This is a genomic window from Citricoccus sp. CH26A, assembly GCF_000224415.1.
GTDB lineage: Bacteria > Actinomycetota > Actinomycetes > Actinomycetales > Micrococcaceae > Citricoccus.
This window is the reverse complement of the sequence record NZ_AFXQ01000015.1, coordinates 1-57671: the sequence shown is the minus strand read 5'-3', so window position 1 is coordinate 57671 and position 57671 is coordinate 1. Positions and strand designations below refer to the sequence as shown.

Sequence of the window (57671 nt, the reverse complement as noted above, 5' to 3'; positions counted from 1 at the left end):
TCAGCAACCCCTCGGCCTGCATCTTGCGCAGCTCCGGATAGATGATCGAACCGCGGCCGCGCACCCGTAGCCGACGGCGATGAACACGTGGATTTGGTCGCTAGAAGGCGATCTTCTGTGGTCGTTCAGTGGCATCAGTGCACCGTCGGCAGGCTGCTACGGCATCGATGTCGCGTCGAAGAGGCCCTGCCCCACGAAGTCCTCACCCTGCACCCCGGGCGGCACCAGGAAGACCGCCGAGCCGGTGGTCTTGAGGTACTCGACGAACATGTCGTCGCGGGCCATGCTGGTGTGCACCCGGGCGAACCGCTGCGGTGCGTTGACGAAGGCGATGAAGAACAGCCCGGCATCGAGACGTCCCTGTTCGTCGTTGCCGTCCACGAAGTTGTAGCCCCGTCGCAGCATGCGGATCCCGTCGTTGTGGTCCGGATGCGTCCGGAACACGTGGGAGCGCCGGTCGATCAGCGGCTCGCCCTGCGCATCGGTCGCCGAGAAGTCCAGGGCGGTGAATTCCTCCCCGCCGGAGAGGGGTGCTCCTTCGACCTTGTCCCGCCCGGTGACGCGTTGTTGCTCGCCGAGCTGCAGGCTGTCCCACACCTCGATCGTCATCGCGATCCTCCGGGCGATGAGGTAACTGCCGCCCACGGCCCAGTCCGGTCCCTGGGCGGCACCGATCCACACGTGTTCATCGACCAGTTCCTGGTGCTCCGCCTTCAGGTTGTTCGTGCCGTCCTTCAGGCCGAACAGGTTGCGCGGGGTGGACTGCGCGGTCGAGGTCGATGCCGTCCGGCCGAAGCCCAGTTGCGACCACCGGATCGCCGCGCGGCCGACCGCCATACGCGAAAGGTTGCGGATGGCATGGACGGCGACCTGCGGGTCATGGGCGCAGGCCTGGATGCACAGGTCCCCGTCCGAGCGGGCGGGGTCGAGGAAGTCGTTCACCATCACCGGAAGCTCGGTGAAGTGCTCCGGCATCGCCGGTCGCAGGCCGAAGCGGTCCTCGCCCGAGGCGGTCAGGAACAGGCTGCGCCCGAATCCGAAGGTCAGCGTCAGGCCGGAGGGTCCGAGTCCGGCCGCCTCGCCGGTGTCGTCGGGCGGGAAGAGCTCTCCGCCGCCGAACGCGCCCCGGGCGCTGACCTCGCCGCCGAGGACCAACCGGGAGGCCGCCCGGGTCCAGTCCTCGAGCAGCCCGATGAGCTCACTGCGCGTCGTACCCTCCCGGACGTCGAAGGCGGCGAAGTGGAGGCGGTCCTGCGCGGGGGTGACGATGCCGGCCTGGTGTGCCCCGGTGAACTCGTAGACGAGCTCCTCTGCCGTCGGTGGCGGGTCGTCGTCGTTGCGGGCGTTGGCGGCCAGCGCTGCGCCGGTGGCGCCCACGGCCAGCCCCACGGCGCCCCCGCCGAGGGCACCGAGCAGCCCTCGGCGCCGGATGCCGCGCGGGCTGTCGTCCGGTTCGGCGTGAGGCGGGACCCCCGGGCGGTCTGTGGGCCTGGACATTGCGTGCTATCCCTCGATCTCCAGCACGGTCCCGGTCAATCGGGAGAGCGGTTCGCGCAGCTCGTCGATCTGGCGGGTCAGCTCGGCCTGCTGCTCGGCGGTGACCTGGTCGTAGAGGACGAAACCGTCCTCCAGGTTGCCGTACTGGGCCAGCAGGGCCTCCAGGGCGTCGTACTCCTCGTTGATCGTCGCCACCAGCTGCCGGCCCTGCTCACCCTTGCGCTCGGCGATGGGCGCCACGAGGTCGAAGGCGATGCGCGATCCCTCAACGTTGGCCTGGAAGTCCCAGAGGTCGTAGTGCGACCACCAGTCCTCCTCACCGGTCACCTTGGTCACCGCGACCTCCTCCAGCAGGGCGATCGCGCCGTTGGAGACCGTGCTGATGGTCATCTGCTGGTCCTGGGCGAAGTCCTCGTCGTGCACCGTGTCGTACAGGTCCTGCACGTCCGCGACGAGTTGCCGGCCGATCCTCTGACGGTCCTCATCGGTGCTCCACGTCCACTGCTCGAAGGCCGAGGACCCGTCCGCGTTGAGATCACCCTCCTGCGGTGGCCACAGGTCCTTCTCCATCCGGTGGAAACCGAGCCACTCGGTGAACGTGGGATCGTCCGCCTCCAATTCCGCGGCCTCCGCGAGGTAGTCGACCTCGCGGTAGTCGATGCGGGGATCGAGGGTTCCCAGCGCCTCGGCGATGGGCTCGATCCGCTCGTAGTTCACGCGGGTGGGGGCGAAGAGCTCCCGGGCCCGAGCGTCGTCACCGGCCATGTAGGCCTGGGCGAATTCCTCCACGTTCGGGACGAGTGCGGCGACCTCGTTCTTGACGAAGTCCACATAGACACCGACGGCCTCGGAGTACAGCTCGTCATCCTGGCCCGTGAGCTCGACCGCCTCACCGGTGACGGTGAAGGCCGCCTCCCCGACGTTCGCCCCCCGCAAACCCGGTTTGCACGCCGTGAAGTAGTCACCCGGCTGGAGCGAAACCGTCAGCTGGGCCGAGGCTCCCGGGGCGATGTTCTCCTGCTCGGAGACGATCCGCAGTCCGTCCTCGCCGAGCAGATAGAACTCGGTGACCCGGTCACCGTCGTTGGTGATGGTGAACGTGTTCGTGCCGCTCTCGGCCGTGTCCGTCGAGACCTCGCAGGCATCGGCGGTGGAGGACACCTGGATCCCGTCCCCCTCGGCCACGTTGGACGTGTTGGGCGCGCAGCCGCTCAGTGCCAGGACGGTGACGGATGCGAGCAGGGCGGCTGAGATCGAGGTGTCGGTCATGGGGTTCCTTTGGCTGACAGGGGTGATGGCAGATGGCGCCCCACGGCGGCTCGGTCGCCGTCAGCGGCAGCGGCAACGGGGGTCAGGGCCGGGGTAGCCGTCGGTGCGCCGGCCGAGGCGTCCGGCGTGGTGGCTGCGGACCGGGCGGCCGGACGGCGCAGCCGCCGCGCGCGGCGGATGAACGCGGGGATGACGGTGATGAGGTAGATGGCCCACACGGTGACCTCGAGCCAGGTCATCATCGGCGCGAAGCCCACCGTCCCCTTCAGCAGGGCGGCCAGGAATCCGGTCGGTTCGATGACGTTCTCGAGGTTGAACGCCCAGCCGAAGGGGTAGGCCGCACCCCAGAACGGATAATCGGCGAATCCGGTCAGCACCTCGCCCGTGCGCGGATGGGTGGGGGAGATCGGGGCGCCGGAGAAGGGACCGGGCAGCACGGCCGCCTCCTGCAGGTCATGGATGCCGTAGGCCAGGATGCCAGCGGCGATGATCAGAAGGAACACGCTGGACCAGGTGAAGAACGTCCCGAGGTTGATCCGGATCGCGCCGCGGTAGAGGCCGTAACCGATGCCGGCCGCGAGGGCGATCCCGAGCAGTGCTCCGCCGAGAGCGACGAGGTTTCCCACCCACCCCCAGAGCATCAGGGTCGTCTCCACCCCCTCCCTCGCCACGGCCAGGAAGGCGATCCAGAAGACGGCGAACCCACCACCGATGAGCAGTGCTCGGTCCACGCTGCCCTCGAGCTCGGACTGCATCCGTCGGCCCGCGCTCATCATCCAGAACACCATCCAGGTGACCATCCCGGCAGCCAGGACCGACATGCTCCCGCCGAGGACCTCCTGTGCCTCGAAACTCAACCGGGACCGCCCAAAGGTGGACACCGCGCCGATGATCACGATGAGCACCACCGCCAGGCCAACACCGGCCCACATCCTGCGACGAACGTCGTTGCGCCCGAGCTTGTGGAGGTAGGCCAGGAGGATGCTGACGATCAGCGCGGCCTCCAGGCCCTCCCGCAGACCGATGAGCAATGAGGCGAGGAACATGGACCGACCATCCCGCTCGTAGGGCCGGGGCTCCACGGGCACTCTCTCGGGACTGAACTTAGGTAAGGCATACCTAACCTAGCACCACCGCGCGGATGGGTGAACCCCCGTTTTCGGGCCGCCCTGGCGAGCCGGGTCTTGATCTGAGACGTTCGCCGATTTATTGCGGTCTTCTTTGATCGCTGGGTGACAGCTCCAGCCATGGGCTCAGGCGTGTCCGCTTGGGGATCCTCGAATGGCTCACTTCGGTGGTGCTTCATTGAGGGGCTGGGCCTTCCCGGACAAAGCCGGGCTGCCCGGCACCCCGTCCAGGTGGGCCCCGAGCATGATGACATTCCCGTCGTCCCCGCCCTCGGTTTCGACGATGACGCTGAAGGACTCGACCTGCTCACCGCGGTGTTCGAAAGTGAAGTAGTCGCGGCTGCTCTCGAACCCGGCGCGGGCGAGCTGGTCCTCGACGTACCGGGCCGCCGCCTCGTACCCGGAAGTGCCGGCGGCGCGGTCCCCGTGCTCATCGGCCAGGTCCTGGAACCGCTCCAGGTGCTCATAGGCCGTGGGAGGCCGCGGCGCCGGCGCGAGGTCCTCCGTGCGCAGTCCCGGATGGTCCGAGGTACCGCTCGACAGCAGGGACACCACCGCGGCCACGGCCCCGATCATGGCGATGACACCGAACACGGCAAGGAGGACCACTACGCTCGGGAACGGTTTCTGTCTCATCGGTTCTCCTTTGATATCCCTACGATATTGCACGACCCGAACCCCACCCCCAGCGGTCGGCCGGGTACGTGACAGCGCCACAGAGTGACACAGCGGGCCGGGCGCGGCACCACCGTAGAAACCGATGATGGTCCACCCTGCGCACCCCGCAGGCCGGGCACGCCGCTGAAGAACTGGCCGTCGTGCGGTGCATACCGTGGTGCTGCCCCCCCCCATCCGACGGGGCCGGGCGAACCGCCCTCCGGATTCGCCAATTCCACCCCGACGGGCTTATCTGCATCTCCAGCACCCCAGTCTTCCTGGCCCGAGATACCCACCCCGACGGAGGGGTCATCCGAGCCTGTCAGCTCCGGGGGTCGTTGTGTTCGTGGCGGGGATAGGGGCTAGAGCTGACCGGGGCGTTGTTCCTAGGTTGGTGAGTGGGCCAGGGGAACCCTCTGGCTGCGACCACCGAGTGAGAAGGACTTGTCCTCGTGTTCATTCATCAGCAGAAACTGCAGTTCACCACCAAGCCCGAGAAGCCCGATGCCGTGTACGCCCGCAAGCTGCAGGAAGTGATCGGCGGGCAGTACGGGGAGATCACCGTGGCCATGCAGTACAGCTTCCAGGCCTGGAACGCGCACATCCCGGGCAAGTACCGGGACCTGCTGTTCAGCACGGCCGCCGAGGAGTTCGGGCACGTGGAGATGCTGGCCACCATGGTCGCCCAACTGCTCGAGAAGGCCCCGCTGGGCATCACCACCGACGCCGTCCAGGACGACCCCACGGTGGCGGCGATCATCGGTGGGACCGATGTCCAGCATGGGATCGTCGCCGGCGCCGGCGCCCGTCCCGTGGACTCCATGGGCAACCCCTGGTCCGGCAGCTACGTCACCGCCAGCGGCAACCTGCTGGCCGACATGACCGCCAACCTCAACGCGGAGATGCAGGGCCGGGTCCAGGTCGCCCGGCTCTATCACATGACCGATGACCCGGGCATCCGGGAGTTGCTGTCGTTCCTGCTGGCGAGGGACACCATGCACCAGAACCAGTGGGCCGCGGCCGTGCGGGAGTTGCAGGAGGACGGCCTGGAGCAGATGCCGACCCCGAGCAACTTCCCGCAGTCCAAGGAGGCCGGTGAGCACGCGTACACCGCGTACAACTTCTCCGACGGGGCGGCGATGGCCGAGGGGACCTGGGCCTCCGGGCCCACCCCGGACGGCAAGGCCGAGTTCTCCTACCAGCCCGAACCCATGGCCGGGGTCCCGATGCCTCCACCCACCCACCCGGATGCCCGCTTCTACGGCACCACCGAGCTGCCCAACGCCATGGAGAAGGCCGCCGGCGCCATCCAGGACAAACTCCACAAGGAGTAACCCCCGGACTCTGCCGGCCAGCGGGGTGGACGTGGTGGGGTTCGAACCGTTATGACCAGGGCGCTCTGGTGCATCCCCCACCGATCCCGGACTGGCTCGTCGGGCGTGTCCGCCCGGACAGCGATCTGCGAGGACCAGCGGGGTGATCTATGGCGCGGACGGCCACCAGAGCAAGGGGTAACGATCCACGCCTGGACGGCGCATCGGTCGGGGTCGATCTCGACGTCTTCTCACCCAGCGTCGGGCGCCGACGAGATCGACTCCTCCGGTGCACCCTGGTCAAGCCGTGTCAGCGGCAGCCTCGTGTTCGGGCGGGGTTCTAAACGCGCGCAGCGTGAATCCCGCACGTCATTGCACCTTCCTGGACCACTAGACGGCGACTTCCCGAGAAGGACGCCGAACCATTGTGGGGCGCCGGGGACCGTCTTAAAGTGATTGCTGCACCGACGGTCGGCCACTAGGGTAAGTGGCCGTTCTGGGGACGTTGAATCCAGGATCTGGAGTCTCCACAGCAACCTTTAGTGATCGCGAGACAGCCCCCGACCAGACTGCTGTTAGCAGATAGTCGAGTCCTCCACTCCCCCGGCCTCAGGCAATAAGGCCGCTGGTCATCTCGATGTGTGCTGTCTTCGGTCGCCCCGTGAAAGAAGACCGAGATGTCCCATCAACCTCGTCACGACCCGGCATGCCCGCGTCCGAGTGCACGCAACCGGGTCGGGGTATCCATGTACCGCAGCGTCGCTGCAGTCGTCATCGCGGGGGGCCTGCTCGCCAGCGGCGTGGCGCCTGCGAGTAGTGCGCCAGGACCGGTTGCCGCCCCTCAGCCGGCGGCCGCCAGTTGCACCGCCCAGTCCCCGCCGAGCGACGTCGGGAACGCCATGGCGTGGGAGATCCATCGCCTGGTCAATGAGCAGCGGACGCAAAACGGGCTTGCGGCCCTCGAAGTCGACCAAGGTGTCAGCAATGCTGCCATCAAGCACTCTCAGAACATGGCCCGGACTGGGATCTTCAGCCATGTGATCAACGGCAAGGGCCCCGCTGACCGGCTCAAGGACGAGAACGTCTCGTTCTCCGCATACGGTGAGAACATCTACCACAACTGGTGCCAGATGAACGGCAAACCGGCCTATGCCGTAGACGGGTTCCCCCACAAGGCGGTGACTGCATGGATGAACTCCGCAGGGCACCGCGCCAACATCCTGAACCCGGATTTCACCCACACCGGGATCGGTATCTGGGCAATCCCCAGGGACAACAAGGGGTACATGTACACCACCCAGGTCTTCATCAAGCGCTGACCGCGCTGGGTGAAGGAACGACCATATGACCATCGGACCCCGTCGCGGATCCCGGTCCGACCGGGATCCGCGACGTCAGACTATTCAACCCGCCCGCCCTGAACGGGTGGGCGACAGTTATGCGGGCTCCCGCACCCCATGGGGATGCGAGGGGGCGACATCACGAATCCGGCGCCTTCGGCGGAATGAAGAGGTCCTCGATCGTGCATTCGAAGACGTTCGCGAGCCGGAACGCTACCGGTAAAGACGGGTCGTACCGGCCCTTCTCGATCGAGATGATGGTCTGTCGGGAGACTCCGAGCTCGTCAGCCAGTCGCTGCTGGGACCATCCACGGCTCTGCCGGTGTTGTGGAAGCGTGTTCTCCACTACTGTGCCGATCTCTTCAGCCACAGGTAACGCACCGCAATGTCGAGCATGGCAAAGACCACCAGTGCCGATAGCGCCCAGGTCAAAGGTCCTTCGATCCCCGCCAAGCCGAATCCCCCGGCGCCTAATCCCCCCACGAGGAGAATGTCCCCGAACGCTCCGCTGGCCGCCTTGTCATACCAGGCCGACTCGATCGAGTCCTCGGGCTTGTCGAGCGCCCCGGCCAGCGTCGAGCGATCCACCAACACTGCCCAGCCCAGCGCTGCACTGACCGGCAGGGTGATGACGAAGACCACCCAGAAGGCGAACATGGGATTCTCGGCGGTGCCCAGAACCAGAAAGAGCCCGCCCAGACCGGCGGAGATGAGGACGCCGACGATCAGCGCGACAACTAACAACGTCGTCGGACTACCCCCACATCGTGCCCGCCCCCATACGCTCCGTGTCGTCCTGTTGGTATCCATGCCGTCAGCCCTTCCCTCGTCCACATCCCGTTGTGTCAAGCTCACTTTACAGACAAGCGTGCTTGACGTAAAGACTGCTTTACTAGTTCGAGGGGAGTCCTGACGCGTTTGGGCCCCGTTGCTGCTGAAGAACGGCCCACGGCGCCCGTTCGCCAGACCTCCCGAGACCGTGCGTGCAGCGCCTGCCCGTCAGCGGATTCCTGCTTGAGACCGGTGGTTTCAGGAGGCGCATACACGCCCACGTCGGATGAGCCCGTTACGGACCAACGCCCCGCGCTTCCTCTGCATGCCGGTCTACGTAGTCCTGGACCTCGCCACCCTGATGCTCATCGGTGACTTCACCGCCTCAGTGCCCGCCATGGTACTGATCTGCGCTGGCGGCCCTGCCCACACATGACCGGCACCATGTTCTACGCACCCAAACGCCCGAATCCCCGCATGGAGTGCTGTGGCTGCGCCTGTCACTGCAGCGTGGCCATGTTCGCCGCCCTCGGCGGCCGGCGTCTCCGGTCATCTTTCGTTGCCCGTAAGTGCGCTTGGTTCACACGTCACTGGGTCGAGACCCGCCGCCATGCGATGACGTGCCGTCGTCATGCCCTCGCACACAAGCGACAGCTTGCGCACGTTGCCCTTCATGCGCAGCACATAGTCGATCGAATGCCAGTCAACATCAACCGGTGGCACCGCTGTGAGCAGCGATGAGAACGCGATCGCACCCGCAGCCTCACCCATGGCCATGTACTGCGGCTCCATACGCACCGATCCGTGAGCGCGGGGACTCGCCGAGACATTCACTGTCACCATCAGGTTGTCGAGGTTGACCGGGTGGATCACGCCGCGAGGCACCTCGTACCAAGGAACGGCCGCATAAGAAGCCCAGTCACGGTACATGACACCGTCCCAGTAGCGGTACTCGCTCGGCTTGTTGTCGACGTGATAGGTGCCGATCGCGATGCTCTCATCGGCAACCCGCTGCGCCGGGTCGTCGATGTTGTGCATCGTCAGCGTCTCTTCGCCTACGATGCGCCGCCCCTCACGGATGTATGGCTCGTACGGCCAGTTCTCGTTGTCTGTGAACTCGTCCGCGCACAACCCGAAACCGGCCATGGATTCACGAACGCTTTCTGGCGTCTCATACTGAAGGAACCACATCCAGTTGCGCTGATAGTCTTCCAGCTGATCGAATACGGCGTCGCGTTCGCCCGTGAACAGCCCGTCTGGCGCCGGGACGTTGACGAATCCGTGTCCGTTATTGAAGTCCCACTTCCCATCCTGGGTCGGGACGATCTGGACGGGACCGGTAATCCTGCCGTGACCATTGAGCTTGGCTCCCCATGCCAGTCCGCCCTGCCAGCGCCGCCACCCGTCTGCGTATCGTTCGTAGTTGTCAGTCTTCGCAAACGGAACCCTGTTGTTCTCGTCCTTCGTCACGCACAGGCGATAGGTCATCGAGATCCGGCCGTCACTGGCATCCTCAACCCATGAGTCGGAGGGCGGGACACCGGTCGTGACGTAGGGGTTCTCCGCAAACGCAGCCTCGGCACCGGACACATCCTCAGGTTCCAGCTCGTAGAGGACCTTCCAGACACGCTCTGTGCGTGGCTCGTCGTAGTCGAACCAGTCGCCGTAGCCCAGACGGTGGGGAGTGCCAGCCGCGGCGGCCAGTTCACCGGTGTAGGTCGCATCTACGAAGACCGGGCCACAATACTGCGAACGGGTGGTGGTAACGCAGTCGATCTGCTCGCCACTTTTCGCTACCGATTCCAGCGTCTCGTCCGTGAAGACCTCAACCCCGGCATCGCTGAGGTGCCCCCGAAAGATTTCCTCTGCATCGCTCGGAGCAACGTTCCAGGCTCCGGGGTCATCATAGGTATCCCTCACCCCCTGGAAGAAGCGGTCCGCGTAGCCCGTCACCGCGGACTTGCCCCCGATATCGGCCGCGCCAAGACCGTTGGAGATGGCACCGCCAACGGTTGGATACTGGCTGATCAACGCGACTCGGTGCCCGTGCTTCTCGCCCCATTCCGCAGCAGTGACCGCGGCGGCGACACCAGAGGGTGAACCACCGAAAACCACGACATCGAAATCGGAGCGGACTACCGAGATCAGGGACGCCACTGGTTCACTGGGAACATCGACGCCACCCGCTTCGACTGCGCAGCCAGTAAGACCGAAGACAGTTCCCGTTGAAACAGGGAACGCGAGTAAGACCTGACGCACCGTTGATGGATTCGTCTTCGGGTCGCGCACCGATCCAGGCTGCAGGGTTTGTTCTGTCATCGGTCCCGCTCCCATTCGGTGTTAGCAGCCGCTCATACTCCGATCCGGGCGCACGCATGAATTGGCGTGATAGTGATTTTCGTCGTCGATCTATCACGCTTCCCACGACGTCTTCCGGTCATTCACAACCGTCCCCGGGCTGGGCCGGATGGGCACTTGTCCTCACGGCCTAAAAGTACTTTCGGCCCTCGCCCATCCCTAGGGTGGTCCGCACTCGTCAGGCACTGAGATCAGTACAGCGACTACTCCATCCCACTCAACGCATACGTGGTCCCGCGCGTTTCTGCCCCTGGTCGTTGCGTCATAGGCCGCCGCCTATTGACGACGCCATCATCAGTCGGCGCGGAGGAGGCGCCAGGCCTTCTAGAAGGCGCAGGCGTCCTCGGTGGCGGCATGGTGACCCCGGAAGATCCGGTTCGAGCCGTCGGGCACAACGTGGCGGGCTCAGGCGGTCGGGCGGTTATTGTCGGCGCCCGTCGGTGATTCCTATTCTGGAGCCCCCGCTTACCAACTGTCCCAGTGCAGCGCCCTGTGGGACAGCGTCACTGGATTGGCCCCGGGGAAAACACAGCGCCATCGCGCACAGGATCGCGAGGTGGTCTCGACCAGATCTCCACAGACTGATCCCATCACCAGAAACCCGACTCACGCAGGGAAGCAGCAGACCGATGAACACAGCGCAGGACAACAGTGGGACGGAGGACGTGAGCCGTGCCCTGCAGGAGCTGAGCAGACGATTGGTCGGTTCGGTGATCGAGCCGCGGGACCCCCTCTACGACGAGGCTCGCGCGGTATGGAACGGGATGATCGATCGGCGTCCACGCGCCGTCATCCGGGCAGGCGCCGTGCAGGACATCAGCCCAGTGCTGGAGGTGGCACGGAGCACCGGCCTGGCGTTGGCCGTGCGCGGGGGCGGGCACAGCATCGCCGGTCACAGCACGGTCGAGGACGGTCTGGTGCTGGACCTGGGCGCCTTGCGGAGCGTGGAGGTAGACGTCGAACGCCGGTTGGTGACCGTGGCACCTGGGGCGAGATTGTCGGACGTCGACCGGGTGACCACCGCCCACGGGTTGGTCGTGCCGCTCGGGGAGGTCAGCATGACCGGAGTCGCCGGGCTGACCCTCGGCGGAGGGGTCGGCTGGCTGACCCGGACCCACGGGCTGAGTCTGGACAACCTGGTCGCCGCCGAACTGGTCACCGCCCGCGGTGAGCACCTGCATGCCAGTGAGCAGGAGAACCCGGAGCTGTTCTGGGGCCTGCGCGGTGGAGGCGGGAACTTCGGCGTGGTGTCGTCCTTCACCTTCCGGGCACACCCGCTGCCGGCAGAGGTCCTGTGCGCCAACCTCTTCTACAGGCCCGCGCGCTGGCGAGATGCCCTACGTGCCTTCGACCGGTGGGCCCAGGAGCTGCCCGACGAGATGAACGCAGGCATCACCTTCACTGTGCTCCCGCCCGAGCTGGGCATGGGCGAGCAACCCTGGATGATGGTCGGCTGCGTGTGGGGCTCCGATGACTACGACGCCGGCCGGGGGTTGATCGAGCGCCTACGGTCGGCGGTGGCCCCCGATGCGGAGGAGACCTCCCCGACCTCCTGGACCGTCTGGCAGTCCGCGATGGACGAGATGTTGCCCCCGGGCTCCCGGAGCTACTTGAAGAACCAACCCATCACCGGACTCGACGAGACAGCACGTGACGTGCTCGTGGATGTGGCCTCGGAGCTGACCTGGTTCGGGACCGCGATCAGCATCTACACCATGGGCGGAGTCTTCGGCCGGATCCCCGACGACGCGACCGCCTTTCCCGATCGCTCGGCGAGGTACTGGGTTGAGATCACCGGTTTCTGGACCGACCCGGCCGAGGACCAGCGGCTCAGCGTGTTCGCCCGGACGGCCCACGCCCGGTTCCAGCCCTTTGCTGCCGCAGGACAGTACGTCAACTTCATCGGTGAACCCCTAGCCGGAGCGGAGGAGGCGGCAGAAACGGCACGCCGGGCCTATGGACCCGCCAAGTACGAGCGGCTGGTGGCCCTGAAGAATCGCTACGACCCGGAGAACCTCTTCCGCCTCAACCACAACGTCATTCCCGATAACGCAGGGACCACGTCCTAGCTCTGGAACAGGCCACGGGCATGCCACGGCACGGGGCAATGGAGTTCACTGGAAGGCTTCGCGCGCGAGCCTCCTCTGGGATGGGGAACACATGTTCCGCATCGCTGCGTGTCGGCATCGGATGACCGTCGGCGGAATGGTCTCTCTCCATACTGGGTCCGCTGACTCGTGGGTGGCCGCCGCGGTCGGAGGCCGAGCGTGGCTACCTCGCGTGGCGGTTCGGCGTCAGAGCTTCCGGGCCTCGCGCACGTTGCGGACACCACCCCAGACCAGGGCGAAACGCTCGGGGTTCACGGGGTCGACGTACACGGTGAGGAGTTGTCCCGGGGCCCAGGCGGGTCCGGATACCGTGCCGTGGACCCGAAGCAGTTTCAGGCACTGCTGAAGGTTGAGATCTCACCGTGCAGGACCTGGCCATGAACGGGATAATCCAGGGCGGCTGTCGCCTGCGTGATGTATCTGCGTCCGGAGTCCCGTGACACGCGCGTTGAATGCTCTACGGGCACAGGTCCCACGACGCCGGTGGTCTCGATCCCCTGCCGCGAACCCGTTGACTGCCTCTCCCCCAGGGACACACCGGAGGTTGCGCTTCTCACGGCCATGGCGCCCCGGGGGGCAGGTTTCGATCACGGTTCGGTTCCGAATCACCGTTCGGCCTAGTGAAGAGCGGTTTTCGACACAACGACGGATAGCTTGAGTGTGCCTGCTGCTCCTCGCGGCCCCTGGGGTGAGGTCCTCGCCGTGCCGGAAATGAGTGGCAGTTCTTCCTGTCATCGCCATCGCTGTCGCACGCACCTGACGAAAGGACCCTCCATTGACACATACGTCATTGCCCGCACCCCGACCGCCCGCGTCCAGTAGGAGGGCGGCCACGGCCGCGGTGCTCGGCACCGTGCTGGTGGCGGGATCGCTGTCGGCGATCCCGGCCAATGCCGCCTCCGGGGCCGAGACCATCGCCCCGTACGGCGGGTACGTCCAGGACATCTCCATCGTCGAGGACAAGCTCACGGCCGAGGATGACCACCTGACGGTGGCTGTCGACTTCTGTCTGGCCCCCGGGGCTGCGGCCCGTAAGGGGGTGGAGGACATCTACCTGGAGGCCACGCCCATCGCCGACTATGAAGAGCTCGGTGAGCGGTTCATGGATGTCGGGGAGCTGACCGTCCAGGACACCGCCGGGAAGAACACCTTCCGGGTAGAGAGCCTGGCCGCGGGCCTGGAGACCGAGGTGCCCATCACGGAGTCGGTCATCTCCATCTACCCGGTCTCCGGCCCGGCCACCTCCAAGGGTGGTTGCGGCACGCTGGAGTTGCCCGCCCAGGCCCCGCAGTATTACTGGGCCGAGCGGTCCCTGACGAAGTCGTTCGAGGCCAGCGACGCGTTCGGCAACCGGTTCACCGACAAGGTCACCCTGGGCCGCGGTGGCCCAGACACCCTTGATGCGGATGAGCCGCAGCTGCGCCCGGACCTGCTCTGGAACGGGGATGTGGACTGGTACGTGCACACTCCTGAGGGCCCGGCCGAATCCGTGTCGCTGACCCTGGACGCGGCCGATGCCTGCGGTGACGTGACCGGGCTGGCGTCCTCCGCCGGTGAGGGCACCGAGAACGGGCGCCATGGCCGGGTCTCCTGCGCCCAGGGCGTGGTGCGGGCCCGCCTGGACGGCGGTCTGTTTGAGGATGAGCGGTTCACCGTCAACGCCGTGGACACCTCGGGCCGTGTCTTCGATGAGCAGGTCACCGCCCGGACCACCATCAACCTCGACGGGGACTACCACCGCCTGTCCGACACCGTGGAGCTCGCCGAACCCGCTGCGTCCTTCGACCGGCCCTGGGCCGCAGTGGCCCACGGGGAGTTGTGCCCGGTGTCCTTCACGGACGTCAAGCCCGGAGGGGCGTTCTTCGGGTCCATCCAGTGGCTGGGTTGCGAGGGGATCTCTGCCGGCCAGTCCAACGGGGCCTTCGGCGTGACCCGCGAGATCACCCGCGGCGAGCTGGCGACGTTCCTGATGCGCGCCTACGGGGAGAAGCACGTGGACCCCTTCACCGCCCGTGAGGGCCGTTACTGGGTCGCCCCGAAGACCAGCCCGTTCACGGACATGAAGCCCACCTCGGCCCACTACGCGGCGGCCACCTGGCTGCGCTCGATGGGCATCGCCGGCTACGCCGACGGCACCTTCAAGCCCAGCAAGCCGGTCTCCCGCGTGGAGGCCGCCCAGTTCATCTACTTGGCCGACCACGCCGACGAGGACTGGACCGCACCGTCCAGGAGCCCGTTCACGGACATCCCGGCCACGTACAGCCGCTTCGAGGCCATCAGCTACCTGTACGCCACCGGGGCCACCCGCGGCTACACGGACGGCACCTTCCGCCCGAGCCGGGACATCACCCGCGGGGAGATGGCCAAGTTCGTCGAGACGGTCTTCAACGACTGACCCGGCAGCACCATGACACGGCACAGGCCGGTCGGCGCCCTACCGGCACCGGCCGGCCTGAGCCGTTTGCGCCTCCCGGTGCGACGAAAGGTCGGGGGTCCGCCTGATGAATGGACTGCAGATGTGTGAGGACCGTCGGTCTGCCGTGGAACCCGAAGCGTTGATCCTGCTCCCAGACACGGTGGAAGACGTGGAGGACTTCTTCTCCCAGCCGGGGCGGTACTTGGTGAGCCTGTACGCCGAACCGCAACGGGCAGCGTGAGTGTGGCGCGAGCGACGGACGAGGCACCCTTACGTTAACGGCACCCTGGACGCCCCCGCGCCACAGCACATCGGTGCTCTGCGGCACGCCTCGCGCTGCCACACCGCCTGAATCGGTGTTCCCCGAGCAAACGGTCCGCGCGCGAGGGAGGAGGACGACGCTGCACCCCGCCATTGACTTTCCCACGAGGAAACTGATTCACTTGCAGATATGGAAAACAACTCCTCCGCCGGCACCACCGCTCGACCGTCCAGCATGCAGGCACAGCAGATTCTGCAGGACCTGGAATCCGACCGAGCGACCCTGGCGGAGCGGCTCGCAGCACCCGGGTGGCTCTACCCACTCGTGGCCATGATCGTCGCCGGTTACGTGGCCACACCAGCCGTCCGCTCCAGCGAACCACGCAACGCGGTGGTGGGAGGTCTCATCGTCGGCACCATCGTCGTGCTGATCGCCTACCAACGGCTCTCCGGAGTACGCGTGGGACGCATTCGTGTCCGGGCCGGTGCGGTGCTGACGGCCCTGCTCGTGGTGACCCTCGTGTTGCTGAGCACGTCCTACGGCCTGGTGGCGTCGCTGAGCGCGTGGTGGGTGCTGGCACCTGCCGCAGCGTGCTTCGTGGTGGTCCTGTTCGGCGGACGATGGTTCGATCGCCTGTACCGAGAGGACCTGGGTCATGGCCGCTGAGGCCGCTGAGGCCGCTGAGGCCGCTGAGGCCGCTGAGGCCGCTGAGGCCGCTGAGGCCGCTTTCGACGACACCATCCACGCCCCTCTCCGTCTTCGCATTTGCGGGGTTCTTCGCCACCTCGAGGAGATCGACTTCGCGGTACTGCGTGACACCCTGGGGACCACGGACGCCACGTTGTCCAAGCACCTCAAAGTGCTCCTCACCGCGGATTACATATCGATGACCAAGAGTCCTTCACCGACCCGCGCCGATGCGCGCCGACTCACCTGGATCAGGCAGACTCGGACCGGCAGGCAGGCTTTCGACGCGCACATGGAAGAACTTCAGCGGATCGCAGCCGGGCTCTCCACCACGTCGGCTGACCCCCCGTGAAGCCGACGCGCCGCCTGAGGCCTCCCGCCTGGGGCGGCCAGCCCGTCATGCTGGTGACGCACGATCGACCCGTGCACAGCGAGCGGCGGCGGGTGCCGGCACGAGGTGGGACGCACTGGTTGCCTCGACCATCGACTGGTCCTTCAGCAGATCGACGACGCGTTCGAGACATCACCAACGCGCCCTCAGTCCACGAGCTGGAGATCGAACTCCGCAGGGCCAGGAAGCGTGTCGTGATCATCGGCAAAGGGCACCGTACGGCACCACGGGACGCTTCGGTGCCGGCCGCGACTGGGCTCAGGCCCAGGACGCGTCGGATGCGGCGGTGTCCTCCAGGAACTCCCTGCACTCGATGACCTTGCCGTCCCGCAGGACGAACACGGTGACCGTGTCCTGATCCAGGGTCTTGCCATTCCTGACCGCATGACTGTGGTGGATCCCCACCGTATGGTTCTCCCCGCCGATGATGTCCCGGACCGGCACGGCGTCGAGTGCGCAGGCACGGGCGTGGGACTTGCAGGGGAAGGGAGACGTCCGTGGAGTTCCAGGGCGCCATGGAGGCAGTGGGCAAGGCGGTGGACATCACCGGGGTGGTGGCGATCGTGGTGGGCATCGCCGTGGCCAGCTCCATCGCCGCCGGGGCACTGCTCGGCAAGGGGCCGGATCGGACAGACGTCTATCACCAGTATCGACGACGCCTGGGGCGGTCCATCCTGCTGGGGCTGGAACTGTTCATGGCCGCGGACATCATCCGGACCGTGGTCCCCGCGACAGACACGCAGGACCGTGTCGGTGCCGGCGAGCGCTGACCCCCAGCACGGACGGCGATGACACCACGACGAGGGGTCCTCCCGCCGCACGGCAGGAGGACCCCTGGTCCCGGGCCCTGCCTACTCGACCGGAATGTTGCCGGCGTAGTCCGTCTGGTATCCGGTCACCGGCTGGTGCGGGATCTCCTCCCACCGTTCCGGATCCTCGTGCTGCACCTCTCCCGTGGCCATCCCGAGCAGGAGCTCCTTCAGTGCCAGCACGTTCTGTCGAACCGACTTCCCGCGGGCCTTCTGTCCCAGGCTGCCATCGGAGGTGTTCCCGCTCGTCTCGAAGAACACGACCGGGTTGGTGTGCCCTTCGGGGTTCATCCCCTCATGGTCCAGACCCAACATCATGGCCGAGACGACGCCGCCCTTGATGTCGATCTCCATCCCATTGCCCACCTGATAGCGGTCCATGTTGATGGATCCGTACTTCGAGAGCTGGTCGTAGACGTGCACGAGCATCTGCCGGGTCAGGACGTCGTAGGCCCCTCCCTCAAGCCCGGGCAAGGTGGGCCCGCCGGGTGCCAGGGAGATGCCGAGAGACAGCGTCACGTCATCGCCTGACCCCCATTCCTTCTTCAGGCCCTGGTGATGGATGTCCACCCCGAAGGCCGGATCCACCATGGTCCAGTACTCATAGAAGGCCAGGGACTCCTTCGCGGCGAAACCGTTCGCGGTCCAGTCCCGGTTGAGGTCGACGCGCTGTTCACGCCCGTTCCCACCAAGCTCGGGGGATCCGGTCACGTCGTCCCACAGGAGCGTATGGCGGATGTTCGCCTCGGCGCCGTCCGGGTTGTACATCGGGATGATGTGGAAGGTGTACTTCTCGCGCAGGAGGTCGTAGTCCGATGACCCATTCGTCCCCAGGTCCTTGAGGAGGGTCAGCAACGAATCGGTGCCATAGGGCTCGTTGCCGTGGATCCGTCCTTGGAGCCAGACGTCCTCCGGCCCCGTTCCCACGGTGGCGACGTAGAGGTCGCGGCCCTGTTCGGAGGTGTTCACGGACGTCCCGGCCTCGGCGAGGGTGAAGACGTCCACGGCGAAGCGGGAGGTCTGCTCCAGCTTCTTCAGCTCCTTCTCCACGTCCGCAGGGGTCAGGATGCTGGAGATGGTGGTCTCGCCCCTGGGAGAGGGGAAATTCGCGTCCGCCATCGCGGGTGCGACGCCGGCCGGCACCGCGAGCGCCAAAGACGCCGCGGTCACAACGGCCGCAAGGCGGCCGCGCCGTGTGGATCGTGGGGTGGACTGCATGACCCTCCTGAGGATTCTTCCGTGGTGTCACGGTGACATACGTACTGGTCAGGACCACGATCATCGGTGACCGTGGCCCTCTCGCAGTCTAGATGTGTCCCATGTCACCTCAAGGTTGCGGCCTGAACCGTGGACTGACTGCTCGTCGGACGGCCCGAACGGTCGATGGGGTCCATATCGGCCCGTGCACAGCCGATGATGCATCCCCGGGACGCGGCCCGCGTGCGCGGTCCCGGTGACCGTGTTCGGACGGCACGGTGACAGGGCAGCCGCGGAGCAGGGCCGAGCGCCGTTCACGCTGGCCATGAGCAGCAATACGGGCACGTGGCTGTTGTCGACGGTCGCAGGGGCCATGATCACGACCGTCGGTCCCGTTGTCTCGCTGACCGTGCTCAGCCTGCACCGCCCATCTCCACGCCGAGGGCCACCCCGAGCGGGCGGCAGCCCTGGGCGGGTTCGCCGGAGACGTCGCGCGACCGCTTCGAGCACGAGTGATCACCGTGCGGCGCATCGGGGCAAGTCGGGTAGCCCTGGGGTACCGGCCCCCGGGGCCTGCGAGCGCGGTCCGGGCCTAGATTCGATATCGGTCGAGGACATGCCGGGAATCCCCCCCTCCAATCCCGGCATGTCCTCGATTCCGCGGGGCCACGCCGGCACGTCCGGTGGCACGCGAGGCAGCTCGAGTTGGGAGAGCGGCGATGGACCTGTAGTGTGGGGTGTTCCGACGCGGGGTGGAGCAGTTCGGTAGCTCGCCGGGCTCATAACCCGGAGGTCGCAAGTTCAAATCTTGCCCCCGCAACGAAGAAGACCCCGGCCCCTCAGGGCCGGGGTCTTCGTGTTTCCTCGCCGCATCCGGCGCCGTGGACATCCTCCCCGTCCACGTCCGGGTGTCGTGCGGCAGGGAGCTGCACTCGTCCTGCCGACGGGGTGCCGTCCTCCGTTGGCGGCGGAGCGGGAACACGTCATGGATGCCTGGCGCGGGACCACCAGGGCGAACGTGCCGGGGGGGCGAGCAGGGTCCCGGCGGGAAGTTCCGCACGGTCATCCCCCTGGCGCCGAGACCACCGGCACCGCCCGCGGACCCCGTCGGGGGCCGATCCTGACGGGTCGACGCGGAACCTTGACGCTGCGCATCCCAGCCACCACGCTATGGACCAGGACAGTCCCACCGTCTGCCAGTTCCCGTTCTGCTTCGGAAAGCCGTCCAGACCATGGTTGCACCACCCGGGCCGGTCACGCGATGGCAGGAGATCCCCAAGGACCCCCTGTCCTGGACCGTGCGGCCCAACCTCGAGGACTATGACACGGCCTGCGCCGGCTTCAGCTGGTAGCAGGCCCGCCGGCAGTTGTCCGGACTGCCGGGTGGAGGACTGAACATCGCCTATGAGGCCGTCGAGCGTCATGCGGCGGGTGCGCGTGCCGGCCACGAGGCGCTGCGGTTCGTCGGTACGGACGGCGACGTCCGGTCGCTGACGTACAGCGACCTGGCCGAGGTGGTGGACCGGTTCGCCAGCGTGCTCCGGGGCTTGGGCGTCGGCGCCGGGGAACGGGTGTTCTCCCTGGTGGGGCGACGACCGGAACTGTACGCGTCCGTGCTGGGGACGCTGAAGCACGCCGGTGTCTTCTGCCCGCTGTTCTCCGCGTTCGGCCCGGAACCGGTGCGGATGCGCCTGGAGCTCGGCGATGCCCGCGTTCTGGTGACCACCCGCGCCCTGTACCGCAAGAAGGTCGCCCCGGTCCGCGAGGCGCTGCCGGGGCTCCGGCACGTCCTGCTCGTGGACGCCGACGGTCACGCGGATCCGGGCACCCTGGACCTGCAGGACCTCATGCACCGGGCGCCACCCTATGGGAGCACCGCCAGGACGCAGGCGGAGGACATGGCCCTGCTGCACTTCACCAGCGGCACCACCGGCAGGCCCAAGGGGGCCGTCCATGTCCACGAGGCGGTGGTCGCACACCACGCCACGGGGCGTTTCGCCCTGGACCTGCACCCGGAGGACGTCTATTGGTGCACCGCGGACCCGGGCTGGGTCACGGGCATGTCCTACGGCATCATCGCCCCGCTGGTCCATTGCATCACCACCGTCGTGGACGAGGAGGAGATGGATCCGCTGCGCTGGTACCGGATCCTGGCGGAGCACCGGGTCACGGTCTGGTACACCTCCCCGACAGCGCTGCGGATGCTCATGAAGGCCGGCGACGAGGCCGCCCGCGGCCAGGACCTGTCCGCGCTACGGTTCGTGGCCAGCGTCGGGGAACCGCTGAACCCGGAAGTGGTCGTCTGGGGCCGGAAGGTCCTCGGTCATCCCGTCCACGACAACTGGTGGCAGACCGAGACAGGAGGCATCATGATCGCCAACCTGCCGGCCCTGCCCATCCGTCCCGGTTCCATGGGACGGCCCCTGCCCGGTGTCGAGGCGGGCCTCATCGCGCGGGACGAGCAGGGTGAGCCGGTGCTGCGCGGTGGCCGGGCCACCCTGGTCACCGACCCGGACACCGTGGGCGAACTGGCGTTGAGACCGGGGTGGCCGTCCATGTTCCGCGGTTACCTGGGCGAGGAGGAGCGGTACCGCAGGTGTTTCGTGGCCGGGTGGTACCTCACCGGCGACCTGGCCCGCCGTGACGCCGACGGCTACTACTGGTTCGTGGGCCGCGGTGATGACGTGATCAAGTCCTCCGGTCACCTGATCGGCCCCTTCGAGGTCGAGAGCCTGCTGATGGAACATGGCGCCGTGGCCCAGGCCGGGGTCATCGGCCTGCCGGACGCCGTCGCCGGTGAGGTGGTCAAGGCCTTCGTCGAGCTGCATCCGGGACACGACCCCAGCGATGACCTGCGCAGGGACATCATCGGCTTCGCCCGCCGGCGGCTGGGACCCGCCGTGGCACCGCGGCTCCTGGACTTCACGCCCTCGCTCCCCCGGACCCGCAGCGGCAAGATCCTGCGCCGGCTGCTCAGGGCCCGCGAACTCGGCCTGCCAGAGGGCGACGTATCGACCGTGGAGGTACAGGGATGACCCACCGCACGCCACCCACCGGATCCCCGGCCGTCCCTGAGGCCGCCGGACACCTGCTGCGCCAGATGCTGCGGGTCCGCCGTCTCGAGGAACAGTGCGTCGAGCTCTACAGCGCTGCGAGGATCCGGGGGTTCCTCCACGTCTATATCGGTGAGGAGGCCGTGGCGGCGGGCGTCATGTCCGCGCTCGGCCCCGAGGACGCCGTGGTGGCCACCTACCGTGAACACGGACACGCGCTGCTGCGCGGCGTCTCGGCCGGAGTGATCCTGGCCGAGATGTACGGCCACGTGCAGGGCTGTTGCCGCGGGCGGGGTGGATCCATGCACCTGTTCGACGCTGCCACGCACTTCTACGGGGGCAATGCGATCGTCGCCGGAGGCCTGCCCCTGGCGGTCGGCATGGCCCTGGCGGACAGGATGGCCGGACGGGCCCGGGTGACCGCGTGCTTCTTCGGCGAGGGCGCGGCCGCCGAGGGCGAGTTCCACGAGAGCCTGAACCTGGCCGCGCTGTGGCGGCTGCCCGTGCTCTTCTGCTGCGAGAACAACCTCTACGCCATGGGCACGGCACTGGCCCGGTCCCAGTCCCAGACGGACCTGGCCCTCAAGGCCGCCGCCTATGAGCTGCCGGCCTGGAGCGTCGACGGCATGGACGTGCTCGCGGTCGAGGAGTCGGCCCGTCGGGCCGTGGACGCCGTGCGGGCCGGCGGCGGCCCGCATTTCCTGGAACTGCGCACCTACCGGTTCCGGGCCCACTCGATGTTCGACCCCGAACGCTACCGGGACAAGGCGGAGGTCGCCCGCTGGACCGAACGGGATCCCATCCTGTCGCTCCGCCGCTCCCTGGAGGCGACGGGCCGGTTCTCCGAGGACGACTGGAACGCGCTGGACCGCGAGGTGGCCGCGGAGATGGAGGCGGCCGTGCGGTTCGCCGAGGCGGGGGCCCCCGAGCCCCTGGACGACCTGCAACGCTTCGTCTACAGCGAGCGGTGAGGACATGGAGACGACCTACCGCGAGGCCATGCGCACCGCCATCCGCGAGGCGCTGCTGCAGGATGACCGGGTCTTCCTGATGGGCGAGGACGTCGGTGCCTACGGCGGCTGCTTCGCGGTCAGCCTCGGGCTGTTCGAGGAGTTCGGTCCCGAACGGGTCCGCGACACCCCCCTGTCTGAGTCCGCCTTCGTGGGGGCCGGCATCGGGGCCGCGCTGAACGGGATGCGGCCGATCGTGGAGATCATGACGGTCAACTTCAGCCTGCTGGCCCTGGACCAGATCGTGAACAACGCCGCGACCCTGCTGCACATGTCCGGCGGGCAGTTCAACGTGCCCCTGGTGATCCGCATGACGACCGGGGCCGGACGCCAGCTGGGGGCCCAGCACTCCCACAGCCTGGAGGGCTGGTTCGCCCACGTGCCGGGCCTGCGCATCCTCACCCCGGCCACCGTGGAGGACGCCCGGGGGATGCTGTGGACGGCCCTGGAGGACCCGGACCCCGTCCTGATCTTCGAGCACGGTTCGCTGTACAACCTGTCCGGGGAGCTCGCCGAGGACGCCGGCCCCGTGGACATCCATGCGGCCGCGGTCCGGCGCGAGGGCGGTGACGTCTCGCTGATCACCTACGGCGGCACGTTGCCGCTGACCCTGGAGGCCGCCGATCGGCTGGCCGCCGAGGGCATCGAGGCCGAGGTCCTGGACCTGAGGACGCTGCGCCCCCTGGACGACGCGGCCATCCTGGCCACCGTGGTCAAGACCCACCGGGCCGTCGTGGTGGACGAGGGCTGGCGCAGCGGCAGCCTCTCCGCGGAGATCAGCGCCAGGATCACCGAGTCGGCCTTCTACGAGCTCGACGCCCCGGTGGCGCGGGTCTGCAGCGCCGAGGTCCCCATTCCCTACGCCCGTGACCTCGAGCTGGCCGCCCTGCCCAGCGCGGAGCGGGTCGTGGCCGCGGCCCGCGAGGCGGTGGGCGGCGGTGGGTGAGTTCCGGATGCCCTCGCTGGGGGGCGGACATGGAGCGGGGCAAGCTGGTGGAATGGCTGGTCACACCGGGTGACTACGTCCGCCGGGGTGACGTGATGGCCACCGTGGACACCGAGAAAACCGTGATGGAGGTGGAGTCCTTCGAGGACGGCGTCATCGCCGAGTTGCTCGCCGCACCCGGTGAGACGCTCGCCGTCGGCGCTCCGATGGCCCGCATCACGCCCACGCCGGCCACCGTCACCGCCACTCCGGTGACTGCGCCGGCCGGCATTCCCGTCGCCCAGGCGGAGGTGGAGGCCGAACGGGAGCACACGACGCCGTCACCGGGGGCAGGGACGCCGTCGGCCACGCCGCCGGTCCGGCGCCTGGCCCGCGGCCTGGGCCTGGACCTGACCCGGATCACCGGCACCGGCAGGGGCGGTCACGTCACCCGGGCGGACGTGGAGCGCGCCGCGGCCCGGCAGCGGCACGACGCCGGCTCCGTGCGGCCGGTCCGCATCTCACCGCGAGCGCGTCGGCTGGCCGGCGAGCTCGGCATCGACGCGACCACCGTGGCGGGCACCGGCCCGCGAGGAGCCGTCACGGGGGAGGACGTCCTCCGCGCGGCGAGGGAGAAGGAGCCCGCGGACGTCGACGATCGCCCCGGGGCGCCGCGCGGCCCGGGACCGGTGACCGCGCCCGCACCGGCACCCCCTGACACGGGGCAGCGCGCGACCGCGCTGCGCCGCAGGATCGGGACACTGATGTCCCGGTCGAAGAAGACCATCCCCCACTACTACCTGGGGACCACCATCGACCTGCAGGCCGCCGTGGCGTGGATGCACGCGGTCAACGCGCAGCGGTCCGTCTCGGCCCGGTTGGTCCCGGCAGCCCTGTTGCTCAAGGCCTGCGCCCTGGCGGCCCGTCAGGTGCCGGAGGTCAACGGCTTCTACACCGAGGCACGCTTCCGCCCCAGTCAGGCCGTACACCTGGGGGTCGCCGTCGCGCTGCGGGAGGGCGGGTTGGTCGCCCCGGCGATCCACGACGCGGACACGTTGACCGTGGACCAGCTGATGGAACGTCTGCGCGACGTCGTCACCCGGGCCCGCACCGGACACCTGCGCCGAGCGGAGATCGCGGACCCGACCCTCACCGTCACCGCACTGGGCGAACTCGGCGTCGACACCGTGTACGGGGTGATCTACCCCCCGCAGGTGGCGCTCGTCGGCTTCGGCCGCGTCCGGGAGAGGCCCTGGGCCCAGGACGGCATGCTCGCGGTGCGCCAGTCCGTCACCGCCACCCTCTCGGCCGACCACCGCGTCAGCGACGGCCTGCGCGGAGGGTGCTTCCTCGACCTCGTCGACGAGATGCTGCAGCGACCGGAGGACCTATGAACGAGCACGAGGCACGCGCGGCCGTGTACGCGGCGACCTCGCAGGTGGCCCCCGACGTCGAGACCCAGGGTCTCGACGACCGCTCCCGGCTCCGCCAGGACCTGGAGCTGGACTCACTGGACTTCCTGGCCCTGGTGGAGCACCTGGCGCGTCACGCCGGCGTGGACGTCCCGGAGGGTGACTACGGACGGGTCGGCACCGTGGCCTCCCTCATCGCCTACGTCGCCGAGCACGCCTGAGGTCGCGGGGACCGACGGTGGACGACCCCGGCTGACGTGATCACGATGGAGCGTTCGACGCACGGCCCGCGCACCGGGCGCAGGGCTCGCGGGTAGGCCCCTCCCCCATGGACACCGCGGACCGTGAGGCCTCACCTCCGGGCTTGACCTCGGCGGAGGCTGCCCGGCGGCTGGGGCAGTCGGGACCCAACGAGCTCCCCCGCATCCATCAGGTGCCCGGGTGGCGGCGGTTCGCGGGCCAGTTCACCCACTTCTTCGCCGTCCTGCTCTGGGGCGCGGCCGGGCTGGCGTGGATAGCGGGCATGCCGCAACTGTCGATCGCGGTGATCGCCGTGGTGGTGATCAACGGCGTGTTCGCCTTCGCCCAGGAGGAACGGGCAGCCCAGGCCGCCGCGCGGCTCCGGGAGCTCCTGCCCGCCCAGGTCACGGTGCGTCGGGATGGCCGGCGCATGCCGATTCCCGCCTCCGAGGTGGTGCCCGGTGACATCATCATCCTCACGGCCGGTGACCGGTTGCCTGCCGACGTGCGCTTCGTCGAGGCGGACAGCTGCACGGTGGATGAGTCCATGCTCTCCGGGGAGAGCATGCCCGTGGTCAAGGGCACGGGCAGCGATGGCTTCGGGGGCACGTTCCTGGCCAACGGGTCCGCCGAGGCCGAGGCCACCGCGACGGGGTCGGCAACCCGGTTGGCGGCCATCACCACCCTGACGGGTCAGGCGGTACCGCCACCCACGCCGCTGCAACGCGAGTTACGCCGCATCGTCCGCATGCTCTCCTCGGTGGCCCTGGGCCTGGGTGCCGCCTTCTGCGGCGTCTCACTGCTGGCGGGAACACCGCTGAGGGACGCGTTCCTCTTCGCCATCGGTGCGGCGGTGGCGATGATCCCCGAGGGACTGCTGCCCACGGTGACCCTGTCCCTGGCCATGGGAGCCCAGCGGATGGCGGGCCGCAACGCGTTGGTGCGGAACCTGCAGGCGGTGGAGACGCTGGGATCGACGACGTTCATCTGCACGGACAAGACCGGGACGCTGACCCAGAACAGGATGAACGTCGTCGAGGTCTGGACGCCGTCCGGGACCGTCTCGATCGACGGCGAGGGGTATCACCCCGTGGCGACGGTGGACGGACCACCACCGGCCCGTGCCGCCGCGACCGATGCGGCGTGGGCGGCCCGGGCGGCGTCCCGGGGACGTATCCGTCAGCACGAGGAGGACTGGCTGCCCGACGGCGACCCCATGGAGGCCGCACTCGATGCCCTGGCGCACCGCCTGACCGGCCCGGAGGGCCTGCACGCCACCCCCATCACCCGGCGGTTCGGCTTCGACCCGGACCGGCGCCGGGAGTCGGTCGTCGTCGGGGGCGACCTCCTGGTCAAGGGCGCCCCGGAGAACGTGTTGACCCTGTGCCTCGACCGTGACCAGGTGGGCCTGGCCTCGAGGGTCCTGTCCGGCATGGCCGCCCGCGGCCTGCGCGTCCTGGCGGTGGCCCGGCGTCCCCTGGGCCGGACGGAATCCCCGGGGCAGGACACCACCGCATCAGAGCTGGAGCACGGCCTGACCCTCGTCGGCCTGATCGCCCTCCAGGACCCGCCGCGGCACAGTGTCCCCCCGGCCCTGCGCCAGGCCCGCCAGGCCGGCATCAAGGTGGCCATGATCACCGGGGACCACCCGGTCACCGCCCTCGCGATCGCCCGGCAGACCGGTCTGTGCCTGGACACCCCCGTGGTCGTCGAGGGCAAGGACCTGCCCCAGGACGAGCGGGCGCTCGGGATCCTCCTGGACCGGGACGGCATCGTGGTCAGCCGCGTCTCACCGGAACAGAAACTCGCCATCGCCCGCGCGCTCCAGCACCGCGGACACGTGGTCGCGATGACCGGAGACGGGGTCAACGACGGCCCGGCGCTCAACGAGGCCGACATCGGCGTCGCCATGGGTGCATCCGGAACGGACGTCGCCCGGGAGGCCGCCGACCTGGTCCTGCTCGACGACGACTTCGCGACCATCATCACCGCCGTCGAACAGGGCCGGGCCACGTACACCAATATCCGCCGCTTCCTGACGTACCACCTCACGGACAACGTCGCAGAGCTCACCCCCTTCGTCATCTGGGCCCTGTCCGGGGGAAACGTGCCGCTGGCACTGGGCGTCCTGCAGATCCTGTGCCTGGACATCGGCACCGACCTGCTTCCGGCGCTGGCCCTGGGCGCGGAGAAACCCGGCCAGCGGGTCCTGCTCAAGCCGCCCGAACGACGCCACCTGATGGACGCGCCGTTGCTCGTCCGGGTCTTCGGGGTACTCGGGCCGACTCAGGCCCTCATCCAGATGCTCGCCTTCCTGGTGGTGCTCGGGACCGCCGGGTGGACCTGGGGGGCCGAGCCGGCACCCGCCCTCCTGGCCGCGGCCTCCGGGGCGGCCTTCACCACCGTGGTGCTGGCGCAGATGGCCAACGCGTTCGGGTGCCGCAGTGCCGCCCGGCCCGCCTGGCGGCTCGACTGGACCGGGAACCACCTGTTGCTCTGGGCCGTGGCCGCCGAGTGCGTCCTGCTCCTGGGCTTCCTCTTCATCCCGCCACTGGCCGGCGCACTGGGCCACGCGCCCCCGCCACCGGTGGGAACACTGATCGCCCTCACCGCCGTCCCGGCGCTCCTAATCGTGGACGGGCTCCACAAGACGTTCCGTCACCGCAGGCGAGGCTGATACTCCCCGGTACCGGACCGCTCCCGTGGCGCCGCTTTCTGCTCGCCGGTGCTCGCCTCAGTCCTTGCTGCGGTGCGTGATGAGCACCGGGCACGTGGCATGGGCCGCCACCGCAGAGCTCACCGAGCCCAGCAACAGGCCCGCGAATCCACCGCGGCCCCGGCTGCCCACCACCACCATCCGGGCCCCCTCACCGAGGTCGCGCAGGACCCGGGCCGGCGGGCCCTGCCTCACCTCGGTCTCCAGGCCCCGGGGACGGTCGTCGCCGAACGCCGCCCGCAGGGCATCGTCCAGTTGCTCCCGGGCGTCATCCTGGAAGTTGTACTCGAGCCGGTAGGGATACTCGGCGGCCGTGACCGGCATCTCCCATGCCGTGACCGCCTTCAGCGTGCACCCCAGCGACTCGGCCAGGGTCCTGGCCTCCCGCAGGGCCTGCAATGAGGCCTCGGACCCGTCAACGCCGACCACAATCTGTTGCGAACCCTGCACCGTGTCCCCCTACGGGTCGTCTGCACCACTCGCGGCACCGGACATCCGCCATCCGCCCCCGGACGAGGGGCGAAGCAGACCGGCCGCGACTCGATCGTGCAGTCACCCTAGGCGCCACCGGCCGGGCCGCACAATATCCACGGCACCGGCATCCACGCTGCCGGCATCCGCGGCGCCGGCCCGTCAGCCGAGACCTTCTGCCGGCAGTGACCGGCGGTGTACCGTGACGGCGTGATCGTCCCCCAGACCCCCCAGGACGCCGTGGCGGTCGCCGACCACTATGACGAACTGGATCCGGTCTATCGCCGGGTGTGGGGTGAGCACGTCCATCACGGACTGTGGGAGACGGGTCGCGAGACGCCCGCCCAGGCCGTCGAGGCCCTCGTCGAGACGGTCGGGGATCGCCTGCGCCTCCGGCCCGGCGAGGCGTGCGTGGACATCGGATGCGGATACGGGGCGACCGCCAGACAACTGGCCACCGGGCACGGGGTTCGTGTGACCGGCTTCACGCTGTCCGCCGGACAGGCCCACCAGGCCGCCGCACATCCCACGCCCGGTGTGGAGATCCACCACCGCGACTGGTTCGCCAACGCGCTGCCCGAGGGCTCGGCCGACGCCGCCTGGGCCATCGAGTCGAGCGAGCACATGGCCGACAAGCCCCGGTTCTTCGCCGAGGCCCACCGGGTGTTGTCACCCGGCGGCCGCCTCGTCGTCTGTGCCTGGCTCGCCGATCCCGCCGCGAGCGAGTGGAAGGTCCGCCACCTGCTGGAGCCGATCTGCCGCGAAGGGCGACTGCCCTCGATGGGCACGCGCGAGGAGTACGAGGCCATGGCACGGGCAGCAGGGTTCACGGTCACCGATTACGAGGACGTCAGCCGGCGCGTCGCGCGCACCTGGACGATCTGCGCCCGCCGACTGCTGAAGTCCCTGGCCCTGGATCGCGACGCCCGCCACCTGGCGCTGCGCGGACGCCATCGTGTCTTCGCCGTCACCGTGCCCCGCCTGATCCTGGCCTACCGCACCGGTGCCATGCGTTACGGCATCTTCACGCTGGCGGCGGGTGAGGACGCGGCGTTGGAGTGAGAGACCCTGCGCGGACCGATGGAGTCTTGGCCGGCGTCAAGGTGCGTCACTAGGCTTCGGACGAGGATGCCACTGCCGTGAGGAGTCGCCATGTCGCGTCCCGCCGTTCCCCTCCTGGCCGGACGCCGCCGGCGACAGCGCGCGGTCCTGACCGTCATGGCCCTGGCCTCTGTCCTCGGCCTGACCGCGGCCTGTTCCACCCCCTCCCCCGGGCCGACGGCAGCCTCGGACACGGTGAACGTGGACGCCGGCGAGCTCCAGGCCACCTTCCAGGACGCAGCCGCCGCGCTGGAGGTCCCGGGTGCGTTCATGCTCCTGCGCTCCCCGGAGGGGGAGGTCCTCGGTTCGTACGGCACCGTCAGCACGGACGAGACGCTGCCGCCCCGATCCGACCATCATCTGCGGGTGGGATCGAACACCAAGACCTGGACAGGGACGGTCATCCTGCAGTTGGCGCAGGAGGGCGTGCTGGACCTCGACGATCCCATCGCCGCCTACCGGCCAGACGTGCCCAACGGCCAGAACATCACGATCGAGCAGTTGCTGTCCATGCGCAGCGGACTGTACAACTACACGCTCGACCGGGGCCTGAACCAGGCGATGGACGAGGACCCCGAGAGGGCCTGGGACCCCGAGGACCTGCTGGCCATCTCGTGGGAGCACCCGCCCAGTTTCGCCCCCGGTGAGGGCTGGGAGTACTCGAACACCAACACGGTCCTGTTGGGACTCGTGGCCGAACAGCTGGAGGGAGAGCCGCTGGAGAGGATCTTCGCCGACCGGCTCTTCACGCCGCTGGGCCTGGCGGACACCCTGTTCCCGGCGCGGTCGTCGAACCGGATCCCCGAACCCTACGCGCACGGTTACATGTTCGGCTCCAACGTCCTGACGATGGGCACGCCCCCCGCGCTGCCGGAACGGATGCAGGAGCAGGCCCGGTCGGGGGCCCTCGACCCCGTCGACCGGACGTTCGACAACCCCTCCTGGGGCTGGGCCGCCGGCGGCGGGATCTCGACGGCCCACGACCTGGCGGACTGGGCCGAGGCCCTGACCGATGGCCGACTGCTCGACGAGGAGTTCCAGAGGCTGAGGATGGAGAGTCCCCGGTCCACGGGCGGGGACCAGCCGGCGTCGGCCCGCTACGGACTGGCGATCGCGAAGTTCGGCGAACTATACGGTCACACGGGAGAGCTGCCGGGCTACAACTCCTTCATGGGACACGACCCGGACCGCGACATCACCCTGGTGGTGTGGGCGAACCTCGCGCCCACGCCGGATGGGCGGGACCCGGCGACGACGATCGCCCGGACCCTGGTCGACTCGATCTATCCCGTCGGGGACTGACCGGTCGTCCACACCCCTTGTCCGCACCCCGTCGTGCGGGTCGCCGGGTGCCCGGCGACTGCCCGGCTCCCGGCGACCCACCACCGCGTGGGCGTGCCGTCCTAGGCGGGGATCATCCCGTGCGGATCGATCACGTACTTCCTGGCCGCCCCCTGGTCGAACTCCTTGTAGCTCCGGGGAGCGTCGTCCAGGCTGATGGTCGTGGCGTTGACGGCCTTGGAGATATTGGCCTTGTCGGCCAGGATCAGCTTCATCAGCTTCCGGTTGTACCGTTTCACCGGGCACTGGCCCGTGGTGAACGAGAGGGACTTGGCCCACCCCGTGCCCAGCTGCACACCGATCTGGCCGACCTTGGCGTTCTCGTCGACAGCCCCCGGATCCCCGGTGACGTACAGGCCCGGGATACCCAGGGCACCGCCCACCTGGGTCACCGACATGATGTCGTTGAGGACCGTGGCGGGTGCCTCCGCGGCATTGGCGCCGTGGCCGCGGGCCTCGAATCCCACCGCGTCCACCGCGGCGTCGACCACGGGGACGCCCAGGATCTGCTCGATACGGTCCGGCAGGGCGCCCTCCTGGCTCAGGTCGATCGTCTCGCAGCCGAAGCTGGCGGCCTGCTTCAGCCGGTCGGCGTTCATGTCTCCCACGATGACCGCCGAGGCACCCAGCACCTGCGCCGAGAAGGCCGCGGCGAGGCCCACCGGGCCGGCGCCCGCGACGTAGACGGTGGATCCGGTCGTGACGCCGGCGGTGTATGCACCGTGGTACCCGGTGGGGAAGATGTCGGACAGCATGGTGAGGTCGAGGATCTTCTCGAGGGCCTGGTCCCGGTCCGGGAACTTGAGCAGGTTGAAGTCCGCGTAGGGGACCATCACGTACTCCGCCTGGCCGCCGATCCAACCACCCATGTCCACGTAACCGTAGGCCGCGCCGGGACGGGCGGGATTCACGTTGAGGCAGACACCGGTCTTGCCCTCGTTGCACATCTGACAACGGCCGCACGCGATGTTGAAGGGCACCGAGCAGATGTCGCCCTCCTGGACGAAGAGCACGTCGTCTCCGGTCTCGACGACCTCGCCCGTGATCTCGTGGCCGAGCGACTGGCCGACCGGCGCGGTGGTACGGCCACGGACCATGTGCTGGTCGCTTCCGCAGATATTGGTGGCCACCAGTTTCAGGATGGCGGCATGGGGTGCCTTCTGCTGGATGCCCATCTTGCCGGCGACCTCGGAGGGCAATTCGAGTTTGGGGTAGTCGATCGTCTCGACGGCGACCTCGCCTGGGCCCTTGTACACGACTACACGGTTTCCCGTCATGGTTCTTCCTCTCGATGGCTGTCCCCCGACCGCGTGATGCGGACCGAGAACAATCGCTGTGATCGCGATCCGGTGATTGTCTATTCGGTGGATTCGGGTCTCTGGCCGTGCTCTTCCGCCATCGACTCATCGTCGGCGCGCGGCTCGGGCTCGGGGACGTCTCGGGGGCGGGCGATGACGTCGTAGGCCAGCGCGGCGGCCGCGCTGCCGATGAAGGGGCCGATGACGTACAGCGGGTACTGGGACCACACGACGTCGCCGCCGAAGAGGGTCTGCACGAGGTTCGGTCCGAAGGTCCGCGCCGGGTTCAGTGAGCCACCGGTCAGGGGGGCGATGACGAGGATGGCGCCCGCGACGGCCAGTCCGATGATCAGGCCCGCCCACCCCTTGGGCGCCCTCCGGTCGACGGCCACCGCCATGATCGCGAGCATCAGGAAGAAGGTCCCCAGCACCTCTGCCACGATGCCCTGACCGTACGAGACCCCCGCGCCCAGGGCCGTCGCACCGCTGCCCATGTCCACGGCCCGGGTCCCGAACGAGGCCACCAGGAGCAGGCTGCCGACGGCGGCCCCGATCAGCTGCGCGAGGACGTAGGGCACCAGCTCGGCCCAGGGGAAGCGCCGGGTGACGGCCAGCGCGAAGGTCACGGCGGGATTGATGTGGGCACCGGACACGGCCAGGAACGCGTAGATGGCCACGGCGACGGCGATGGCGAAACCCAGGGAGATGAACCCCACTCCCGGATACGTGAGCTCACCGTTGCCGGCCGTCAGGGCCGCCAGCACGGTGCCGACGCCGAAGATCACCAGCACCGCCGTGCCCAGCATCTCGGCCACCAACCGGCGCATCAGAGTCGGAGACATTGTCCACATTTCGTGTCGGGACCAAGGGATAGTTAACGAAATGAATTGGTTAACTAAAGGCAACTGACCTGGAATGCTGCGAGCGTAAGCAGGGTCCTCGGAGGGAGTCAATGGGTCATCCTCGCGCGGCGGCGGAGGCCGGAGACCCGGGGTCAGCCCGCCGCGTTCCCTCAGTCCTGGGGACCGCTGCGCCGGTCCGGCTCGTCCTGGGAGGGATCCTCGTCGGTGAAACTGCCCGTGGCGACTGGTCCGCCGAGTGCGTAGGAGGCCATGACGACACCGGACTGCGAGACCTCGTCCTCGGTCAGGCGGAGACCGGCCGGGATGGTCCCCTCCGCGAAGAGCCGCTTGCCGGGGCCCAGCAGCAGCGGGAAGACCAGGACCCGGACCTCGTCGATCAGCCCGGCGGTCAACAGGGACTGGATGAGGTTGCCGCTGCCCTGCAGCAGCAGATCCGGCCCGTCCTGGCCCTTCAGCGCGGCGACCTGTTCCGGCACGTTGCCGGACAGGACCGTGGTGTGTTCCCAGGCGGGATCGTGCAGTCGGTGGCTGGCCACGTACTTGTGTGCCCGGCTGAACGCCTCCCCCACGAGCGAGTCCGTGTGATGGGGCCAGTAGGCGGCGAAGATCTCATAGGTCCTGCGTCCCAGGAGCAGGTCGAACTGGGTGGCGAAGGTCCGGTCCATCCACGAGCCCATGGACTCGTCGAACAGCGGGGCGGTCCACCCGCCGAGGGTGAAGCCCCCCGTACGGTCCTCGTCGGGCCCTCCGGGAGCCTGCATGACGCCGTCGAGGGAGACGAACGTGCTGGAGATGAGCTTTCTCATGGCGGCAGTGAAGCCCACCGCGCGGGACGACGGCCACTCCGATCATGCGCCGTTCGGTCCGTCCGGCCGGGGAGGGAGCGCGCGAGACATGCACGTCATGGACGGCGGAGGACTGACAGGGCGCCCGGTTCTGCCTACTCTGCTGGCATGAGCACTACCGAGGCGGTGTGGAACCGCGCCCTTGACTTCGATGCCCTGCCTGAGGCCACCTCCCCCGGTGACATCGCCCTGCGCGATGTCCTGACCTTCCACGGGGCGGTGCAGACCGGCGGACTCGTCAACGCGATCGAGATGCACCTGGACGACGACGAGTTCCCGCTCCAACGGGTGATCACCGGGTACGAGTACCTCGGCCTGGACGACGTGGCCGAGACGATCACGGAGGCCCGGGTCCGGTTCGTGGCCGTGGACGACGACGAGGAGGCCCTGGAGGCCCTCGAGCTCGAGGTCGACCCCATGTACGAGGTGGAGGACGAGGACCTCAGCCAGGCGTTGGAAGGCCGGCTGCAGAAGGATCCCGAGGACTTCGACCCCGCGCGCTGACCAGCCGGGGCACCAGCCGCACCAGCACCACCATCACGACCAGCTCCACGAGGGTCTGGGTGACCACCACCAGCGGCGCCAGCCGGTAGTCCGGGCCCAGCGACGCCGGCAGGGCCAGCACCAGCGGCAGCACCACGAGGGAGTTCCGGGTCACCCCGCTGAACACGAGCGCCCGCCGTCCGGGCGCATCCAGCCCGGCGACGCGACCGGCCGCCAGTCCGAGCGCGACCATCACGGCCGCGAAGAGCACGTACACCGGCACCACGGTGAGCAACCCGCCCAGGTGCCGGGCGACGTCGTGCGCCTGGGAGGCGACCACGACGGCCAGCGTGGCCATCATCAACGGGACCATCCCCGCCGAGACCACCCGGTCCACGGCGCGGCCCCAGGCCCGGCGGACGGCCACCGCCTGGGTCAGCCACGCCGCGCCGAGGGGCGCCACGATGAGCAGCGCGAAGGCCTCCAGGAACGGGCGGACATCGAGTCCGGGGGCGAGCTGCGGCCCGGCCATCAGCCACAGGTACCCCGGCAGCAGGAGCATCTGCGCCAGCATCAGCAACGGCGTGGCGGCCAGCAGGCGGTCCTGCGAGCCGCCGGCCAGGCCGGTGAAGACGATGACGTAGTCCACGCACGGGGTCAGCAGGACGAACAGCACCCCGAGCAGCAGGACGTCGTCGTGGGCGACCAGCCGGGAGAGGGCGAACACCACCACCGGCACCACCACGAAGTTCAGCCCCAGCACCGCCAGGAGGAATCCCCCGTCCCGCGCAGCACGGCCGAGGCGGCGGAACGGGACGGCCAGGAAGGTGGCGTACAGCAACAGGCCCAGCACCGGTGTGATGGCCTGCCCGGCAGGTCCGGCAACGGCCGGGACCAGGGACCCGGCGACGGCGCCCGCACCCAGCGCGGACAGGTACAGCACCACCTGGTGCCGCTCCATCCAGTCGCCGGCCGATCCCATGGATCCCAGCATTCCACCACCGGGCCCGCCGGCCCGAATCATCTCCTCGCCCGTGCCCCGCCCCGGGCCCACCCCGGGAGGGCGGTCAGGCGTCGATGACGACGGCGGTGATCAGCGGGGCCCGCCGGTAGGCGCGGTCGAGGTGGCGGCCCACCGTGTCCACGATCAGCTTCTCGATCTGGTCCAGGTCGTCGATGCCGGCGACGTGGGGCTTGGCCAGGGCGTCCTTGACCTTCTTCGCCGCGGTGTCGAAGATCTGGGGGTCCTGGATGAAGCCCTTGGTCATGAACTCCAGCGGCTCGGCCAGGGTGTTGGTGTCCGGGTCCACGATCGCGACCACGGTCACCGAACCGCCCTCCTGCAGCAGCCGCCGCTCGACCAGGGTCTCCTCGGTGACCTTGCCGACGGTGTGGCCGTCCACGTAGACCAGTCCGGCCTCCACCTGGCCGGAGACCCTGGCCTGGCCCTTGACCAGGTCCACGGTGGTGCCATCCTTGACGACGAGCACGCGCTCGGGGGCGATGCCGGTCCGCACGGCCAGGTCGGCGTTGGCGTGGAGGTGCGAGGACTCGCCGTGCACGGGCATGACGTGGGTGGGCCGGACGATGTTGTAGCAGTAGACCAGTTCCCCGGCGGAGGCGTGACCGGAGACGTGCACCTTGGCGTTGCCCTTGTGCACGACCTTGACGCCTAGGTCGGTGAACTTGTTGATGATCCCGTAGATCGCGTTCTCGTTGCCGGGCACCATCGAGCTGGCCATCAGGACGGTGTCCCCGGCGCCGAGCTTGATCTGGTGGGTGCCGGAGGCCATCCGGGACAGTGCCGCCATCGGCTCGCCCTGGGACCCGGTGCAGACCAGCGCGACCTTGTCATCGGGCATGGACTGCAGCTTCTTGAAGTCCACGAGCAGCCCGCGCGGGATCTTGAGGTAGTCCAGGTCGCTGGCGATGCCCATGTTGCGCACCATGGACCGGCCCACGAACGCGACCTTGCGCCCGCTGGCGTGCGCGGCGTCCAGGACCTGCTGGATGCGGTGCACGTGGCTGGCGAAGCTGGAGACGATGATCCGCTTCTTCGCGGTGGCGAAGACCTGCTCGATCGCGGGGGTCAGTTCCCGCTCCGAGATGGTGAACCCCGGAACCTCGGCGTTCGTGGAGTCGGTGAGGAACAGGTCCACGCCCTCCTCGCCCAGGCGGGCGAAGTGGCGCAGGTCCGTGATCCGGTCGTCCAGCGGGAACTGGTCCATCTTGAAGTCACCGGTGTGCAGGACCAGGCCGGCCTTGGTGCGGATCGCCACGGCGAGGCTGTCCGGGATGGAGTGGTTGACCGCGACGAACTCGAGTTCGAAGGGGCCCGCCTGGTGCTTGTCCTCGGCCTCCACGTGGATCGTCTTCGGCGTGATCCGGTGCTCGGTGAGCTTGGCGGAGATGAACGCCAGCGTCAGCTCGGAACCGATCAACGGGATGTCCGGGCGCTCCTTCAGCAGGTAGGGCACCCCGCCGATGTGGTCCTCGTGGCCGTGCGTGAGCACGATGCCGACGATGTCCTTCAACCGGTCCCGGATGGAAGTGAAGTCCGGGAGGATGACGTCGATGCCGGGCTGGTGCTCCTCGGGGAAGAGGACGCCACAGTCCACCACGAGCAGCTTGCCCTCGTGCTCGAAGACCGTCATGTTGCGGCCGATCTCACCCAGGCCTCCCAGCGGGGTGATCCGCAACCCTCCGGACGGCAGGGAGGACGAGGACTTGGACTTACGGGAGGAACGGGGCAACTGATCACGCTTTCGTCGTCAGGGAAGTGCACCAGGGCGGTACACCGATGTGGAGGGGGTTCCCTCGGGTCCGGGGCCCGCAGCGAGCGGGCGGCGCCGGGAAGACTACCCCCTAATGTACCGCCCACGGACCCCCGGGACGGTATCACCGGGACGCTCCGGTGGGACGGGACGTCCGGCGCGGCGTGCGCGGACGGCGTCCAGGCGTCCCCCATCCCGCGCGCGGCCCCACTAGGATGTGAAGTCCATCACAGAATACCCGCAGGCCCGGCCCGGATGGCGGGTCCGACCCCGACCCCGGAGGTCTCCCATGGTTCGTTCGGTTGTCTCCCGGCGCACGGTCCTCGGCGGGCTCGGCGCCCTGACCGTGGGCGGGCTGGTGGGGTGCGGCAACGAGGCCTCCCCCTCCGGTGGTTCCGCCTCCGGCACCGACGGGCCGGCCGCGGCGGTGACCTACCAGTTGTCCTGGACGCATTCGGTGCAGTTCGGCGGCACCTACCTGGCGCAGGACCGGGGCCTGTTCCGGGACCTCGGGCTGGACGTCAGCCTCGCGGCCGGCGGACCCAACGTGGCCGGGGACGCGAACACGGTCAGCGGGGCAGCGCTGATGAACGTCTCGGTGGCGGACGGTGTCGCCCGGTCCAATGCCGAGGGCGCCGACCTGGTCATCATCGGTGCCCAGTACCAGAAGAGCCCTGTGACGATCCTGTCCCTGGCGGATGCGCCACTGACCTCCCCCCAGGACCTGGTGGGCAGGAAGATCGGCGTGGCCGGCACGGACACCCCCGGGCTGGAGGCCTTCCTGGCCATCAACGGCCTGACCCAGGACCAGGTCGAGTTCGTCCCGAGCCAGTACGACCCGGCGGTCCTCACTGCCGGCCAGGTCGACGGCCTCTACTGCTTCTACAACGACCTTCCCGTGGCGCTGGCCGTCCAGGGCATCGAGGGGCACTCGATGCTGCTCGCCGACTTCGGCTACGACCCGATGAGCCAGACCTACACCGTGTTGCGTTCCAGCCTCCAGGACGAGGCGCGGCGCGACCAGGTCATCCGGCTGCTCCGCGGGGACGCCCGCGGCTGGCAGCTCTACCAGGACGATCCCCGGGCCGCCGCCGAGCTCGCCGTCCAGGCGTACCCCGATGCCGGCCTGGACCTGGAGACGCAGCAGGAACAGGCGACGGTCCAGCTCGACATCATGTTCTCCGAGGCCACCGAGCAGTTCGGCTTCGGGTGGTTCACCGACGACCAGGTCCAGGAGAACCTGCGGCTGTTCGAGCTCCTGGGCATCGAGGGGGCCACCGAGCAGATGTGGGACCGGAGCATCCTCGACGAGGTGTACCGGGACGGGCCCACCGCGTGACCGGCGTGCAGACCGCCCGCACGGCGGGACGACCGGCCCCCGAGGTGCTGTGCACCGCCGTCGCCAAGACCTTCCCCGGTCCGGCGGAGCCGCTGCCCGTCCTGGCGTCCCTGGACCTGACCCTGGAGGCCGGTTCGGTCACGGCCCTGGTCGGGCCCTCCGGGTGCGGGAAGTCCACCCTGCTGCGGATCATCGCGGGCCTGGAACACCCCGACGCCGGCGGGTCGGTGCGCATCGACGGTGACGACCCGCTCGAGGTGCGCCGGCGCGGCGAGCTGGCCATCGCCTTCCAGGACGCCTCGCTGCTGCCCTGGCGGACCGCCGCCGGCAACGTGGCCCTGGCCCGGCGGCTGGCCGGTCAGCCGGTCGACCACCGCAAGGTCGCCCGGTTGCTGGGCATGGTCGGCCTGGCCGGGTTCGAGAAGGCCCGTCCGGCGCAACTGTCCGGCGGGATGCGGCAGCGCGCGGCGATCGCCCGCTGCCTGGTCACCGAGCCGAGGCTGCTGTTGCTCGACGAGCCCTTCGGCGCGGTCGACGAGCTCACCCGTCGCAGGCTCAACATCGAACTGCCGCCGCTGTGGTCCGGTGCCACCACCACCACGCTGCTGGTGACCCACTCGATCCCCGAGGCGGTCCTGCTGGCGGACCGTGTCCTGGTGATGTCGGCCCGGCCCGGCTCCATCGTCGCGGACCTGCCGGTCGGCCTCGAACGGCCGCGGCGGATGCAGCAGCTGCATTCCCGGCGCTTCACCGAGCTCGTGGACCGGATCGGCACCCTGCTGGGCGTGGACGAGTACGCCCTCGGCCAGGGGTGAGGAATGGTCCTGCAGGGTGAACAGGCCGTCCAGGCCACGGGCCGCGACGGCGACGGCCCCCGTCCCGCCCGTGCCCGGCCGGCTGCCGCACTGCGCGTGCTCCTGGGCTGGGTCCTGGTGATCGGCCTGTGGGAACTGGTCGGCCGGACGGTCCTGGCCGACCGGCACCTGATCGGTGTCCCCTCCGGCATCCTCGGCACGCTCGTGGAGAACGCCGACGTCTACGGCCGGGGGCTGTGGTTCACCACGCGCGAGGCGATGATCGGCTACCTGGCCGGCAACGTGGCGGCCGTGGCCCTGGCCCTGCTGGTCGTGCTGTTGCCGGGCCTGGAGCGGACGGTGCTGCGGCTCGCCCTGGTCGTCTACTGCCTGCCCCTCGTGGCGCTGGGGCCGCTGCTGCGACTGGCCTACGGGTTCGGGGACGGGCCGCAGGTCACGCTGGCGGCCCTGGCCGTCTACTACCTCACCCTCGTGCCCCTGCTGGTGGGCATGCGCGCCGTGCCCCGGTCCTGGCTCGACCTGACGGCCACCTACGGCAGGGGCCGCTGGACCACGCTGGTCACCGTCCGGGCGCGCGCGGCCCTGCCGTACCTGATGGCCGGGTTGCAGGCCTCGGTGCCCGCCGCCTTCCTCGGAGCACTGGTCGGGGAGTTCACGGGGGCCGAGCGCGGCATCGGGGTGCTCTCGATCCAGGCGCTGCGGAGCCTGGACACCGACGGCCTCTGGGCGTTGATGATCCTCAGCGCCGTGGTGTCGATGATCGGGTACGTCCTGGTCTCGTTCATCGCCCGGCGGTTGGCACCGGAGCAGCCGACGGTGCTGCTGGCCACGCCCGGGGCCGACCCCCGGCGGCCCGCCTGGCGACGCTGGCTCGTCAGTGCCGGCGGCGTGGCCCTCACGGCGGCGATCGTGCTGCTGGCCTGGGCCGGGCTGTTCTGGCTGCTCGACCTCAACCCCTATTTCGCCAAGCGCCCCTGGGACGTCTGGGAGTGGCTGGTGTCCGCGCCGACGGCCGCCGAGCACCGTGCCGAGCTGTTCACGGCGGCCAGCCAGACCGCCCTCGTGGCCGTCCCCGGTTACTTCGCCGGTCTGGCGCTGGGCGTGCTCCTGGCCGCCGCGTTCTCCCTCTCGGCCCGCGTGCGGCGGGCCCTGACGCCCGTCGCCGTCGCCCTGCGGTGCGTGCCGATCATCGCGATCGCGCCCCTGCTGGTCGCCGCGCTCGGCCGCGGGTCGTTCGGCACCGCCGTCGTGGTGGCCCTCATGACGTTCTTCCCCACGCTGGTCTCGTGCCTCTACGGCCTGGGCCGGCTGCCCGGCCAGGTGGCCGACGTCTTCGCCGCCTATGCCACGCCGCGCACGAGGGTACTGGTGCTGGGCCGGCTGCCGGCAATGGCGCCGGCGTTCTTCGCCGCCGCGCGGATCGCCGCGCCCACGGCGCTGCTCGCCGCCACGGTTGCCGAGTGGCTGGCCACCGGGACCGGGCTGGGCAACATGATGGCCGTGGACGCGGCGACGAGCCGGTACACCTCCCTGTGGTCCACGGTCGTGGTCGTCACGCTGATGGCGCTGGCGGGATATGCCCTCGTCGAGGCCGTCGAGCGCCGGGTGCTGGCCGTGGTGGCGCCGGAGCAGTCCCGCTGGTGAGGGCGGCGGCCACCCGGGCCGCGGTGTCCGACCACCTCGTCAGGCGGGCGCATTGCCCGGCCGCGTCTCGTCGCCAGCGGTCCCTGAGCCGCTCGTCCGCCAGCCAGGCGCGCAGGGCCCCGGCCAGGGCGCCGACGTCACCGGCCGGGAACGTCTCCCCCGCCCCCTGCGCCTCGACGGCACCGGTGCCGGACGCGACGACGGACGGGATCCCCCTGGCCAGGGCCTCGGCGACGACCATCCCGTAGGTCTCGGCACGCGAGGTGTGGACCAGCAGGTCGGTGGCGTCCCAGACGGCGTCCAGGTCCCTGCCGTGGAGGGGCCCCGTCACCCCGACACGGCCGGTGAGCCCGGCCTCGGCGATGCGCTCACGGACGCGGCGGCTGAGGGCCTCGTCGACGGTGTCGGGACCCACCAGCCGGGCGGTCCAGTCCAGGTCCCGTAACCGGGCCAGCGCCTCGACGACCGTGAGGGGGTCCTTGCCGGGGGTCAGCCGGGCCAGCCACAACAGCATCGGCGGACGTCCGCGGCGCACCGAGCCGGGCGCGGGCGCGACCGGGTCGACGCCGGGGACGGCCACCACCGCGTCGTGGCGCCCGTACCGGTCGGCCACCGCGGCGCCGGCCCAGGCGCTGGTCACCACCACCCGGCTCGCCGTCCGGACGGACTCCGCCTCCGCTGCGGCGAGTCGCTGCCGGTCGGGGGCCGGCAGGGCCGGGTCGTCGGCCGGGAAGTAGTGCACCAGGATCGTGACCCGGCGTCCGGCCGAGACCGCGTCGGCGATTTGGTCCGGCACTGCCGAGGCGACGATGTTGCCGATGAGCCAGTCCTGCTCCCGGGCCAGCACGCCGGAGAACCGCCGGCGGTCGTCGTCCGAGGGCAGCGGCCAGTTCCCCGTGACGGGATACTCGCGAACCTCCAGCCCCCGCGCCCGCAGGGCCACCGTGAGCTCCTCGTCGTAGCGGTTGCCGCCACTGGCCGAGTCGCTGCGCCAGCGCACGAAACCCGTCGGGGGGTGCGACATACGGGACCTCCTGGACTGCCAGGGAAGCTGACGGCACCGGCGTCGACCGCGCCGGCCGAAAGGGGCCAGCACACCTCGGGCGACCGGTGCCGGAAGACTACACTGAGCCTCGTCGAGAGGGAGACCATGTCGGGTGTGGTAGCAGGGTACGGCGCCTTCGATCCGGCCATGGGCCGGCGCATGCTGGAGCGCCTGGCCCACCGGGGACCGGACGGGTCAGGAAGCCAGGGCGTCGGAAGGGCCTGGATCGGCAGCAGGTACCTGACGATCACCGACCCCGTGTCGGGCAACCAGCCGCTGTGGGGAGGCCGGGACCGGGACCTCTGGCTCGTCGGGGACGGGACGGTCCAGAACCACCGGCGCATCAGGCAGACGGTGGGTGGCGATCGTTTCACCACCGAGTCGGACCTCGAGGCCGCCATCGTCCTCTTCGAGGACGTCGGTCCCGGGGCCTTCGAGCGGCTCTGGGGTTCCTACGCCCTGGTCATCGCCGCCGGGGACGGCCGCTTCGCCGTGGCCCGCGACGTCCTCGGGCTGTGCCCGCTGTACTGGGCCACGCGGGACGACACGGTGATCTTCGCCTCCGAGCTCAAGGCGTTCGACGAGGACCTGCGTCCCTCTGTGCGTCCCTTCCCCCCGGGACACCACTGGACCCCGGAGGGCGGCCTGTCCCCGATCCGGCGCTTCCCGGGCACCGTCCCCGTCCTGCTCCAGAGCCGGGCCGAGGACGAGGAACCCCCGGCGTGGGTCTTCGACGCCCTCCGGGAGACCCTGGTCAGGGCTGTCGACCGGAGCCTCTCCGGACAGCAGCCCCCCGGGGTGCTCCTGTCCGGAGGCGTCGATTCCAGCATCATCACCGCGATCACCGCCCGACGGCTCGGCGCCGATGGCCGGAGGCTGAAGACATTCGCCGTCGGCCTGGAGGACAGCACCGACCTGACCGCCGCACGCGTCGTCGCCGACCACTGCGGCACCGAGCACCACGAACTCATCTATACCGCGGACGACGCGATCGAGGCGGTCCCCCGGGTCGTCGCCGGACTGGAGTCGTTCGATCCCACGCTCGTCCACTCGGCCGTGCCGAACTACTTCGTCTCCCGGTTGGCGGCCCGCCACGTCAAGGTCATCCTCGTCGGCGAGGGAGCCGACGAGCTCTTCGCCGGGTACTCCCACTACGGCGAGCACAGTGGGGGCCCGGAATTGCACGCGGACCTGCTCGAGACCCTCCAGGGCATGCACATCGGAGGGCTGCAGCGGGTCGATCGCGTGGCGGGTGCCCTCGGGGTGGAGCCGAGGCTCCCCTTCCTCGACCTGGACATGGTCGAACTGGCCATGGCGCTTCCCCCGGAATGGAAGCTGGTGCGACCCGACCGGCCGGCCAAGTGGTTGTTGCGACGGTCCTTCGACGGCTGGCTGCCCGACGAGGTGCTCTGGCGGCGGAAGGAGCAGTTCGGTGAGGGGACCGGGATGAACGAGGTGCTCAGCCACCACTTCGGGCGGACGGTCGGCGCGGACGAGCTGGCGGCCGAGGCCGGTCGGGTGCGTCCGCCCCTGCGGACGCGCGAGGAACTCGCCTACTACCGGATGTTCATGGCCGCCCTGCACGGCGTGGATGCCGAGACCACCGTCGGCCGGTTCACGGAGGCGTGAACACCGGCCGACGGGGCCCGTGCCTCAGGAGCCGATCAGGCCCTGCTCCTGGAGCCATTCCTCGGCGACATCGCTCGGATCCTCGCCGTCCGTGTCCACCCGTCCGTTGAGCTGCATCATCGTCTCGTTGGTGAGCCGCTCGGAGATGGGCGCCATGATCTCCGCGATCTCCGGGTACTGGTCCAGCGTCTCCTGCCGGAGGGTCATGGCCCCCTGGTACTCGACGAAGAACTCCCGGTCGTCCTCCAGGACCTGCATGTCGTTGGCCGCGATCCGAGCATCGGTGGAGAACACCTCGCCGAACTCACAGGTGTCCCCGACCTGGGTGTAGATCAGGTTCAGGTCCAGTTCGACGACACGGGAGAACTCGAAGCCGTAGGCCTCCTCCAGGCCGGGCAGGCCGTCGTCCCGGTTGATGAACTCACTCGCGGCACACACACGTGCCCGGTCCGGGTTCGCGTTGATGAAGTCCGCGGCGTCGGACTGGGTCGCCAAGCCGTTCTCGGTGGCGAAGTCCTGCTTGACGGCGATGCGGTAGGTGTTCTCGAACGGGGCCGGGTCCAGCCACGCGATGCCGTTCTCCGCGTCTGCCGTTGCCACGGCGTCGTACAGGTCCTCCGGGGCGTCCTCGGTCGTATTGCCGAGGATGTTCACCCAGCCGGTACCCGTGTAGTCCCAGTAGAAGTCGATCTCCTCGGACGCGAGCGCCTCGCGCACGGTCGCGCTGCCCGAGATCCCGGTCTGGTCCTCGACGGTCGCGCCGGCGTCCTCGAGGGCATGCGCAGTGATCTGGGACAGGATCACCGACTCGGTGAACTCCTTGGATCCCGCCGTGAGCTGTGCCCCCTCCAGCAGCCCGGTGTTCGGGCTCTCACCCCCACCACCACTGCAACCGGTCAGCACGAGGGCGGCGACAGCCGCCAGCCCTACGCCGGTGTTCTTGGTCCTTGTGTTCATGCCTGCCTCCATGTTGGTCCTTGATCGGAAGTCGTGGTCCCTCGCCCGGTGTCTCAGGCATCCGCGAGGCGTAGTCCGCGCGGCGTGAGCAGGTCCTCCGCGATACCGGCCAGGTAGTCGATGAACAGCGCCAGGGCTGCTGTCAGGATGGCGCCCACCAACTGCACCAGGACCCGGTTGGTGGACAGTCCTGCGACGATGATGTCTCCCAGGCCGCCCGCGTTGATATAGGTCACCAGCGTCGCCGTTCCCACGTTGATGACCAAGGCCGTGCGGACACCGGCCAGGATGACCGGCACCGCCAGCGGCAGTTCGAGCTTCCAGAGCACGTGCAGTCGGGAGAGCCCCATGCCCCGTCCAGCCTCCAGCACGGCGTCGTCGACCTGCTCGAGCCCCACCATGGTGTTCAGCAGCACCGGGATGATCGCATACAGGACGAGGCCGACGATCGCGGCCTTGAAGCCGAGGAACAGGAAGCCCACCGCCAGCAGCACGAGGATGGAGATCGTGGGGACGGCCTGTCCGAGGGTCAGCACCCCGATGACGAACGGACGGGTCCTGCGGGCGAACGGGCGCGTCAGGAGTATGCCCAGGGGCACGGCGATCAGCAGCGTGATGGCGGTGGACACGGCCGTGAGCAACACGTGCTCACCGGTCGCCGTGGCCAGTGCACTCGCGTTCAGGGACCGGGCCTCGATCGAGTCCAGGTCCTGGCCGCCGACGTAGAGGTACAGCGACACCAGGGCGACGGCCAGGATCACCGGCATCGTCAGGTATCCCGTCCAACGGCGCCGACCCGGCGCCGGCGGGGCCTGCGGGACGATATCGGCGGCGTGGCCGTCCACGGCGGACCCGACGCTCATGGCCGGGCCCCCGCGTCGGTGATGTCCGTCCTGGCCTCGTCGACGGCCGACCGGCGCATCGACCGGATGGCCTGGTTGATCTGGTCGATGTCCACGACGCCCCGGTAGCGTCCCGACTCGTCGACCACGACGGTGACGGCATGGCGGGCGGCGATGAGTTCGTTCAGGGCGTCGCTCAGGGTGGCCTGGGGTTCGACCACGGCCTGCGGTACGGCACCGATCTCGTCCAGTGACCGGACGGGCTCGTGCCGCAGGTCGTCCAGCCCCACCCATCGCGCCGGCCGACCCGCCCCGTCGAGGACCAGGACCGCGCTGCGCTGTGAGGAGAGCAGTGCCGCCCGGGCCTGGTCCACGGAGTCGCCCGCCCCGACGGTCGGCCACGGGCTCAGTTCGATGTCCCGGACCCGCGTGAGGCTGAGGCGCTTGAGTGAGGCGCCCCCGCCGATGAAGTCCCGCACGAAGTCGTTGGCCGGGGCCGTGAGGATCTTCTCCGGGGTGTCGTACTGGGCGATCCTGGAACCCTCCTGCAGGATGGCGATCCGGTCTCCCATCTTGATCGCCTCGTCGATGTCGTGGGTGACGAACACGATGGTCTTGCGGACCTGGGACTGCAGCCGGAGGAACTCGTTCTGGAGTCGTTCGCGCGTGATCGGGTCGATGGCCCCGAACGGCTCGTCCATCAGCATGACCTGGGGGTCCCCCCCGAGTGCGCGGGCGACTCCCACGCGCTGCTGCTGGCCGCCGGACAGCTGCTTGGGATAGCGGTCCCGGAACTCGGCCGGATCCATGTTGACGGTCCGCAACAGGTCATCGACACGCGCCCGGATCCGCTCTGCATCCCAGCCGAGCAGCCTCGGCACGGTGGCCACGTTCTCACCGATCGTGACGTGGGGGAACAGGCCGATCTGCTGGATGACGTACCCGATCCTGCGGCGCAACTGGTCGGGGTCCGACCTCGTGACGTCCTCGCCGTCGATGATGATGCGGCCCGAGGTCGGTTCGATGATCCGGTTGATCATCTTCATGGTGGTGGTCTTGCCGCAACCGGACGGCCCCACCAGTACGACGATCTCTCCCCGTCGGATGTCCATCGTCAGCCCGTCCACGGCGTTCCGCTGGGCGCCGGGGAATCGTTTCGTCAAGTCCTCCAGCCGGATCATCACGTCGGCATCGGTACGGGTGTCGTGGGTCTGGGTCATCGGATCCCTCGCGAAGTGGTGAGGCGGCGGACGGCATGGAAGAGCAGGTCGAAGAGGATGGCCAGCACGATGACCCCCAGGGTCCCTGCCAGCACCAGGTTGACGGCGACGGGTGTCCCCACGCGCGCCAGCCCGGTGAAGATCAGTTCTCCGTAACCGGGCCCGTTGACGATCGCCCCGATCGCCGCGATGCCCAGGAGGACGAGGGTCGTGACCCGCACCCCGGTGATGACCACCGGCCAGGCCAGGGGCAATTCGATCTGCATCAGGCGCTGGCGCCGGCTCAAGCCCATGCCCTTGGCTGATTCGATGATCGCGGGATCGACCTCGCGCAACCCGGTGATGGTGTTGCGCACCACCGGCAGGAGCCCGTACAGCACGAGTGCGAGCAACACGGGCGGCCACCCGAGGCCCAGGGGGCCCAGCAGGAGGATGAACAGGGCGAAGGACGGGATGGTCAGGAAGGTACCGCTGATGGCAAGGACGATCTGCCGTGGCCGCTCGGTGCGGTACGTCGCGACCCCGAGGGCGACTCCGAGGATCGTGGCGATGACCACCGCGGCGCCGACGAGCGCAGCGTGCTGCAGGCCGAGCTCGAGCATGTCGTCCGAACGGTCCACCAAGAACTCGAGAAACTCCACTGCAGCCTCCTCGGGACCAGCCGTCGTCTTCGGACACTATAGTTCAGCCTGTTCACACGGAACTCCAAGGTGGTTCCCGGACAGCCTCGTCCCGGCGCACGGGCTCAGTACGTCAGTCGCACCGCCGCCTCCCGCAGGTACCGGTCGACCAGCAGGTAGGCGTCACGAGTCAGGGCACGCCAGAACCGGACGGCCAGGCCGGTGTCCGTCTCCTCCAGCGCGTCGAGGGCCTCCGGGGTCAGGACCATGAGCTCGACGGCACCCACGGCCTTCTCCGTGGTCTCCTGCCTGTCCTCGCTGCCCAACGCGAGTTCCCCGAAGGTCATCCCGGCACTGAGCGTGTTCAGGCGCACGCGGTTTCCCTGGGGATCCGAGGCCAGCGTGTTGACCTGGCCGGAGACGATGAAGTGCACTCCGCCGAACCGCTGGCCCACCCGCCGGATGACGTCACCGTCCTGGTAGTCACGCCGCTCCATCAAGGACTGCAGCAGCTCCCGCTCGTGCCGGTCCAGTGCGGTGAGGACGGGTGACTCGGTGACCGGAACGCGCGGAGCAGGCCGCGCGGGCGGCCCGTGCCGTTCCAGCACACGGTCCTCGCAGTACTCGATGGCCTCCCCGAGGCTTCCGAAGGTGTTCGCCGGCACGTCCCGGAGGGCTGCGCCCGCTGGGGAGTCCTCCCCCGTGACGAGGACGCACTCTCGGTGCTCCGCCGTCAGGCGACGCTGCAGTTCGGCCAGCATGTCCCGTCCGAGCCGGCCGACGTCATGCACCTGGCGCAGGTCGAGGACGACGATCTCCACCTCACCGCCGAGTTCGCTCACCGTCCGGACGAGGGACTCCGTGCCCGCGAAGAACAGGTCGCCGACGACCTCCACGACGCAGGCCCGACCGCTGGAACGCTCCAGGACCTCGGCCTCCTCCTCCGTCCGCCGCACGCGGGACGGCAGTTGGGAGATCTCCACCACCGCCTTCACGGCCGACCTGCCGTTGCGTGCGGCCCTCACGAAGTGCATCTCCATGTCGGCGGACAGCCGCCGGCACGTCTCGACCCCGCGAACGCTGTTCCCGTGCCCGTCCAGTGGGGGCGCGAAGACCGCGAGACCGGCCTGGCCGGGGAGGACCGCCAGGGTGCCCCCACCGACCCCGGACTTGGCCGGCATGCCGACTTCGCTGGCCCAGGAGCCCGCGTCGTCGTACATGCCCGAGGTCATCATCACGGACAGCACCCGTTCCACGATCTCCATGCTGAGCACCTCGTTCCCGGTCAACGGATTCGTGCCTCCGTTGGCCAGGGTGGCCGCCATCAGCGCCAGGTCCCGAGCGGTGACCTGGACGGCGCACTGCCGGAGATAGGTCTCCAGGGCGCGCGTCGGATCATCGTCGATGATGCCGAAGGACCGCAACAGGAACGCTAGGGCATGATTGCGGTCACTGTGGCGCATCTCGACGTCGAACACGGACTTGCTGCTCGTCAGCTCCCGCCCGGCGCAACCGGAGTACAACTCCGTGATCCTGCGCAGGGCAGGCTTGCCACCGCTGCCCCTGATCATCGAGGCCACGGCCAGGGCCCCGGCATTGACCATCGCGTTCGGCGGCCGGCCGGTGTCGGGCGCCAGGGAGATCTGGTTGAACGGGTCACCCGAGGGCTCGACGTCCACCTTCTCGTCGACCGTCTCGAACCCATGGTCGGCGAGGGCGAGAGCGTACGTGAACGGCTTGGAGATCGACTGGATGGAGAACTCCGTGCCGGCCGCGCCGGCGGAGTACACCTGGCCGTCGACCGTGGCCAGGCAGATACCGAAGTCCTCGGGGTCGGGCGCCCGGCCGGCCGGGTGGACCGGGTAGGGCTCTCCCCCGCGCAGTTCACGGACGTCGGCGAGCACCTGGTCGAGTATCCGCTGGATGGGCGAGTGCATGGCCCCACCGTAGCCGCTGGTTTCCGGCGGGCACCGGTGGTATCGCGCCCGGCCGGCGGGTCAGCCGGCAGCCCGGCGCACCAGCGCGCGGATCTCGTCCTCGGCCTGAGGGGTGAGCCGTGTCAGTGCGAACGACGTCGGCCAGAACCCGCTGTCCTCGTCCTCGAACCGTGCCCCCTCGTCGAAACCCAGGGTCGAATAGCGCGCCTTGTCCGCCGCACCGCTGCGGAAGAAGCAGACCACCGTGCCATCACGGTAGTAGCCGGGCTGGCCGTACATCAGTCGCGGGGTCAGGTCCGGCGCGACCTCGGTCACGATCGCGTGGATCCTCTCCGCCACCGCGCGGTCCCGGGCGTCCATGCCGGCGATCGTCCTCAGCACGTCGTCCCGGTCTCCGGCGGCCTTGCTCATGGACTTGGGCAGCAGTCCCATGGTCCGACACTCCTTCATCTAGGGCTCGGCTCCCGTGCCGTGCTCGTGGCCTCCACGGTAACCCCGGGTTCCAGGACGCGCGTCCCGGGACCCGGACGTCCGGGCGTGGCGGCACCGCCGGCCGCAGTGACGTGGGACAGCAAAAAGGCCCTTCCTCAGGTGAGGAAGGGCCTTTCTTCTGGTGGAGGTAAGGGGATTCGAACCCCTGACCTTCTCCATGCCATGGAGACGCGCTACCAACTGCGCCATACCCCCAGAAGGGTGTTTCCCCGGCCGTTTCGTTTTCGTTCCGTCCGAAGCAACTCGATAAATATACACAGCTCTTCGATCGGTTCGCAAATCGAGGTCCGACACGGGCAGTCGGCCGGCGATCACCCGTGCCGCCACCGGGGCGGGAACGCGCCCCGGTGGGGTCTCGGCCGCTGGCGTGGCCTACTGCGCCTGGGCCTCACCCGGCGCGCCGGGTGTCCAGTCCCGCGGGGTGTCGTCCGGGGTGATGGTCGAACCGGGTTCACCGGCTCCCACCCCGTCCGTGAGGCCGAGGTCGATCAGCGGGGCGTCCTTCCAGAGGCGGTCGAGGGCGTAGAACACCCGCTCCTCCTCGTGCTGGACGTGCACCACGAAGTGCCCGTAGTCCAGCAGCACCCAGCGGCCGCCGGCCTTGCCCTCACGGCGGATCACGTCGAGCTTCAGCTGCCGGCTGAGCACTTCCTCGACCTCGTCCACGACGGCGACGACCTGCCGCTCCGACGAGGCCGAGGCGATGAGGAACGCGTCGGTCAGCCCCATCCGCTCGGCCACGTCGACGGCCACGATGTCGGTGGCCTGCTTGTCTGCTGCGGCCTGGCCGGCCAGCTTCAGCGCGGTCAGGGTGGTGGGGGGACGGTCACGGGCAACTCCTGGAGGGTGGGTGGTACGACGGTGGTCACAGGGCCAGGGCGATGATCAGCGCGATGACCAGGATGGCGAAGACGACCGCGGCCACGATCACCAGGGTGCGCTCCCGGGAACCCCACGCCGAGGCCGGCAGGGAGTCCAGCCCGTGGGCGGACTGCGCCTGGATCGGTTCATGGCGCACGGACGCGGCGGCGGGCTCGGCACCGGACGCCCCGACGGGCGCAGCGGGGGGAACAGTGGCCAGCATGCCGGTCTGGTTGAGGAGACGGGCCTTCTCCGCCAGCACCTCCTGCTCCCGCAGCAATTGCGGGTCCACGTTCGCGGGGTCATCACCGGCGGCGGCGAGGCGTTCGGCCAGGGCCGCGGCCTCGAGGGCCAGGGACTCCCGGGTGACGGGTTCTTCGCCCTGTCCCGCGAGTCCGGCCGGGGCACCTGCCGGTGCCTCCGCGCGTCGGGCCGTGGCGGGCGAGGACTCGGGGCCGGCGCCGGACTCCTGACGCCGGCGCATCTCGCGCAACTGCCGACGGGTGAGCGGTTGCCCGTCGGGGCCCACCGGCACCCCGTCGCTGGCGACGGTGTACCCGGTGGGGGCATCGGACTCGAAGACGCGGGCCAGGGCGGCGGGGGCCTGGCCGGGGCGGGACACGACCCGCCCGTCCTTGAGCAGGGGCAGTTCGGCCACGCCGGGGAGCACGCCGGGGAACGTGCCGGTCAGCGGGCCGACGTCGGCCGGGTCGACCCCGGAGGCGGGCAGGTCGAGGATCGCCTCGGAGGTCTCCCCCGCCGGCGCCCCGGCCTCAGTGTCCACCCGGCGGTGCTGGCGTTCGGGACGGCGGGTGGGATCAACAGCACTCACGCCCGGACCTCCGGGGCGTCCTGGCTGCGGCGCCCGCCCAGGCCGCCGCCCGGGCCGTGCGCGTCGGGCAGGTACAGGAGGTGCTTGGCAATGTACTGGACCACGCCGTCCGGCACGAGGTACCAGACCGGCTTGTGGGCCTGGACCCGGGCGCGGCAATCGGTCGAGGAGATGGCCATCGCCGGGACCTCCATGAGCATCACGCCCGTCTCCGGGCCGACCTCCACGAGGTCGTGCCCCGGACGGGTGACACCGACGAACTGGGCCATGTCCCAGAGGGTGTCCACGTCCTTCCAGGTCATGATCTGTTCCAGGGCGTCCGCCCCGGTGATGAAGAACAGCTCCGCCTCGGGCCGCAGGATGCGCAGGTCACGCAGGGTGTCCGCGGTGAAGGTCGGTCCGGGACGGTCGATGTCCACCCGGGACACCGTGAAGCGCGGGTTGGAGGCGGTGGCGATGACCGTCATCAGGTACCGGTGCTCGGCCGGGGACACCTTGTTGCCGTCCTTCTGCCATGGCTTGCCGGTGGGCACGAAGACGACCTCGTCCAGGTCCAGCTCGGCGGCCACCTCGGAGGCGGCCACGAGGTGTCCGTGGTGGATCGGGTCGAAGGTGCCACCCATGACGCCGAGGCGGAACCGGCGCCGACCACCATCCTGCTGACGGGTCGCCGAGGCCTGCTCGGGCTCGGCCACGTCACAGATGGTCTGGGTGGGCTTCTGGAGTGAGTCGGTCACTACGCGGCGGGAGTTCGACGGAGGATCAGTGGGTTCCCCAGTGGCTGTGCTCGCGCTCGTCGTAGCCACGGCCCTGGTGGTAGTCGTCCACGCCCGGCACCTCGTGGCGGCGGCCGACGGAGCGCAGGCCCATGACGGCGGCCAGCATCAGCAGGAAGAGCAGGAAGGAACCCACGCCGATGACCGAGGCCGGCAGGAACAGCGGGTTGACCACGAGGTGCTCCTCGGCGGCCAGGACGGTCAGGGCGGTGATGGTGTTCATCTGGTGGATCTCCCTCGAAGGGGCCGGTCATCCGGCCACAGGTCACGGTGATGTCTGGGCCCCATCCTAGTACGTCCCCCGTTCAGATCCGGACCTGGCCCTCCCCGCGAAGCACCCACTTGGTGGTGGTGAGCTCCTCGAGGCCCATGGGTCCGCGGGCGTGCATCTTCTGCGTGGAGATGCCCACCTCGGCGCCCAGGCCCAGCTGACCGCCATCGGTGAAACGGGTGGAGGCGTTGACGATCACCGCGGCGGAGTCGATCTCGGTGACGAAGCGGTCCGCGTTGGCCAGGTCGTTGGTGACGATGGCCTCGGTGTGGCCGGTGGACCAGCGCTGGATGTGCTCGATCGCCTCGTCCAGGGATCCCACCGTCTTCACGGCCATCTCCAGGGCCAGGTACTCCCGTCCCCAGTCCTCGTCCCGAGCGGTCTCGGCCTGGGCGCCGTCCGGCAGCCAGGCGCGGGCGCCCTCGTCCACGTGCAGGAACACGCCGGTGCGGGACAGGGCCCGCAACACCTCGCGGCCGGCCTCCTCCGCCTGGGCGTGGATGAGCAGGGTCTCGGCGGCGTTGCACACCGAGACCCTCTGCGTCTTGGCGTTCAGGGCGATGTCCACGGCCATCTTGACGGGCGCGGAGGCGTCGATGAACAGGTGGACATTGCCCTCGCCGGTCTCGATGACGGGGACCCTGGCCGTGCGCACCACGGACTGGATCAGGTCGTGGCCGCCGCGCGGGATGAGCACGTCCACCGAGCCCCGCTCGGACATCAGTGCGGTGGCACCGGCGCGTCCGTACTGGTCGATGCCCTGGATGATGTCCGCCTCGAAGCCCTGGTCCCCGGCCACCTCGCGCAGGATCGAGATCAGCGCGGCATTGGTGTTCCTGGCGGCCGAACCGCCGCGGAGGATGACGGCGTTGCCGGACTTCAGGGCCAGCCCGGCGATGTCCACGGTCACGTTGGGGCGGGCCTCGTAGATGGCGCCCACGGTGCCGAGCGGGACCCGGACCTGGGTCATCCGCAGCCCGTTCGGCAGGTTGCGGCCGCGCACCACGTCACCGACCGGATCCGGCAGGGCCGCCAGCTCCTCCAGGGCCACGGCCAGGGCCTCGATGCGCGCCTCGTCCAGGGACAACCGGTCCAGCATCGCCTCGGACGTCCCGGACTCGCGGCCGGCCGCCACGTCCTTCTTGTTCTCCGCGATCAGGTGCCGGGTGTTCAGCCGCAGCTTCGCGGCCATCGCCCGCAGCGTCTCGTCCTTGCGGGCCCGGCCCGCGGTGGCCAGTTCGTGGCGGGCCCGCCGGGCACGCTCGCCGACGGACCGGATGGCCTCGCGGACCTCCTCCGGCACGTCGGTCCCACCGTTCCCGGACACCGGGGCGTCCTGGGCGGTCTCGACGGTCTCGGCGGTCACGGCGTTCTCAGCGGCACTGTTGGGCATGCCCCGGAGTCTACCGGCGGCGCTGGGCCCGGGCCGAGAGCCGGACACAATCGTCCGTGTGCACCACGGGGCGCTGGTACTCCGGGCCGAGTTCCTCGCGCAGGTCGGCGGTGGTGCGCCCCAGCATGGGGGGCAACTCCGAGGAGGAGTAGTTCACCAGTCCGCGGGCCACCACGGTGCCCCGGGCATCGGCCAGCTCGATCGGGTCACCGGCGTCGAAGCGGCCCTCCACCCCGGTGATCCCGGCCGGCAGCAGGGACCTCTTGTTCCGCACCACGGCGGTGACGGCACCGTCGTCGAGCACCACCCGGCCGTGCACCTCGGCGAGCAGCCCGAGCCAGGTGCTCCGCGCCGTCCGGCGCCTGCCGGAGGCCTGGAACCAGGTGCCCACGTCCTCCCCCGCCAGCGCGCGATTGGCGTTGGCCGCGGAGGTGACGAGGGCGTGGATGCCCGAACCGGTGGCGATCCCGGCGGCCTCCACCTTGGTGACCATGCCCCCGGTCCCGACGCCGGCCGGGCCGGTCCGGCCGATCGCCACGTCCTCCAGGTCGGCCCGTGAGGCGACGGAGGGGATGCGCTGGGATCCGGGCCGTGAGGGCGGGCCGGTGTACAGGGCGTCGACGTCGGTGAGCAGCAGCAGCGCGTCGGCGCGCAGCAGGTTGGCCACCAGGGCGGAGAGCCGGTCGTTGTCCCCGAACCGGATCTCCGCGGTGGTCACCGTGTCGTTCTCGTTGATGATCGGCACCACCGCGAGGGCCAGCAGCCGGTTCAGCGCCCGGAACGCGTTCGTGTACTGGGTGCGGCGGATCAGGTCCTCGGCGGTCAGCAGCACCTGGGCCACCTCGGTCTGGTGCCGGGCGAAGGACGCGGCGTAGTGCGCCAGCAGCTTGCCCTGCCCCACGGCGGCCGCGGCCTGCTGGGTGGCCAGGTCCCGCGGTCGCTTGCCCAGGCCCAACGGGTGGATGCCCGCCGCGATGGTGCCCGAGGACACCAGGGCGACCTCGGTGCCGCGTGAGCGCACGGCCGCGATGGTGTCCACGAGGGAGTTGATGGCCGCGTGGTCGACCCCGGTGGGCGTGGTCAGCGAGGACGAGCCGATCTTGATGACCAGGCGGCGGGCGCGGTGCAGGGTGTCCCGTCCGGTGACGGGGTTCATGACCTGCTCAGCCATCGACGGGCCCTTCGGCACTCCCCGTCCCGGCGTTCTCGCCGTCCGTGTCCCGCGCATAGCGTTCCGTCCAGATGCCCGACCGGCGCTCGGCCTCCAGCTCGGCCTGGGTGCGGGCCCGGGCCGCCTTGCGGTCCTCGAGCTCCTGGCGCTTCTGCTCGCGGGTGGGGCGGGACCGCTCCTCCATGCGCAGGTCGGCCCCGCGCGGGCCGGCCAGCAACTCGGCACCGGCGGCCATGGTGGGCTCCCAGTCGAAGACCACGCCGTTGTCGTCACTGCCGATCACCACGGCGTCACCAGGCTTGGCGCCCTGCTTGAAGAGCTCGTCCTCCACGCCCAGGCGATTGAGCCGGTCGGCCAGGTAGCCCACGGCCTCGTCGTTGGTGAAGTCGGTCTGGGCGATCCAGCGCTCCGGCTTGGTGCCGCGCACGCGGAACAGCGGCTCGAGGTTGCGCTCCTCGCGCGTGATCTCGAACTCCTTGGCACGCACGGACCGCGGCCGGACGACCACGGGCTCGGCGGTCTCCACGGGCTCCGGCATCCGGTCCCGGGCCTCCTGGACGAGCCCGGCCATGGCGAACTTCAGCGGGTCCAGGCCCTTGTGCGAGACCGCGGAGACCTCGAAGACGCGCAGTCCGCGGGCCTCGAGGGACTCACGCACCATCTCGGCCATCGCCTGGCCGTCCGGCAGGTCCGTCTTGTTCAGGGCCACGATGCGCGGCCGCTCGTTCAGCGGGACGACGCCCTCCCCGGCCTGGGCGAAGGTCGGCTCCACGGCGTAGGCCGCCAGCTCGGCCTCGATCGCCTCGAAGTCGGCCATCGGGTCCCGGTCGGACTCCAGCGAGGCGCAGTCCAGCACGTGCACCAGGGCGGCGCAGCGCTCCACGTGGCGCAGGAACTCCAGGCCCAGGCCCTTGCCCTCGGAGGCGCCCGGGATCAGGCCCGGGACGTCGGCCACGGTGAATCGGACGTCGCCGGCCTGCACCACGCCCAGGTTCGGCACGAGGGTGGTGAACGGGTAGTCGGCGATCTTGGGCCGAGCCGCGGACAGGGCGGCGATCAGCGAGGACTTGCCGGCCGAGGGGAAACCCACCAGGGCGATGTCCGCCACGGACTTGAGCTCCAGGACGATGTCCAGTTCGTCACCGGGGGTCCCGAGCAGGGCGAAGCCGGGGGCCTTGCGCTTCTGCGAGGCCAGCGCCGCGTTGCCCAGGCCGCCCTGGCCACCGTGGGCCACCACGTAGGAGGCGCCGTGGCCCACGAGGTCGGCGAGGATGTTGCCCTGGATGTCCTTGACGACGGTGCCGTCCGGGACGGAGAGCGTGAGGGACTCCCCGTGGGCCCCGTGCCGGAAGTCTCCCTTGCCGGGCCCGCCGTTGCCGGCGTGCCGGTGGGGGGCGTGGTGGTAGGACAGCAACGTGGTGGTCTGCGAGTCCACCACCAGGGTGACGTCGCCGCCGTCGCCGCCGTTGCCGCCGTCGGGTCCGCCCAGGGGCTTGAACTTCTCCCGCTTCACGGAGGCCACGCCGTGGCCTCCGTGTCCGCCGGATACGTGCAGGACCACCCGGTCCACGAATGCCGCCATGGCCGCCTCTCTGCCGCACCCGCTCTGCCGGGGCGATGTTGGTGTTGCTGGTCTCCAGTCTGACGTACTCCCGCAGGGGCACGCCGTGACCGGTGCCTGTTAACGACTCCGGCGGAGGCGGACCAGTCTGGCCCGCCCCGCCGGGGCGATGTTCAGGTCCGGGAGCTCATGCCCCCGGTGCCGTCACGCGAGTGATCACTCAGCGGCGGCAGGAACGATGTTGACGACCTTGCGGCCGCGGCGGTTGCCGAACTCCACGGCGCCGGCGGACAGGGCGAACAGGGTGTCGTCCTTGCCGATGCCGACGTTGGCGCCCGGGTGGAACTTGGTGCCGCGCTGGCGGACCAGGATCTCACCGGCGTTGACGGCCTGGCCGCCGAAGCGCTTGATGCCGAGGAACTGCGGGTTGGAGTCGCGGCCGTTCTTCGAGGAACTACCGGCCTTCTTGTGTGCCATTGTTCAATCCTTCGGTGTGGTGCGGCCGGTGGCTTCTCGCCAGGAACCGCGGGGTCTGGTTGTGCGTGACCGGGCTAGCCGGCGAGGCGCAGGATCAGGCGATCGAGGTGACCTTGACGGTGGTCAGCTCGGACCGGTGGCCCTGGCGCTTCTTGTAGCCGGTCTTGTTCTTGTACTTCTGGATGACAATCTTCTTGCCACGGGAATGGTCGACGACCTCGGCGGTGACCTTGACCTTGGCCAGGTCATCAGCACCGGTGGTCACCTTGTCCCCGTCCACCAGCATGACGGCGGGCAGCTCCAGGGAGCTTCCGGCCTCAGCGGCGACGCGGTCAAGGGTAACGAGGTCTCCGACGGAAACCTTTTCCTGGCGGCCGCCAGCGCGGACAATCGCGTACACCACTTGGGACTCACTTCTCTCGACGATGACGATTCTGTTCTGCTGCACTCAGGGCCTGCCCAAACCAGCGGTGTCCGGCCGGCGAATGCGGACGGTCCCGGACAGCGGGGGCGATACCTTGAGGCGGACCGGCGGGCCTTCCGACGCCCAACACCAGGGGCAGAGAAGAAACGACGGCGGCGCAGCACCGAGTGACTATCCTACCCGCCGGGCCCCCGCTGGGCCAAATGCCGGTGAGACGGCGCGCCGCGGCCGGTCGAGGACCGCGGCGCGCCGGGACGGGCCCGGACTACTCCGGGCGGGCGATGTCCTCGGCCTTGACCCCGACGCCGATGATCGACGGCGCCGCGGCCCGGGCCGCGCCGCCGGCGCCCTCCGTCGCGGACTCACCGGCCGCAGCGGCGCCCGCTCCGGCGGCGCCGACGGAGGCGCTGAACCGGTGGCCGCCGCTGGAGGCCGCGGTCAGCTCCACGGTCTGGATTTCACCCGAGGTCCCGTCCGAGGACGCGGCCCGACGACGGCGACGGGTCGGGGCCGCCGGGGCCTGGGCTGCGGGGGCCTGGGCCGGTGCCGCCTGTGCGGGCGCCGGTGCAGGGGACTGCAGGGCCGGGGCGGCCGACGGCTGCGGCTCGGGCTGCTCGCGCGCTTCCCTCGG

At 69.5% G+C, this 57671-nt stretch carries 52 protein-coding genes and 2 tRNA genes; 21 read left to right on the top strand and 33 right to left on the bottom strand.

The genetic code is table 11. From position 1 onward, the window contains the following. Positions 1-156 precede the first annotated feature (156 nt). The 4 genes from efeB to CITRI_RS19800 all read right to left on the bottom strand — a co-directional run bounded on the left by efeB (position 157) and on the right by CITRI_RS19800 (position 4529). Complete coding sequence (efeB, locus tag CITRI_RS0110325; protein ID WP_010144712.1) at positions 157-1497, bottom strand: iron uptake transporter deferrochelatase/peroxidase subunit; 1341 nt, start codon at positions 1495-1497, stop codon at positions 157-159. Between the two features lie 6 nt (positions 1498-1503). Then, positions 1504-2766 (bottom strand): iron uptake system protein EfeO, encoded by a 1263-nt coding sequence (gene efeO, locus CITRI_RS0110320; protein WP_010144711.1) that lies wholly within the window; start codon positions 2764-2766, stop codon positions 1504-1506. Beyond that, on the bottom strand, positions 2763-3812 hold the full coding sequence (gene efeU, locus CITRI_RS0110315) for an iron uptake transporter permease EfeU (RefSeq protein WP_010144710.1): 1050 nt from the start codon (positions 3810-3812) through the stop codon (positions 2763-2765). The genes efeO and efeU overlap by 4 nt, the downstream gene beginning before the upstream one ends. A gap of 240 nt (positions 3813-4052) precedes the next feature. Further along, entirely contained in the window at positions 4053-4529 is a 477-nt protein-coding gene (locus tag CITRI_RS19800) for a hypothetical protein (protein ID WP_192807899.1), read from the bottom strand. A gap of 473 nt (positions 4530-5002) precedes the next feature. On the opposite strand from CITRI_RS19800, the gene CITRI_RS0110305 reads away from it, so the two are divergent. Together CITRI_RS0110305 and CITRI_RS18985 are read left to right on the top strand one after the other, a co-directional pair. Continuing rightward, positions 5003-5884, top strand: coding sequence for a manganese catalase family protein (locus CITRI_RS0110305; protein WP_010144708.1), 882 nt, complete (start codon positions 5003-5005; stop codon positions 5882-5884). Between the two features lie 725 nt (positions 5885-6609). Next, entirely contained in the window at positions 6610-7182 is a 573-nt protein-coding gene (locus tag CITRI_RS18985; protein ID WP_157998925.1) for a CAP domain-containing protein, read from the top strand. Between the two features lie 160 nt (positions 7183-7342). Here CITRI_RS18985 and CITRI_RS0110295 read toward each other — a convergent pair whose 3' ends face one another. The 3 genes from CITRI_RS0110295 to CITRI_RS0110280 all read right to left on the bottom strand — a co-directional run bounded on the left by CITRI_RS0110295 (position 7343) and on the right by CITRI_RS0110280 (position 10293). Then, on the bottom strand, positions 7343-7549 hold the full coding sequence (locus CITRI_RS0110295; protein WP_010144706.1) for a helix-turn-helix transcriptional regulator: 207 nt from the start codon (positions 7547-7549) through the stop codon (positions 7343-7345). Continuing rightward, the gene (locus CITRI_RS17330; RefSeq protein ID WP_010144705.1) at positions 7549-7947 is read right to left on the bottom strand and encodes a hypothetical protein; all 399 of its coding nucleotides are present in this window, start codon (positions 7945-7947) and stop codon (positions 7549-7551) included. The genes CITRI_RS0110295 and CITRI_RS17330 overlap by 1 nt, the downstream gene beginning before the upstream one ends. 576 nt (positions 7948-8523) lie before the next feature. Further along, positions 8524-10293, bottom strand: coding sequence for an FAD-dependent oxidoreductase (locus CITRI_RS0110280; RefSeq protein WP_157998924.1), 1770 nt, complete (start codon positions 10291-10293; stop codon positions 8524-8526). Between the two features lie 668 nt (positions 10294-10961). On the opposite strand from CITRI_RS0110280, the gene CITRI_RS0110275 reads away from it, so the two are divergent. From CITRI_RS0110275 to CITRI_RS17325, 4 genes are all read left to right on the top strand, one after another. Beyond that, positions 10962-12401 (top strand): FAD-binding protein, encoded by a 1440-nt coding sequence (locus CITRI_RS0110275; protein WP_010144702.1) that lies wholly within the window; start codon positions 10962-10964, stop codon positions 12399-12401. 880 nt (positions 12402-13281) lie between these two features. Next, positions 13282-14835: an S-layer homology domain-containing protein gene (locus CITRI_RS0110265; RefSeq protein WP_010144701.1), complete on the top strand. Its 1554-nt coding sequence runs from the start codon at positions 13282-13284 to the stop codon at positions 14833-14835. A 472-nt stretch (positions 14836-15307) separates the two neighbouring features. Next, positions 15308-15784, top strand: a complete 477-nt coding sequence (locus tag CITRI_RS0110255; RefSeq protein WP_010144700.1) for a hypothetical protein — start codon at positions 15308-15310, stop codon at positions 15782-15784. After that, positions 15774-16157 carry a transcriptional regulator gene (locus CITRI_RS17325; RefSeq protein WP_010144699.1) on the top strand — a complete coding sequence of 128 codons (384 nt, stop codon included), beginning with the start codon at positions 15774-15776 and terminating at the stop codon, positions 16155-16157. The genes CITRI_RS0110255 and CITRI_RS17325 overlap by 11 nt, the downstream gene beginning before the upstream one ends. A gap of 297 nt (positions 16158-16454) precedes the next feature. Here CITRI_RS17325 and CITRI_RS17320 read toward each other — a convergent pair whose 3' ends face one another. Beyond that, complete coding sequence (locus CITRI_RS17320) at positions 16455-16640, bottom strand: hypothetical protein (RefSeq protein ID WP_010144698.1); 186 nt, start codon at positions 16638-16640, stop codon at positions 16455-16457. Between the two features lie 53 nt (positions 16641-16693). On the opposite strand from CITRI_RS17320, the gene CITRI_RS17315 reads away from it, so the two are divergent. Continuing rightward, entirely contained in the window at positions 16694-16966 is a 273-nt protein-coding gene (locus tag CITRI_RS17315) for a DUF1622 domain-containing protein (protein ID WP_010144697.1), read from the top strand. An 81-nt stretch (positions 16967-17047) separates the two neighbouring features. Here CITRI_RS17315 and CITRI_RS0110235 read toward each other — a convergent pair whose 3' ends face one another. Beyond that, positions 17048-18124, bottom strand: coding sequence for a M14 family zinc carboxypeptidase (locus CITRI_RS0110235; RefSeq protein ID WP_237709041.1), 1077 nt, complete (start codon positions 18122-18124; stop codon positions 17048-17050). 824 nt (positions 18125-18948) lie between these two features. Between CITRI_RS0110235 and CITRI_RS0110230 the strand changes: the two genes are divergently transcribed. The 7 genes from CITRI_RS0110230 (at position 18949) to CITRI_RS0110200 (ending at position 27519) form a co-directional block, all read left to right on the top strand. Then, positions 18949-19022, top strand: a tRNA-Met gene (locus CITRI_RS0110230). 547 nt (positions 19023-19569) lie between these two features. Next, entirely contained in the window at positions 19570-21237 is a 1668-nt protein-coding gene (gene acsA / locus CITRI_RS17310) for an acetate--CoA ligase (protein WP_010144694.1), read from the top strand. Continuing rightward, complete coding sequence (pdhA, locus tag CITRI_RS0110220; RefSeq protein WP_010144693.1) at positions 21234-22226, top strand: pyruvate dehydrogenase (acetyl-transferring) E1 component subunit alpha; 993 nt, start codon at positions 21234-21236, stop codon at positions 22224-22226. Before acsA ends, pdhA begins: the two co-directional genes overlap by 4 nt. Positions 22227-22230: 4 nt before the next feature. Beyond that, complete coding sequence (locus CITRI_RS0110215) at positions 22231-23211, top strand: alpha-ketoacid dehydrogenase subunit beta (protein ID WP_010144692.1); 981 nt, start codon at positions 22231-22233, stop codon at positions 23209-23211. A gap of 29 nt (positions 23212-23240) precedes the next feature. Next, complete coding sequence (locus tag CITRI_RS0110210) at positions 23241-24584, top strand: dihydrolipoamide acetyltransferase family protein (protein WP_010144691.1); 1344 nt, start codon at positions 23241-23243, stop codon at positions 24582-24584. Next, the gene (locus CITRI_RS0110205) at positions 24581-24823 is read left to right on the top strand and encodes an acyl carrier protein (RefSeq protein WP_010144690.1); all 243 of its coding nucleotides are present in this window, start codon (positions 24581-24583) and stop codon (positions 24821-24823) included. The genes CITRI_RS0110210 and CITRI_RS0110205 overlap by 4 nt, the downstream gene beginning before the upstream one ends. 107 nt (positions 24824-24930) lie before the next feature. Further along, positions 24931-27519 carry a cation-transporting P-type ATPase gene (locus tag CITRI_RS0110200; protein WP_010144689.1) on the top strand — a complete coding sequence of 863 codons (2589 nt, stop codon included), beginning with the start codon at positions 24931-24933 and terminating at the stop codon, positions 27517-27519. Between the two features lie 57 nt (positions 27520-27576). On the opposite strand, the gene CITRI_RS0110195 is transcribed toward CITRI_RS0110200, so the two are convergent. Further along, positions 27577-27987 (bottom strand): universal stress protein, encoded by a 411-nt coding sequence (locus CITRI_RS0110195; RefSeq protein WP_010144688.1) that lies wholly within the window; start codon positions 27985-27987, stop codon positions 27577-27579. 252 nt (positions 27988-28239) lie between these two features. Here CITRI_RS0110195 and CITRI_RS0110190 point away from each other — a divergent pair, with 252 nt between their 5' ends. Both CITRI_RS0110190 and CITRI_RS0110185 read left to right on the top strand, forming a co-directional pair. After that, positions 28240-29091, top strand: coding sequence for a class I SAM-dependent methyltransferase (locus CITRI_RS0110190; protein ID WP_040386272.1), 852 nt, complete (start codon positions 28240-28242; stop codon positions 29089-29091). Between the two features lie 90 nt (positions 29092-29181). Further along, positions 29182-30432 carry a serine hydrolase gene (locus CITRI_RS0110185; protein WP_010144686.1) on the top strand — a complete coding sequence of 417 codons (1251 nt, stop codon included), beginning with the start codon at positions 29182-29184 and terminating at the stop codon, positions 30430-30432. A gap of 101 nt (positions 30433-30533) precedes the next feature. On the opposite strand, the gene fdhA is transcribed toward CITRI_RS0110185, so the two are convergent. From fdhA to CITRI_RS0110170, 3 genes are all read right to left on the bottom strand, one after another. Then, a complete protein-coding gene (gene fdhA, locus CITRI_RS0110180; RefSeq protein ID WP_029139224.1) occupies positions 30534-31748 on the bottom strand; it encodes a formaldehyde dehydrogenase, glutathione-independent in 1215 nt (404 codons plus the stop codon). An 80-nt stretch (positions 31749-31828) separates the two neighbouring features. Further along, entirely contained in the window at positions 31829-32611 is a 783-nt protein-coding gene (locus CITRI_RS0110175) for an MIP/aquaporin family protein (RefSeq protein WP_029139223.1), read from the bottom strand. 170 nt (positions 32612-32781) lie between these two features. After that, the gene (locus CITRI_RS0110170) at positions 32782-33438 is read right to left on the bottom strand and encodes a dihydrofolate reductase family protein (RefSeq protein WP_029139222.1); all 657 of its coding nucleotides are present in this window, start codon (positions 33436-33438) and stop codon (positions 32782-32784) included. Positions 33439-33585: 147 nt separating this feature from the next. Between CITRI_RS0110170 and CITRI_RS0110165 the strand changes: the two genes are divergently transcribed. After that, positions 33586-33981: a hypothetical protein gene (locus CITRI_RS0110165; protein WP_029139221.1), complete on the top strand. Its 396-nt coding sequence runs from the start codon at positions 33586-33588 to the stop codon at positions 33979-33981. Here CITRI_RS0110165 and CITRI_RS17305 read toward each other — a convergent pair. Next, entirely contained in the window at positions 33920-34954 is a 1035-nt protein-coding gene (locus CITRI_RS17305) for an arsenic resistance protein (RefSeq protein ID WP_237709040.1), read from the bottom strand. The genes CITRI_RS0110165 and CITRI_RS17305 overlap by 62 nt on opposite strands. A gap of 73 nt (positions 34955-35027) precedes the next feature. Then, on the bottom strand, positions 35028-36713 hold the full coding sequence (locus tag CITRI_RS0110155; protein ID WP_029139220.1) for a ribonuclease J: 1686 nt from the start codon (positions 36711-36713) through the stop codon (positions 35028-35030). Positions 36714-37023: 310 nt separating this feature from the next. Between CITRI_RS0110155 and CITRI_RS0110150 the strand changes: the two genes are divergently transcribed. From CITRI_RS0110150 to CITRI_RS0110140, 3 genes are read left to right on the top strand one after another with little or no spacing between them, the layout of a single operon-like run. After that, positions 37024-38073 carry an ABC transporter substrate-binding protein gene (locus CITRI_RS0110150; RefSeq protein ID WP_010144679.1) on the top strand — a complete coding sequence of 350 codons (1050 nt, stop codon included), beginning with the start codon at positions 37024-37026 and terminating at the stop codon, positions 38071-38073. After that, a complete protein-coding gene (locus tag CITRI_RS0110145) occupies positions 38070-38888 on the top strand; it encodes an ABC transporter ATP-binding protein (protein WP_010144678.1) in 819 nt (272 codons plus the stop codon). Before CITRI_RS0110150 ends, CITRI_RS0110145 begins: the two co-directional genes overlap by 4 nt. Positions 38889-38891: 3 nt before the next feature. Next, entirely contained in the window at positions 38892-40532 is a 1641-nt protein-coding gene (locus CITRI_RS0110140; protein ID WP_010144677.1) for an ABC transporter permease, read from the top strand. Here the strand turns inward: CITRI_RS0110140 and CITRI_RS0110135 are convergent. Next, positions 40441-41556 carry a glycosyltransferase family 4 protein gene (locus tag CITRI_RS0110135; RefSeq protein ID WP_029139217.1) on the bottom strand — a complete coding sequence of 372 codons (1116 nt, stop codon included), beginning with the start codon at positions 41554-41556 and terminating at the stop codon, positions 40441-40443. The genes CITRI_RS0110140 and CITRI_RS0110135 overlap by 92 nt on opposite strands. 126 nt (positions 41557-41682) lie before the next feature. Between CITRI_RS0110135 and CITRI_RS0110130 the strand changes: the two genes are divergently transcribed. Beyond that, positions 41683-43206, top strand: a complete 1524-nt coding sequence (locus tag CITRI_RS0110130) for an asparagine synthase-related protein (protein ID WP_010144675.1) — start codon at positions 41683-41685, stop codon at positions 43204-43206. Between the two features lie 24 nt (positions 43207-43230). On the opposite strand, the gene CITRI_RS0110125 is transcribed toward CITRI_RS0110130, so the two are convergent. The 17 genes from CITRI_RS0110125 to CITRI_RS19650 form a co-directional block, all read right to left on the bottom strand. Beyond that, on the bottom strand, positions 43231-44163 hold the full coding sequence (locus CITRI_RS0110125) for a glycine betaine ABC transporter substrate-binding protein (protein ID WP_029139216.1): 933 nt from the start codon (positions 44161-44163) through the stop codon (positions 43231-43233). A gap of 53 nt (positions 44164-44216) precedes the next feature. After that, on the bottom strand, positions 44217-45026 hold the full coding sequence (locus tag CITRI_RS0110120; RefSeq protein WP_029139215.1) for an ABC transporter permease: 810 nt from the start codon (positions 45024-45026) through the stop codon (positions 44217-44219). Then, positions 45023-46225: an ABC transporter ATP-binding protein gene (locus tag CITRI_RS0110115; RefSeq protein ID WP_010144671.1), complete on the bottom strand. Its 1203-nt coding sequence runs from the start codon at positions 46223-46225 to the stop codon at positions 45023-45025. The genes CITRI_RS0110120 and CITRI_RS0110115 overlap by 4 nt, the downstream gene beginning before the upstream one ends. Beyond that, positions 46222-46866, bottom strand: coding sequence for an ABC transporter permease (locus CITRI_RS0110110; protein ID WP_010144670.1), 645 nt, complete (start codon positions 46864-46866; stop codon positions 46222-46224). The genes CITRI_RS0110115 and CITRI_RS0110110 overlap by 4 nt, the downstream gene beginning before the upstream one ends. Before the next feature lie 104 nt (positions 46867-46970). After that, positions 46971-48782 (bottom strand): glutaminase A, encoded by a 1812-nt coding sequence (glsA, locus tag CITRI_RS0110105; protein WP_010144669.1) that lies wholly within the window; start codon positions 48780-48782, stop codon positions 46971-46973. 60 nt (positions 48783-48842) lie between these two features. After that, positions 48843-49214 carry an iron chaperone gene (locus CITRI_RS0110100; protein ID WP_010144668.1) on the bottom strand — a complete coding sequence of 124 codons (372 nt, stop codon included), beginning with the start codon at positions 49212-49214 and terminating at the stop codon, positions 48843-48845. A 179-nt stretch (positions 49215-49393) separates the two neighbouring features. Beyond that, positions 49394-49469: transfer RNA gene (locus tag CITRI_RS0110095), tRNA-Ala, on the bottom strand. 177 nt (positions 49470-49646) lie between these two features. Next, positions 49647-50084, bottom strand: coding sequence for a ribosome silencing factor (gene rsfS / locus CITRI_RS17300; RefSeq protein ID WP_050813657.1), 438 nt, complete (start codon positions 50082-50084; stop codon positions 49647-49649). A 55-nt stretch (positions 50085-50139) separates the two neighbouring features. After that, a complete protein-coding gene (locus CITRI_RS0110085; protein WP_141566062.1) occupies positions 50140-50967 on the bottom strand; it encodes a hypothetical protein in 828 nt (275 codons plus the stop codon). Continuing rightward, positions 50964-51590: a nicotinate-nucleotide adenylyltransferase gene (nadD, locus tag CITRI_RS17295; RefSeq protein ID WP_050813658.1), complete on the bottom strand. Its 627-nt coding sequence runs from the start codon at positions 51588-51590 to the stop codon at positions 50964-50966. The genes CITRI_RS0110085 and nadD overlap by 4 nt, the downstream gene beginning before the upstream one ends. A 139-nt stretch (positions 51591-51729) precedes the next feature. Beyond that, positions 51730-51966: a hypothetical protein gene (locus CITRI_RS17290; RefSeq protein ID WP_010144664.1), complete on the bottom strand. Its 237-nt coding sequence runs from the start codon at positions 51964-51966 to the stop codon at positions 51730-51732. An 82-nt stretch (positions 51967-52048) separates the two neighbouring features. After that, a complete protein-coding gene (locus tag CITRI_RS0110070; protein WP_010144663.1) occupies positions 52049-53407 on the bottom strand; it encodes a glutamate-5-semialdehyde dehydrogenase in 1359 nt (452 codons plus the stop codon). Positions 53408-53417: 10 nt separating this feature from the next. Continuing rightward, on the bottom strand, positions 53418-54578 hold the full coding sequence (proB, locus tag CITRI_RS0110065; protein WP_010144662.1) for a glutamate 5-kinase: 1161 nt from the start codon (positions 54576-54578) through the stop codon (positions 53418-53420). Next, positions 54571-56160: a GTPase ObgE gene (obgE, locus tag CITRI_RS0110060; RefSeq protein WP_010144661.1), complete on the bottom strand. Its 1590-nt coding sequence runs from the start codon at positions 56158-56160 to the stop codon at positions 54571-54573. The genes proB and obgE overlap by 8 nt, the downstream gene beginning before the upstream one ends. A 195-nt stretch (positions 56161-56355) precedes the next feature. Further along, a complete protein-coding gene (gene rpmA / locus CITRI_RS0110055; RefSeq protein WP_010144660.1) occupies positions 56356-56616 on the bottom strand; it encodes a 50S ribosomal protein L27 in 261 nt (86 codons plus the stop codon). 94 nt (positions 56617-56710) lie between these two features. Then, complete coding sequence (rplU, locus tag CITRI_RS0110050; protein ID WP_029139212.1) at positions 56711-57019, bottom strand: 50S ribosomal protein L21; 309 nt, start codon at positions 57017-57019, stop codon at positions 56711-56713. 286 nt (positions 57020-57305) lie between these two features. Beyond that, on the bottom strand, positions 57306-57671 hold a 366-nt coding region (locus CITRI_RS19650), incomplete at its 5' end, for a hypothetical protein (protein ID WP_010144657.1).

What these genes read in the sequence shown, in the direction of transcription:
- CITRI_RS0110205 (WP_010144690.1), top strand. Translation starts at nt 24,581, where the DNA reads ATGAACGAGCACGAGGCACGCGCGGCCGTGTACGCGGCGACCTCGCAG.
- CITRI_RS0110135 (WP_029139217.1), bottom strand. Translation starts at nt 41,556, where the DNA reads ATGTCGCACCCCCCGACGGGTTTCGTGCGCTGGCGCAGCGACTCGGCC.
- CITRI_RS0110140 (WP_010144677.1), top strand. Translation starts at nt 38,892, where the DNA reads ATGGTCCTGCAGGGTGAACAGGCCGTCCAGGCCACGGGCCGCGACGGC.
- CITRI_RS0110120 (WP_029139215.1), bottom strand. Translation starts at nt 45,026, where the DNA reads ATGAGCGTCGGGTCCGCCGTGGACGGCCACGCCGCCGATATCGTCCCG.
- CITRI_RS17325 (WP_010144699.1), top strand. Translation starts at nt 15,774, where the DNA reads ATGGCCGCTGAGGCCGCTGAGGCCGCTGAGGCCGCTGAGGCCGCTGAG.
- CITRI_RS0110070 (WP_010144663.1), bottom strand. Translation starts at nt 53,407, where the DNA reads ATGCCCAACAGTGCCGCTGAGAACGCCGTGACCGCCGAGACCGTCGAG.
- CITRI_RS0110115 (WP_010144671.1), bottom strand. Translation starts at nt 46,225, where the DNA reads ATGACCCAGACCCACGACACCCGTACCGATGCCGACGTGATGATCCGG.
- obgE (WP_010144661.1), bottom strand. Translation starts at nt 56,160, where the DNA reads ATGGCGGCATTCGTGGACCGGGTGGTCCTGCACGTATCCGGCGGACAC.
- CITRI_RS0110255 (WP_010144700.1), top strand. Translation starts at nt 15,308, where the DNA reads ATGGAAAACAACTCCTCCGCCGGCACCACCGCTCGACCGTCCAGCATG.
- CITRI_RS0110235 (WP_237709041.1), bottom strand. Translation starts at nt 18,124, where the DNA reads ATGGCGGACGCGAATTTCCCCTCTCCCAGGGGCGAGACCACCATCTCC.
- CITRI_RS18985 (WP_157998925.1), top strand. Translation starts at nt 6,610, where the DNA reads ATGTACCGCAGCGTCGCTGCAGTCGTCATCGCGGGGGGCCTGCTCGCC.
- CITRI_RS0110280 (WP_157998924.1), bottom strand. Translation starts at nt 10,293, where the DNA reads ATGACAGAACAAACCCTGCAGCCTGGATCGGTGCGCGACCCGAAGACG.
- efeO (WP_010144711.1), bottom strand. Translation starts at nt 2,766, where the DNA reads ATGACCGACACCTCGATCTCAGCCGCCCTGCTCGCATCCGTCACCGTC.
- efeB (WP_010144712.1), bottom strand. Translation starts at nt 1,497, where the DNA reads ATGTCCAGGCCCACAGACCGCCCGGGGGTCCCGCCTCACGCCGAACCG.
- CITRI_RS0110165 (WP_029139221.1), top strand. Translation starts at nt 33,586, where the DNA reads ATGAGCACTACCGAGGCGGTGTGGAACCGCGCCCTTGACTTCGATGCC.
- CITRI_RS0110125 (WP_029139216.1), bottom strand. Translation starts at nt 44,163, where the DNA reads ATGAACACAAGGACCAAGAACACCGGCGTAGGGCTGGCGGCTGTCGCC.
- CITRI_RS0110100 (WP_010144668.1), bottom strand. Translation starts at nt 49,214, where the DNA reads ATGGGACTGCTGCCCAAGTCCATGAGCAAGGCCGCCGGAGACCGGGAC.
- CITRI_RS0110150 (WP_010144679.1), top strand. Translation starts at nt 37,024, where the DNA reads ATGGTTCGTTCGGTTGTCTCCCGGCGCACGGTCCTCGGCGGGCTCGGC.
- CITRI_RS0110175 (WP_029139223.1), bottom strand. Translation starts at nt 32,611, where the DNA reads ATGTCTCCGACTCTGATGCGCCGGTTGGTGGCCGAGATGCTGGGCACG.
- CITRI_RS0110170 (WP_029139222.1), bottom strand. Translation starts at nt 33,438, where the DNA reads ATGAGAAAGCTCATCTCCAGCACGTTCGTCTCCCTCGACGGCGTCATG.
- nadD (WP_050813658.1), bottom strand. Translation starts at nt 51,590, where the DNA reads ATGGGTGGCACCTTCGACCCGATCCACCACGGACACCTCGTGGCCGCC.
- CITRI_RS17305 (WP_237709040.1), bottom strand. Translation starts at nt 34,954, where the DNA reads ATGCTGGGATCCATGGGATCGGCCGGCGACTGGATGGAGCGGCACCAG.
- CITRI_RS0110275 (WP_010144702.1), top strand. Translation starts at nt 10,962, where the DNA reads ATGAACACAGCGCAGGACAACAGTGGGACGGAGGACGTGAGCCGTGCC.
- proB (WP_010144662.1), bottom strand. Translation starts at nt 54,578, where the DNA reads ATGGCTGAGCAGGTCATGAACCCCGTCACCGGACGGGACACCCTGCAC.
- CITRI_RS0110215 (WP_010144692.1), top strand. Translation starts at nt 22,231, where the DNA reads ATGGAGACGACCTACCGCGAGGCCATGCGCACCGCCATCCGCGAGGCG.
- CITRI_RS17290 (WP_010144664.1), bottom strand. Translation starts at nt 51,966, where the DNA reads ATGAACACCATCACCGCCCTGACCGTCCTGGCCGCCGAGGAGCACCTC.
- glsA (WP_010144669.1), bottom strand. Translation starts at nt 48,782, where the DNA reads ATGCACTCGCCCATCCAGCGGATACTCGACCAGGTGCTCGCCGACGTC.
- CITRI_RS0110210 (WP_010144691.1), top strand. Translation starts at nt 23,241, where the DNA reads ATGGAGCGGGGCAAGCTGGTGGAATGGCTGGTCACACCGGGTGACTAC.
- fdhA (WP_029139224.1), bottom strand. Translation starts at nt 31,748, where the DNA reads ATGACGGGAAACCGTGTAGTCGTGTACAAGGGCCCAGGCGAGGTCGCC.
- CITRI_RS0110130 (WP_010144675.1), top strand. Translation starts at nt 41,683, where the DNA reads ATGTCGGGTGTGGTAGCAGGGTACGGCGCCTTCGATCCGGCCATGGGC.
- CITRI_RS0110200 (WP_010144689.1), top strand. Translation starts at nt 24,931, where the DNA reads ATGGACACCGCGGACCGTGAGGCCTCACCTCCGGGCTTGACCTCGGCG.
- pdhA (WP_010144693.1), top strand. Translation starts at nt 21,234, where the DNA reads ATGACCCACCGCACGCCACCCACCGGATCCCCGGCCGTCCCTGAGGCC.
- efeU (WP_010144710.1), bottom strand. Translation starts at nt 3,812, where the DNA reads ATGTTCCTCGCCTCATTGCTCATCGGTCTGCGGGAGGGCCTGGAGGCC.
- CITRI_RS0110185 (WP_010144686.1), top strand. Translation starts at nt 29,182, where the DNA reads ATGTCGCGTCCCGCCGTTCCCCTCCTGGCCGGACGCCGCCGGCGACAG.
- rpmA (WP_010144660.1), bottom strand. Translation starts at nt 56,616, where the DNA reads ATGGCACACAAGAAGGCCGGTAGTTCCTCGAAGAACGGCCGCGACTCC.
- CITRI_RS19800 (WP_192807899.1), bottom strand. Translation starts at nt 4,529, where the DNA reads ATGAGACAGAAACCGTTCCCGAGCGTAGTGGTCCTCCTTGCCGTGTTC.